Source organism: Aeromonas rivuli (genome assembly GCF_000820045.1).
In the GTDB taxonomy this organism is placed as follows: domain Bacteria; phylum Pseudomonadota; class Gammaproteobacteria; order Enterobacterales; family Aeromonadaceae; genus Aeromonas; species Aeromonas rivuli.
In genome coordinates this window covers 57,672-115,184 of sequence record NZ_CDBJ01000027.1, presented here as the reverse complement: position 1 = coordinate 115,184, position 57,513 = coordinate 57,672, and the positions used below count along the sequence as shown (strand labels likewise).

Annotated in this window: 52 protein-coding genes and 1 tRNA gene (1 of these 53 cut by a window edge); 29 read left to right on the top strand and 24 right to left on the bottom strand. The window is 56.4% G+C overall.

Annotated elements, in window-relative coordinates; genetic code table 11:
- Positions 1-101 precede the first annotated feature (101 nt).
- From BN1130_RS04760 to BN1130_RS04745, 4 genes are all read right to left on the bottom strand, one after another.
- Positions 102-1,448 carry an APC family permease gene (locus BN1130_RS04760; RefSeq protein ID WP_042040632.1) on the bottom strand — a complete coding sequence of 449 codons (1,347 nt, stop codon included), beginning with the start codon at positions 1,446-1,448 and terminating at the stop codon, positions 102-104.
- Positions 1,448-1,603 (bottom strand): hypothetical protein, encoded by a 156-nt coding sequence (locus BN1130_RS22125; RefSeq protein ID WP_157013903.1) that lies wholly within the window; start codon positions 1,601-1,603, stop codon positions 1,448-1,450. Before BN1130_RS22125 ends, BN1130_RS04760 begins: the two co-directional genes overlap by 1 nt.
- 299 nt (positions 1,604-1,902) lie before the next feature.
- On the bottom strand, positions 1,903-3,180 hold the full coding sequence (gene gabT, locus BN1130_RS04750; RefSeq protein WP_042040630.1) for a 4-aminobutyrate--2-oxoglutarate transaminase: 1,278 nt from the start codon (positions 3,178-3,180) through the stop codon (positions 1,903-1,905).
- Positions 3,181-3,331: 151 nt separating this feature from the next.
- Positions 3,332-4,795 (bottom strand): NAD-dependent succinate-semialdehyde dehydrogenase, encoded by a 1,464-nt coding sequence (locus tag BN1130_RS04745; RefSeq protein WP_042040992.1) that lies wholly within the window; start codon positions 4,793-4,795, stop codon positions 3,332-3,334.
- A 324-nt stretch (positions 4,796-5,119) separates the two neighbouring features.
- On the opposite strand from BN1130_RS04745, the gene BN1130_RS04740 reads away from it, so the two are divergent.
- Positions 5,120-6,397, top strand: a complete 1,278-nt coding sequence (locus BN1130_RS04740; protein WP_042040628.1) for an NAD(P)/FAD-dependent oxidoreductase — start codon at positions 5,120-5,122, stop codon at positions 6,395-6,397.
- A gap of 62 nt (positions 6,398-6,459) precedes the next feature.
- Here BN1130_RS04740 and BN1130_RS04735 read toward each other — a convergent pair whose 3' ends face one another.
- Complete coding sequence (locus BN1130_RS04735) at positions 6,460-6,960, bottom strand: SRPBCC family protein (RefSeq protein WP_042040626.1); 501 nt, start codon at positions 6,958-6,960, stop codon at positions 6,460-6,462.
- Between the two features lie 167 nt (positions 6,961-7,127).
- Here BN1130_RS04735 and BN1130_RS04730 point away from each other — a divergent pair, with 167 nt between their 5' ends.
- A complete protein-coding gene (locus BN1130_RS04730) occupies positions 7,128-7,550 on the top strand; it encodes a GNAT family N-acetyltransferase (protein ID WP_005906398.1) in 423 nt (140 codons plus the stop codon).
- 119 nt (positions 7,551-7,669) lie between these two features.
- Here the strand turns inward: BN1130_RS04730 and BN1130_RS04725 are convergent, their stop codons facing one another.
- Both BN1130_RS04725 and BN1130_RS04720 read right to left on the bottom strand, forming a co-directional pair.
- Positions 7,670-9,106 carry a 6-phospho-beta-glucosidase gene (locus BN1130_RS04725; RefSeq protein WP_042040625.1) on the bottom strand — a complete coding sequence of 479 codons (1,437 nt, stop codon included), beginning with the start codon at positions 9,104-9,106 and terminating at the stop codon, positions 7,670-7,672.
- Positions 9,107-9,300: 194 nt separating this feature from the next.
- Positions 9,301-10,077, bottom strand: a complete 777-nt coding sequence (locus tag BN1130_RS04720) for a MurR/RpiR family transcriptional regulator (RefSeq protein ID WP_232301929.1) — start codon at positions 10,075-10,077, stop codon at positions 9,301-9,303.
- A gap of 630 nt (positions 10,078-10,707) precedes the next feature.
- Here BN1130_RS04720 and BN1130_RS04715 point away from each other — a divergent pair.
- Positions 10,708-12,060: a tyrosine-type recombinase/integrase gene (locus BN1130_RS04715; protein ID WP_042040623.1), complete on the top strand. Its 1,353-nt coding sequence runs from the start codon at positions 10,708-10,710 to the stop codon at positions 12,058-12,060.
- A gap of 104 nt (positions 12,061-12,164) precedes the next feature.
- Here BN1130_RS04715 and BN1130_RS22590 read toward each other — a convergent pair whose 3' ends face one another.
- From BN1130_RS22590 to BN1130_RS04670, 9 genes are all read right to left on the bottom strand, one after another.
- The gene (locus BN1130_RS22590) at positions 12,165-12,341 is read right to left on the bottom strand and encodes a hypothetical protein (RefSeq protein ID WP_198135233.1); all 177 of its coding nucleotides are present in this window, start codon (positions 12,339-12,341) and stop codon (positions 12,165-12,167) included.
- Complete coding sequence (locus tag BN1130_RS04710) at positions 12,338-14,098, bottom strand: phospholipase effector Tle1 domain-containing protein (protein WP_232301928.1); 1,761 nt, start codon at positions 14,096-14,098, stop codon at positions 12,338-12,340. The genes BN1130_RS22590 and BN1130_RS04710 overlap by 4 nt, the downstream gene beginning before the upstream one ends.
- On the bottom strand, positions 14,095-14,595 hold the full coding sequence (locus BN1130_RS04705) for a membrane protein (RefSeq protein WP_042040622.1): 501 nt from the start codon (positions 14,593-14,595) through the stop codon (positions 14,095-14,097). Before BN1130_RS04705 ends, BN1130_RS04710 begins: the two co-directional genes overlap by 4 nt.
- The gene (locus BN1130_RS04700) at positions 14,596-15,345 is read right to left on the bottom strand and encodes a DUF4123 domain-containing protein (protein WP_052448196.1); all 750 of its coding nucleotides are present in this window, start codon (positions 15,343-15,345) and stop codon (positions 14,596-14,598) included.
- Positions 15,345-17,423, bottom strand: a complete 2,079-nt coding sequence (locus tag BN1130_RS04695) for a type VI secretion system Vgr family protein (protein ID WP_042040621.1) — start codon at positions 17,421-17,423, stop codon at positions 15,345-15,347. Before BN1130_RS04695 ends, BN1130_RS04700 begins: the two co-directional genes overlap by 1 nt.
- Positions 17,424-17,604: 181 nt before the next feature.
- Positions 17,605-18,123 carry a type VI secretion system effector Hcp1 gene (gene hcp1, locus BN1130_RS04690; RefSeq protein WP_042040620.1) on the bottom strand — a complete coding sequence of 173 codons (519 nt, stop codon included), beginning with the start codon at positions 18,121-18,123 and terminating at the stop codon, positions 17,605-17,607.
- A 750-nt stretch (positions 18,124-18,873) separates the two neighbouring features.
- On the bottom strand, positions 18,874-19,554 hold the full coding sequence (locus tag BN1130_RS04680; RefSeq protein WP_198135232.1) for an inovirus Gp2 family protein: 681 nt from the start codon (positions 19,552-19,554) through the stop codon (positions 18,874-18,876).
- A 297-nt stretch (positions 19,555-19,851) separates the two neighbouring features.
- Entirely contained in the window at positions 19,852-21,318 is a 1,467-nt protein-coding gene (locus tag BN1130_RS04675) for a YfjI family protein (protein WP_042040618.1), read from the bottom strand.
- A gap of 5 nt (positions 21,319-21,323) precedes the next feature.
- Complete coding sequence (locus tag BN1130_RS04670) at positions 21,324-21,584, bottom strand: helix-turn-helix transcriptional regulator (RefSeq protein ID WP_232301927.1); 261 nt, start codon at positions 21,582-21,584, stop codon at positions 21,324-21,326.
- 219 nt (positions 21,585-21,803) lie between these two features.
- Between BN1130_RS04670 and BN1130_RS04665 the strand changes: the two genes are divergently transcribed.
- The 21 genes from BN1130_RS04665 (at position 21,804) to BN1130_RS23165 (ending at position 38,999) form a co-directional block, all read left to right on the top strand.
- On the top strand, positions 21,804-22,907 hold the full coding sequence (locus BN1130_RS04665; RefSeq protein ID WP_042040616.1) for a hypothetical protein: 1,104 nt from the start codon (positions 21,804-21,806) through the stop codon (positions 22,905-22,907).
- Positions 22,908-23,430: 523 nt separating this feature from the next.
- A complete protein-coding gene (locus BN1130_RS04660; RefSeq protein WP_042040615.1) occupies positions 23,431-23,973 on the top strand; it encodes a recombinase family protein in 543 nt (180 codons plus the stop codon).
- A 43-nt stretch (positions 23,974-24,016) separates the two neighbouring features.
- Positions 24,017-24,454: a YfjT/YkfB family phage-associated protein gene (locus BN1130_RS04655; RefSeq protein ID WP_157013902.1), complete on the top strand. Its 438-nt coding sequence runs from the start codon at positions 24,017-24,019 to the stop codon at positions 24,452-24,454.
- Positions 24,455-24,559: 105 nt separating this feature from the next.
- Positions 24,560-24,880 carry a hypothetical protein gene (locus BN1130_RS04650; protein ID WP_042040613.1) on the top strand — a complete coding sequence of 107 codons (321 nt, stop codon included), beginning with the start codon at positions 24,560-24,562 and terminating at the stop codon, positions 24,878-24,880.
- Positions 24,881-24,894: 14 nt separating this feature from the next.
- Positions 24,895-25,722 carry a YfjT/YkfB family phage-associated protein gene (locus BN1130_RS22825; protein ID WP_232301926.1) on the top strand — a complete coding sequence of 276 codons (828 nt, stop codon included), beginning with the start codon at positions 24,895-24,897 and terminating at the stop codon, positions 25,720-25,722.
- 67 nt (positions 25,723-25,789) lie between these two features.
- Complete coding sequence (locus tag BN1130_RS04640) at positions 25,790-26,137, top strand: YkvA family protein (protein ID WP_042040612.1); 348 nt, start codon at positions 25,790-25,792, stop codon at positions 26,135-26,137.
- Between the two features lie 24 nt (positions 26,138-26,161).
- Complete coding sequence (locus BN1130_RS04635; protein WP_042040611.1) at positions 26,162-26,698, top strand: DUF2787 family protein; 537 nt, start codon at positions 26,162-26,164, stop codon at positions 26,696-26,698.
- Between the two features lie 36 nt (positions 26,699-26,734).
- Positions 26,735-27,019, top strand: a complete 285-nt coding sequence (locus tag BN1130_RS04630; protein WP_042040610.1) for a hypothetical protein — start codon at positions 26,735-26,737, stop codon at positions 27,017-27,019.
- A gap of 105 nt (positions 27,020-27,124) precedes the next feature.
- Positions 27,125-27,622 carry a RadC family protein gene (radC, locus tag BN1130_RS04625; protein ID WP_042040609.1) on the top strand — a complete coding sequence of 166 codons (498 nt, stop codon included), beginning with the start codon at positions 27,125-27,127 and terminating at the stop codon, positions 27,620-27,622.
- Positions 27,619-27,810, top strand: coding sequence for a hypothetical protein (locus BN1130_RS04620; RefSeq protein WP_042040608.1), 192 nt, complete (start codon positions 27,619-27,621; stop codon positions 27,808-27,810). The genes radC and BN1130_RS04620 overlap by 4 nt, the downstream gene beginning before the upstream one ends.
- 111 nt (positions 27,811-27,921) lie before the next feature.
- Positions 27,922-28,434 carry a hypothetical protein gene (locus BN1130_RS04615; RefSeq protein WP_042040607.1) on the top strand — a complete coding sequence of 171 codons (513 nt, stop codon included), beginning with the start codon at positions 27,922-27,924 and terminating at the stop codon, positions 28,432-28,434.
- 73 nt (positions 28,435-28,507) lie between these two features.
- The gene (locus BN1130_RS04610; protein WP_042040606.1) at positions 28,508-29,053 is read left to right on the top strand and encodes a hypothetical protein; all 546 of its coding nucleotides are present in this window, start codon (positions 28,508-28,510) and stop codon (positions 29,051-29,053) included.
- Position 29,054: 1 nt separating this feature from the next.
- A complete protein-coding gene (locus BN1130_RS04605; RefSeq protein WP_042040605.1) occupies positions 29,055-29,396 on the top strand; it encodes a hypothetical protein in 342 nt (113 codons plus the stop codon).
- Between the two features lie 30 nt (positions 29,397-29,426).
- Positions 29,427-29,723 (top strand): hypothetical protein, encoded by a 297-nt coding sequence (locus tag BN1130_RS04600; RefSeq protein ID WP_042040604.1) that lies wholly within the window; start codon positions 29,427-29,429, stop codon positions 29,721-29,723.
- A 115-nt stretch (positions 29,724-29,838) separates the two neighbouring features.
- Positions 29,839-29,997, top strand: a complete 159-nt coding sequence (locus tag BN1130_RS22120) for a hypothetical protein (RefSeq protein ID WP_157013901.1) — start codon at positions 29,839-29,841, stop codon at positions 29,995-29,997.
- 375 nt (positions 29,998-30,372) lie between these two features.
- Positions 30,373-32,472, top strand: coding sequence for a RecQ family ATP-dependent DNA helicase (locus tag BN1130_RS04595; protein WP_042040603.1), 2,100 nt, complete (start codon positions 30,373-30,375; stop codon positions 32,470-32,472).
- Positions 32,469-33,803 carry a DNA-processing protein DprA gene (locus tag BN1130_RS04590; protein ID WP_042040601.1) on the top strand — a complete coding sequence of 445 codons (1,335 nt, stop codon included), beginning with the start codon at positions 32,469-32,471 and terminating at the stop codon, positions 33,801-33,803. The genes BN1130_RS04595 and BN1130_RS04590 overlap by 4 nt, the downstream gene beginning before the upstream one ends.
- A gap of 653 nt (positions 33,804-34,456) precedes the next feature.
- Positions 34,457-35,680, top strand: a complete 1,224-nt coding sequence (locus BN1130_RS04585) for a hypothetical protein (RefSeq protein ID WP_042040600.1) — start codon at positions 34,457-34,459, stop codon at positions 35,678-35,680.
- Positions 35,680-36,141: a three component ABC system middle component gene (locus tag BN1130_RS04580; RefSeq protein ID WP_042040599.1), complete on the top strand. Its 462-nt coding sequence runs from the start codon at positions 35,680-35,682 to the stop codon at positions 36,139-36,141. Before BN1130_RS04585 ends, BN1130_RS04580 begins: the two co-directional genes overlap by 1 nt.
- Positions 36,138-38,141, top strand: a complete 2,004-nt coding sequence (locus BN1130_RS04575) for a DUF3732 domain-containing protein (RefSeq protein ID WP_042040598.1) — start codon at positions 36,138-36,140, stop codon at positions 38,139-38,141. Before BN1130_RS04580 ends, BN1130_RS04575 begins: the two co-directional genes overlap by 4 nt.
- A 732-nt stretch (positions 38,142-38,873) precedes the next feature.
- Positions 38,874-38,999 carry an SEC-C metal-binding domain-containing protein gene (locus tag BN1130_RS23165; RefSeq protein WP_269745766.1) on the top strand — a complete coding sequence of 42 codons (126 nt, stop codon included), beginning with the start codon at positions 38,874-38,876 and terminating at the stop codon, positions 38,997-38,999.
- 505 nt (positions 39,000-39,504) lie between these two features.
- Here BN1130_RS23165 and BN1130_RS04570 read toward each other — a convergent pair.
- Both BN1130_RS04570 and BN1130_RS04565 read right to left on the bottom strand, forming a co-directional pair.
- Positions 39,505-39,580, bottom strand: a tRNA-Thr gene (locus BN1130_RS04570).
- Between the two features lie 99 nt (positions 39,581-39,679).
- Positions 39,680-40,420, bottom strand: coding sequence for a phosphatase (locus BN1130_RS04565; protein ID WP_042040597.1), 741 nt, complete (start codon positions 40,418-40,420; stop codon positions 39,680-39,682).
- A gap of 490 nt (positions 40,421-40,910) precedes the next feature.
- Between BN1130_RS04565 and psrA the strand changes: the two genes are divergently transcribed.
- From psrA to BN1130_RS04545, 4 genes are all read left to right on the top strand, one after another.
- Entirely contained in the window at positions 40,911-41,564 is a 654-nt protein-coding gene (gene psrA / locus BN1130_RS04560; RefSeq protein ID WP_042040596.1) for a TetR family transcriptional repressor PsrA, read from the top strand.
- A gap of 46 nt (positions 41,565-41,610) precedes the next feature.
- Positions 41,611-43,935 (top strand): acyl-CoA dehydrogenase, encoded by a 2,325-nt coding sequence (locus BN1130_RS04555; RefSeq protein WP_042040595.1) that lies wholly within the window; start codon positions 41,611-41,613, stop codon positions 43,933-43,935.
- Between the two features lie 166 nt (positions 43,936-44,101).
- Positions 44,102-47,164, top strand: coding sequence for an efflux RND transporter permease subunit (locus tag BN1130_RS04550; protein WP_042040594.1), 3,063 nt, complete (start codon positions 44,102-44,104; stop codon positions 47,162-47,164).
- Between the two features lie 79 nt (positions 47,165-47,243).
- Positions 47,244-48,239, top strand: a complete 996-nt coding sequence (locus tag BN1130_RS04545) for an efflux RND transporter periplasmic adaptor subunit (protein WP_157013923.1) — start codon at positions 47,244-47,246, stop codon at positions 48,237-48,239.
- An 87-nt stretch (positions 48,240-48,326) separates the two neighbouring features.
- On the opposite strand, the gene pyk is transcribed toward BN1130_RS04545, so the two are convergent.
- Positions 48,327-49,766: a pyruvate kinase gene (gene pyk / locus BN1130_RS04540; protein WP_042040591.1), complete on the bottom strand. Its 1,440-nt coding sequence runs from the start codon at positions 49,764-49,766 to the stop codon at positions 48,327-48,329.
- Positions 49,767-49,915: 149 nt separating this feature from the next.
- Entirely contained in the window at positions 49,916-50,770 is an 855-nt protein-coding gene (locus BN1130_RS04535) for a MurR/RpiR family transcriptional regulator (protein ID WP_198135231.1), read from the bottom strand.
- Between the two features lie 350 nt (positions 50,771-51,120).
- Between BN1130_RS04535 and glk the strand changes: the two genes are divergently transcribed.
- Positions 51,121-52,089 carry a glucokinase gene (gene glk, locus BN1130_RS04530; protein WP_042040589.1) on the top strand — a complete coding sequence of 323 codons (969 nt, stop codon included), beginning with the start codon at positions 51,121-51,123 and terminating at the stop codon, positions 52,087-52,089.
- Positions 52,090-52,283: 194 nt separating this feature from the next.
- Here the strand turns inward: glk and BN1130_RS04525 are convergent, their stop codons facing one another.
- The 4 genes in view from BN1130_RS04525 to BN1130_RS04510 are tightly spaced (each overlapping or abutting the next) and all read right to left on the bottom strand, a layout consistent with a single transcriptional unit that may run on beyond the window.
- Entirely contained in the window at positions 52,284-54,383 is a 2,100-nt protein-coding gene (locus BN1130_RS04525) for a site-2 protease family protein (RefSeq protein WP_042040588.1), read from the bottom strand.
- Positions 54,383-55,723, bottom strand: a complete 1,341-nt coding sequence (locus BN1130_RS04520; RefSeq protein ID WP_042040587.1) for an efflux RND transporter periplasmic adaptor subunit — start codon at positions 55,721-55,723, stop codon at positions 54,383-54,385. The genes BN1130_RS04525 and BN1130_RS04520 overlap by 1 nt, the downstream gene beginning before the upstream one ends.
- Positions 55,720-56,514 carry an efflux RND transporter periplasmic adaptor subunit gene (locus BN1130_RS04515; protein WP_084218134.1) on the bottom strand — a complete coding sequence of 265 codons (795 nt, stop codon included), beginning with the start codon at positions 56,512-56,514 and terminating at the stop codon, positions 55,720-55,722. Before BN1130_RS04515 ends, BN1130_RS04520 begins: the two co-directional genes overlap by 4 nt.
- Positions 56,498-57,513: the 3' portion of a TolC family protein gene (locus BN1130_RS04510; RefSeq protein ID WP_042040585.1), read on the bottom strand. 511 nt of this gene lie beyond the right edge of the window; the window shows 1,016 of its 1,527 coding nt (coding positions 512-1,527); its start codon lies beyond the right edge, outside the window — the gene reads right to left on this strand; the stop codon is at positions 56,498-56,500. The genes BN1130_RS04515 and BN1130_RS04510 overlap by 17 nt, the downstream gene beginning before the upstream one ends.

The following is a 57,513-nucleotide window of genomic DNA, read 5'->3' as shown; positions in this document are numbered from 1 at the left end:
CTGGCACTTGGGGGGTGGCTGCGCAGCCGCTGATGGGTGGATTGTGAATGATAAAAGGGGAGCTAATGGCTCCCCTTTTTGCTTGCTGTGAACGGCGTGGCTTATTGCAGCTCGGCCTCTTCGTACTCCCGCAGGGGCGCCTGGGAGAGCTTGATGCGCAGCACCAGGTAGACCAGACCCAGGCCAGCCCATATGAGACCCAGATAGAGGGAGCTCAGCTCCAGGTTGAGCCAGAGCAGGCCTATGGTCGCGGCGCCACACAGGGGCAGCAGCAGGAAGCAGACCGTGTCCTTGAGGGTCTTGTTACGCTGCTCGCGCACATAGAACTGGGCGATCACCGACAGGTTGACGAAGGTGAAGGCGACCAGGGCGCCGAAGTTGACCAGCGCCAGGGCGATGTCCAGATCGAAGGAGACGGCGGAGAGTGCCAGGGCACCGACCAGCAGCACGTTGATGGCCGGGGTACGCCAGGTGGGGTGCACATAGCTGAACACCTTCTCGGGCAGGACGCCATCGCGGCCCATCACGTAGAGGATCCGTGACACGCCAGCGTGGGCCGCCATGCCCGAGGCCAGTACGGCGACCGTGGTGCTGACCAGCACTATGCTCTGGAACAGCTTGCCACCGACGTAGAGGGCGATCTCCGGCAGCACGGCATCGGGCTCCTTGAAGCGGCTGATGTCCGGGAAATAGAGCTGCAGGAAGTAGGAGACCAGCACGAAGATGATGCCGCCGATGAGGGCGGTCAGCAGGATGGCGCGGGGGATCACCTTGCCGGCGTTGGGGGTCTCTTCACTGAGCGAGCTCAGGCCATCGAAGCCCAGGAATGAGAAGCAGAGGATGGTGGCGCCGGTAAAGAGCGGCAGCAAGGCGGTGTGCTCCGAATAGAAGGGACGGCTGCTCAGCACACTCCCTTCTCCCTCGCCGAAGTAGACCGCATGGGCCATCAGGGCGAGGAATACCAGTATGATGGCGACCTGCACCAGCACGATCAGGCCATTGAAGTTGGCCACCAGATTGATGCCGCGCAGGTTGAGCAGGGTCATCACGCTCACCAGTCCGAAGATAAAGATCCAGGGTTCGACCCCGGGGAACATGGCGGTCAGGTAAATCTTGGCCAGCAGCATGTTGATCATCGGCATGAAGAGGTAGTCGAGCAGGGACGACCAGCCCACCATGAAGCCCACATAGGGATGGAAGGTCTTCTGGGTGTAGGTGTAGGCCGAGCCGGCGGAGGGATACTTGCGCACCAGATGACCGTAGCTGATGGCGGTGAACAGTATCCCGGCCAGGGCCAGCAGGTAGGAGGTGGCGACGTGGCCGCTGGTGATGTCGGAGACCATGGCGAAGGTGTCGAACACCGCCATGGGGGTCAGGTAGGCGAGGCCGATGACCACGACTTGCCATAATTTGAGGGTTTTTTTGAGGCGAACCGGTGCATCAGACATCAGCGAACCTCCTGCATTGCCGCCAGGGCATGGTCATGGCGAGACGCCAGGGGACTGAACAGACGCACACTCGACAGAGTGGTGCAGAGGTCGTTGGCAATCGCGTTGCCAAGGCTGACTCCGGCGAGCGGAGACGAAGTATAAGAGAGCCCCATCTTGTTCCTCATAGCGGCATAAATCATGGGTGGGTTCGCGCCATCTATGAGTGCGACCCCGGATATCATTTCCGGGAAAAGGCCCGGCCTCGGTTTGGTGGTAAACAACAAAATGAAAATAACCGACTTGGCAACCAAGTCGGTTATTTTAGCGGCGCGCATTTTGCCCCAGATGGACGGGGATGACAACCCATGGCAGCCCGGTGGAGTGCAAATATTTGGTGCAAGTTCAGGGGCTTGTTCTGGGGTAAAGACTCAGCCCGGGCACCGGGCCCGGGCTGAGGTTGCCGGTATCCGCCCTAGGCGAGGGCGGCGGTCAGGGCCCGCTCCAGTTTGTCCAGCCCCTCGTCTACCAGCGTCGGTGCGGCGGTGAGCGGCGCCAGGAAGCGGATGACGTTGGCCCGCACGCCGCAGGAGAGCAATACCAGCCCCTGTTTGCCCGCCTCGGCCACCAGACGCTTGGTGAGATCGGCGTCCGGTTGGCGGGCATCGCGGCCCTTGACCAGCTCCATGGCCACCATGGCGCCCGGGCCACGGATATCGCCGATGCAGTCGAAACGCTCGGCAAGCTGGTGCAAGCGGGCTTTGAGCTGCTCGCCCTGGGCCTGGGCGCGCCGATTGAGTTGCTCCTCCTCAATGACGTCGAGCACCGCCAGGGCGGCGGCGCAGGCGATGGGGGAGCCCGCATAGGTGCCCCCCAGGCCACCGGGTTTGGCGGCGTTCATGATAGCCGCCTTGCCGACCACGGCCGAGAGCGGGAAGCCACCGGCCAGGCTCTTGGCCAGGGTCATGATGTCCGGCTCTATGCCGCTGTATTCGGTGGCGAAGGTCTTGCCGGTGCGGCAGAAACCGCTCTGGATCTCGTCGCAGATGAGCACGATACCGTGCTGATCGCAGACGTTGCGCAAACTCTGCATGAAGCCGGGGGAGGCCGGGTAGAAGCCCCCTTCGCCCTGTACCGGCTCAATGATGATGGCCGCGACCCGGGTCGGCTCTATGTCGGCACTGAAGCAGAGATCCAGTGCGGCCAAGGCATCGGCCTCACTCACCCCCAGATAATCGGCGGGGAAGGGCAGGTGATAGACCTCTCCCGGCAGGGGGCCGAACCCTGTCTTGTAGGGCACCACTTTGCCGGTGAGCGCCATGCCCATCATGGTGCGGCCATGGAAGCCCCCCTTGAAGGCGATGGTGCCGCTGCGACCGGTATGGGCGCGGGCTATCTTGATGGCGTTCTCCACCGCCTCGGCACCGGTGGAGAGAAACAGGGTACGCTTGGGGGTCGATCCCGGTACCAGGGCATTGAGTTTCTCCGCAAGCTCGATGTAGCCGGGGTAGGGGGTAACCTGGAAGCAGGTGTGGCTGAATTTTTCCAGTTGCTCGCGCACGGCGGCCACCACCTTGGGGTGGTTGTGGCCGGTGTTGAGCACGGCGATGCCCGAGGCAAAGTCGATGTAGCGGTTGCCCTCCACATCCCACAGCTCGGCATTCTGGGCCCTGTCGATAAAGACCGGCATCAGGGTGCCCACGCCGTTGACCACGGCGGCTTCGCGGCGCGCTTGCCAGGATTGATTACTCATCTTGATTCTCCCATCAGGGGCAAGCCCCTCACTGTATGTTGATGAGTCGGCAGCCTGGCTGTCGCTCCCCATCCTTAGGTTGTCCATCACAGGGGGCCTGGTTGTCCTGCGCCCCACTACTGGTGAATAAAATATCCATTAATTTGTTTTATTATGCAATGGAGCCGAAGCAGAGATATTTGGTTTCCAGATACTCATCGAGTCCCTCGGCGGCCCCTTCCCGGCCCAGGCCAGACTCCTTGATGCCGCCAAAGGGCGCCAGCTCGGTAGAGATGATCCCTTCGTTGATGCCCACCATGCCGTACTCAAGACGTTCGGCGACCCGCCACACCCGGGCGATGTCACGGCCATAGAAGTAAGCGGCCAGGCCGTAAGGGGTGTCGTTGGCGATGGCGATGGCCTCGGCTTCGGTCTCAAAGCGCACCAAGGGCGCGACGGGGCCGAAGATCTCCTCCTGCAGAATGGGGTTATCGGCCTGGACGTGGGTCAATATGGTCGGGCTGTAGAAGAGGGGGCCAGCGCTGTGGATCTTGCCACCTACCAGTATCTGGGCACCGGCAGCCTGAGCCTGCTCCACCAGGGTGGCGACCTTGTCGGCGGCGGTCTGGTTGATGAGGGGGCCAATCTGGCTGCCTTCACCAAGGCCATCTCCCACCTTGAAGGCGCGCACCGCGGCGGCCAGCTTCTCGGCGAAGGCGTCATAGACGCTGGCCTGCACCAATATGCGGTTGGCGCAGACGCAGGTCTGGCCCGCATTGCGGTATTTGGAGGCGAGGGCCCCGGTCACGGCGGCGTCCAAGTCCGCATCGTCGAACACGATGAAGGGGGCGTTGCCGCCCAACTCCAGGGAGACGCGCTTCATGGTGTCGGCGCATTGGCGCATCAACAGCTTGCCGATGCGGGTCGAGCCGGTGAAAGAGAGCTTGCGCACCAGGGGGTTGGCACAGAGCTCATCCCCGACGATGGCGGCCTGATGGGAGGTGACTATGTTGATCACCCCGGCCGGAATAGCGGCCTGCTCGGCCAGTGCAGCCAGGGCCAGGGCGCACAGGGGAGTTTCGGCGGCGGGCTTGATGACGATGGTGCAACCGGCGGCCAGGGCCGGGCCTGCCTTGCGGGTGATCATGGCGATGGGGAAGTTCCAGGGGGTGATGGCGGCCACGACCCCGACCGGCTGCTTGATGGTGGCCAGGCGCCTGTCGCCACTGAATCCTGGTATGGTGCGGCCGTAGGCGCGCTTGCCCTCTTCCGCGAACCACTGGATAAAGCTGGCACCGTAGGCGACTTCCCCCTTGGCCTCGGCCAGGGGCTTGCCCTGCTCCCGGGTCATCAGCCGCGCCAGGGCATCCTGGTTCGCCATGATGAGCTCATACCAGCGCATCAGTCTGGCACTGCGCTCCTTGGCGGTGAGTGCCGCCCAGGCAGGCTGAGCAGCATGGGCGGCTTCGATGGCGGCCTGGGTATCGGCACCATCCATGTCCGGCACCCGGGTGATGAGTTCACCCGTGGCCGGGTTGGTCACCTCGAACTGGCGACCGCTGTGGGCCTGGCACCAGCGGCCATCTATATAGGCAAGGGAGTGAGTCAGGGGTTCGAGCTGCGCTGTCAGTGACATGGGGGCCTCGGCGGTAGATTCAGGGCGTTCTGGATGGGATGACATGGCATTATCCGGCACGCTTGCTGTATAGAATAATAAGCACTGGATGACCATAATGGCCGCCACTTTGTTTTTCAAGTGTTAAATGCGGTTGCCCAGGGCGGTGTTGGCGTGCTAGAAGTGGTGTCATTGACAGATTTGCGGTCATGGGTGTGCAAAATAATGAACGGAAGGCGCAATCCGTTCGATGCACAAGCCACCCAGCTCCGCCCCCCGAAAAGGGACCAGGCAAGGCCCCATTTCAGCCATTATTGAGCGCAATCTTGTGAGGAACGAGGGATCATGACCGAACATGTGAAGAGCTACTACGCCGCCAGTGCCAATACCCATGCGCCTTTCCCCAGTCTGGATGAACAGCTTGAGTGCGATGTCTGCATCATAGGGGCCGGCTATACCGGCCTGTCCAGTGCCCTGCATCTGGTGGAGAAGGGCTATTCGGTGGTGGTGCTGGAGGCGGCCAGGGTCGGTTTCGGCGCCAGCGGTCGCAACGGTGGCCAGATAGTCAACTCCTACAGCCGCGACATCGACAACATAGAGGCGAGCTGCCCGCCGGATCAGGCCAGGCTGCTCGGCAGCATGTTGTTTGAGGGGGGGGACATCATTCGCGAGCGCATCAAACGCTACGACATTCAATGTGACTTGCAGCAGGGTGGCGTCTTTGCCGCCGATACCGAGCGTCAGCTGCACGAGCTCAAGGCCCAGCAACTGCGCTGGCGCAAATGGGGCAACGATCAGCTGGAGCTGCTGGATAAAGAGGGGATACGCCAGGTGGTGGGTAGCGATCGCTACGTCGGCGGCCTGCTCGACAAGCGCGGTGGCCATATCCATCCCCTCAATCTGGCGCTGGGGGAGGCCGAGGCCATTCGCAGCCAGGGTGGGCGCATCTTCGAGCAGTCAGCGGTCACCAGCATAGAGCCGGGTCAACCGGCGCTGGTGCGCACCGCCAAGGGGGCGGTCAAGGCACGCTTCGTGGTGGTGGCGGGTAATGCCTATCTGGGGGATCTGGTGCCGGAATTGGCGGGCAAGAGCATGCCCTGTGGCACCCAGGTAGTGACCACCGAGGTGATAGGCGAGGAGCGTGCCCGGCAACTGCTGCCGCAGAACTACTGCATGGAGGATTGCAACTACCTGCTCGACTACTACCGCACCACAGGGGATCACCGCCTGATCTACGGCGGCGGTGTCGTCTATGGCGCCCGGGATCCCGCCGACATCGAACGGCTCATCATCCCCAAAATGCTCAAGACCTTCCCTCAGCTGGCCGACGTCAAAGTGGAATACACCTGGACCGGCAACTTTCTGCTGACCATGTCGCGCCTGCCGCAGTTTGGCCGCATCGGCCCCAACATCTATTACATGCAGGGCTACAGTGGCCACGGCGTTACTTGCACCCATCTGGCGGGCAAGTTGCTCTCCGAGGTGTTGAGCGGCCAGGCGGAGCGCTTCGACGCTTTCGCCAAGCTCCCCCACTACCCCTTCCCGGGCGGCCGTCTGTTCCGCATCCCTTTCACCGCCGCCGGCGCTGCCTGGTACAGCCTGCGGGATCGGTTGGGGGTGTGAGCGATGGCAGTCGTCCAATAACAAGAGACCGCCTGAGGGCGGTCTCTTTCATGCAGTCCTGGTCATTGCGCCAGACATTTGAGTTGCTGGCCACTGGGAGGGTTGTGCCAGTCGATGGGGCCGTGGGTGAAACGGTATTGCAGGCGGGGCAGCACGACGTCCAACCATTCATGGCGAAAGTAGTCGTAGCCCTCATCCCAGTCCGGATCATTGGCCCAACCGGTCTGCAGCAGATGGAGGCGGGTGCCCTGGTCTTCGGGCACGAAACGCAGGCTGACCTGGGTCTTCTGCTGGCGCACATGGGGCAAGTGGGGGGGGAAATTCCAGCTGAAACTGAGCAAGTCATGGGGCATGACGGCCATGACCCGGCACCCCTCGCTGCCCCGCTCGCCATGGGGAGCATCGGGGCGGAAGTAGATCTCGAACGGGCCATTGGGTTCGGCCACCATCAGGCACTCCGGGGCGAGAAAGCTGCGTAGCCCGCTCTCCGTGGTCCAGGCATGCCAGACATCATCTAGGTGGGCGGGAATAAAGATGTTACCTTCAAGTTGCTTGTTATCCATGGTCGGCAAACCTCACACATCCGTAGGCGGGACCCGGGCAGTATAGCCCCTCATCTGTTCAAATTAACAGCAGCTCGCCTGCTTGTGAACCGGTTCCTGTCACCCATCTGGGGTAAGCTGATAGCCAATAGCGCGCTCGAGCCGGGCCATGCAAGGGAGAGAGGTTGATGATCAGAGCCATGACTGAAGCGGATGTGGCACCATTATCCCGTCTGTTTCAAAAAGGACGTCGCCAGACGTTTCATTGGGTAGATCCTTCGCAATTTGCGCTGGAAGATTTTACCGAGCAGATCAGCGGCGAGCAGATCTGGGTCGCAGAGCAGGGAGGCACTCCCTGCGGTTTCATCGCCATCTGGGCGCCAGACAGTTTCGTTCATCATCTCTATGTTTCCGCCGATTGGCATGGTCAGGGGATGGGGCGTGCCCTGCTGGAGAAGGCACTGGCCGAGTTGCCCAGACCCGCTTCCCTCAAGGTGGCCATCAATAACACCGCCGCCATTGCCTTCTATCGGCGTCTCGGCTGGGAGCCGACCGAGGAGACGGGATTGTGCGAGGTCACCGGGCCCTGGCGCAGGCTCTGCCTCTATTGATCCATACGGGTCGGTGAGTTCATCGGCCATCCATGGTTTCAACAATGAAGAAGGGCTGCCCTGAGGCAGCCCTTCTTCATTTATCTTGATGGCGCCAATGAGCTGGCCCCTGGGGGAGCTCAGAGCGTTTCACCGTTGCTTTTTATCACCCCTTGGTACCAGTGGAAGCTCTGCTTCTTGCTGCGCGCCTGACTGCCGCTGCCATCGTCGTGTTTGTCCACATAGATGAAGCCGTAGCGTTTGCGATACTCCCCCGTGGTGAAGGAGACGCAATCGATGCAGCCCCAGGGGGTGTAGCCCATCAGTTCGACCCCGTCCTCAATCACCGCTTTTTTCATCTGTGCGATGTGGGCGCTGAGGTATTCGATGCGGTAGTCATCTTGTACCTCACCGTTCTCACCCGGCTTGTCCAGGGCGCCGAAGCCGTTCTCGACGATGAACAGCGGCTTGTTGTAGCGCTCGTAGAGAATATTGAGGCTGTAACGCAGGCCGACCGGGTCTATCTGCCAACCCCAGTCCGAAGCCTTGAGGTGCGGGTTGGGCACCCCGCCCTCGAAGCCTGACAGGGCGGTGCCGCTGCCCTGATGGTGGGCACGTACCACATTGCTCATGTAGTAGCTCAGGCCGATGTAGTCGACGCAACCCTCGCGCAGTATCTGTTCGTCACCGGGCTCCATGACTATCTGGTAGCCCTTGCGCTGCCACTCCTTGCGGATATAGCTCGGATAGGCGCCACGGACATGGACATCGCTGAACAAGAAACGCTCGCGCATCGCCTCCTGGGCATACATCACATCGTCCGGATGGCAGGAGTAGGGATAGAGGGGCACCATGGCTATCATGCAGCCGATCTGGAACTCAGGGTTGATCTCGTGGCCAAGTTTGACCACCTGGGCGCTGGCCACAAACTGGTGGTGCAGTACCTGATACATGCACTCTTCCGGGTTCGGTTCCTGGTTGTAGATAACGCCGGAGCAGCAGTAGCCAAACAGGGGAGAGCGCCAGTTACGCTGGTTGTTGATCTCGTTGAAGGTCATCCAGTATTTGACCTTGTGCTGATAGCGGCGCAGCACTGTCTCGCTAAAGCGCACGAAGAACTCGACCAGCTTGCGGTGCTTCCAGCCTCCGTACTCCTTGACCAGGTGCCAGGGCATTTCGAAATGGGAGAGGGTAATGACGGGCTCTATGCCATGTTTGAGCAGTTCATCGAACAGGTCGTCATAAAATTGCAGGCCCTGCTCGTTGGGAACCAGCTCGTCGCCCTTGGGGAAGATGCGCGACCAGGCGATGGAGGTGCGAAAGCATTTGAAGCCCATTTCGGCCAGCAGGGCTATGTCCTGCTGGTAGTGGTGATAAAAATCCACCGCCTCATGGTTGCCATAGTGATAACCGGGCAGTATGCCGTCGGTGATGACCCTATCGACCCCATGGGCGCCACTCGATAGCACGTCCACTATGCTGGGCCCTTTACCGCCCTGATCCCAGGCCCCTTCTACCTGATGGGCCGCGACTGCGCCGCCCCACAGAAAGTCTTTTGGTAATCCTTGCTGTTTCATTGGCTTCTCTCTCATCAAGGCCCGAATAAGGGCATGGAATGGGTGATCCTCGCCGAGCAATCGGTAAGAGCCCCATGATTGGGCGCGGTTCAGGGCGAGGTGTGATGGGCTGATGTTAGCAAAGCAAATAACAAAGTCACGATATAACGAAATAGGTTATTCGTGACTTGTCACAATCAAAAAACAAGTTGTTTTCAGGCCGGAGGATTGGCCGTCAGTCGGCGGCCTATGGTCTCGATGATATAAACAACGGGCACTTGGGTCGTGATATTATGGTTGTGGCCAACCATGAACTGCGGCATGTGGTAGGAGAGATTAAAGTCTGCCAGTTTAGCCAGCGAACAGGTCTCGCTATTAGTAATGCTGATTATTTTACATTTGTGGAAACTGAATTTTTGCGCCAACTTCAACATGTCCTGCGTTTCACCAGAGACCGAGAGAATAATGGCGACGGCATTATGAAAGGTGTCGGTGCTAATAGGGTAATAGGGGTCGTCGATATGGTTGCTGAACTTGCCGACGTTGGAGAAGAATCTGGCTCCATATTTGCCGAGGGAGCCCGAGGTGCCGACTCCGACGAACAGGACACGCTCGGCATCCGAGATCAGGGCGGCGGCTTGATCGATCAGGGTCTCGAACTCGGGGTTGTTGATGCTCTTGAAAAAACTCATCAGCTCATTGACCCCGAAGCGGGCAACCGATGCCGTGTCTTGCTCCAATGAGAGCTTGAAGCGGATCCGAAACTCGGAAAAACCCGTGCAGCCCAGCTTCTTGCAAAAACGCAGTACCGTGGTGGTCGACACCCCGGCCGCCTGTGCCAGCTCACGGATCCGCATGTAGGGGATCTGCTCCCTGTGCTTGATGACATAGTGATACACCATCAGCTCTAGTTCGTTGAAGGTGGAGAGGGAGAGGTGATCGAACATGATGGGAGCCGCCGGGTCGCTATCAGTAGTGCCAGAAAGAGCCATGATGGCAACGATACCACGGCTTGTAAATTGGAACCTGCCCGGATATGAGTACTTTTAGAATGCGGATTGACTTAATGACTATTAACGATGTCATCGACCTAGTATTAAAAAGCATGTTTCAACATATATGATTTTGGGATGAAATCAATCAACTATAGATGTATGGCTTGTTGAAAAGCTTTTAAATTAAAATAAATAACATCAACTTAATTTAAATATCATTTTGATTGAGATTATTTAAGAGGTTGAGGTAACCTTCAGTCGGTTATTTTCATGAAGGTGTTTTCCAGTGACTGGTAGTCTTATTTTTGGATTTAACAAACACGCCATCCATGATGGCAGAGAGTAAACAAGAGCAGACTTACCAAATAAAACAAAGGACTAACCTCTGATGAGGCTAGTCCTTTGACTTGGCTGGTGCCGGAAACAGGAGTCGAACCTGCGACCTTCGCATTACGAAGTCATGTGATTACTGTCTAACCCGGTATTGTACAATCCAATATAAATCCACTAAATAGATTAAATTCAGTTGGTTAGGTTTTTGTCTTGTTCATTGTTGTCCAACGCGGAACAACCCTATACGATGCCAAATGTGGTACCCCATGTGGTACCCCAATATGAGGTTTTAGGATGATATCTCAAGATCGACAGGTCGCGGCGGCAGAGCTTAAAGAAGATGCAACTGCAACCCGATTTGCTATCAGCTCTAAACACGGTAACGGGTTGTCACTCGAAGTCAGGGCCGGTAAGCAAAAGCGTTTCGTGTATCGATTTAGGCTGCTGGGTAAACAGCAGACCATGGTTCTGGGGCTGTACCCGGCAATGGGCCTTGCTCAAGCTCGCGAGCGGCATTGTATCGCTGTGGGGCAAGTCAAGCAGGGCATAGATCCCCGCCAGGCTATTGCCGAGACGAAGCAAAAGAACGAGCAGATGCTCGTGCTTGATGAGTTGTTTGAACAGTGGCTTGTCCACAAAGCCAGCGTCAAACGCCGTGATGGGGTTCGTTCTGAAATCAGCCCTCGAACCGTCTCTGATTACCGTCGTATCTATCAAACCCACTTACAAAAGGCGCTTGGCAACTATCGTATCTGCGATATCACCATGGCAGTGTTGCACCAGCACTATCAGAAGTTGCAGAAGGTCTCTCTGGAAGGGCTGCGCAAAGCGATGGGGATCATGCACCAGATGATGGAGGAGGCGATGCGGCGACAACTCATCGAGATGAGCCCCACATTGGCGCTTAAACCCAGGGTGTATAGTGCAACACCCAATCCACCTCGGGAGCGATGGTTGCCTGTCAGTGAACTACGAGCGCTATGGCAAGCGTTAGAGGAGGGGATCACAGGAGGTGGCGCTTTGGCTGCTGGTGGTCGTGGCATTGCAGCGACCTCAGTCCTGTCCGGCAGTGTCGCCAACGCAATCAAAATGATTATCCTGAGCGCTGTTCGTCGAGGGGAGGTGATCTCGATGCAGTGGGCACACCTGGATGGCGACCGCTGGACCATACCTGAGACCAAAAGTGGGCGACCACACGTGGTGACCTTGTCACCACTGGCTCAGGAGATCATTGCAGAGCAGCGAATGATAGCCTCGCCCACCAGCCCCTATGTGTTCGAATCGATGACAAGACGTGGGCATGCGATCACGGGTGATGCTCTTATGCGAGCCATTGAGCGGTTGCAGAAGCGTAAGCTAGCCGAACTTGACCCCTTCAGCGTGCACGATCTGCGGCGTAGCGTCGCAAACTGCTGCGGTATTGAACTTGGTGCCGGACCTCTGGAAATTGAGCATATGCTGAACCACCAGATCAGTGACAAGCTGCTGCGAACTTATCAGGCAGGCGCTCTGCGTAACCCAGAAAAACTTAGGAGCCTGTTTCTTCGATGGGGGGAGTTTGTGAAGCAACGGATAGTCCAACATGAAGTGGAAAAATCACCAGCTCTTGGCGGTAACGTCATCCAAGGCCGATTCGGTAAACGCTGAGCAGCGTGTTAAATCCATAGACAAATTGATATCGTCCAGGCACCACAAAAAGAAACGGCCCAATTGGGCCGTTTCCATGCTGTTTATTTTTAGCCTTTTCCAGATCAAACAGCTTGTTGGCAGTGTTCCTGATAGACCTTCTGCCACTTTGCATGCTCGGCTTTATCGCCTCTGGCCTGCCAAAACTCCCTGATGCTCTCGGCCAGGGCGGCAGACATGGCGTGGTCGCCATCGCGGCGACTCACCAAGTACTCAGCCAACCAGCTTTGATACTGCCTCATGCCGCTTGATCCTTTTCGCTCGCTTCAATCGCTTCGATCCCTCTGGGTAGAAAAAAATGATGGGAGCTAATCATGGTTTCAGACTGGTCTTTAATTTTTACCTGTTCGGTGGGGGAAGCGGTAAAAGCGGTCGAGCTGACAAAGTCATGCATAAAGTAGGCAAAAAAGATGCCCACCTCTTCAGGGAAGGTATGTTGAGACGGATAAAGAAACGTCTTCGCCATTTTGAGTGCATTGCTGCCTTGTGCGTAGGCGACATAACCATTGGGGTTGGTTACCGCTCGTTCGACATATTTCGCTTCATCACGCACGAATTCAAGCCATCCCCAGCGATCTTTAAGCCATGACCGGTCTTCCGAACTGGGGGTTTCCATCCTTTCCTTATAGTCAGCATATTGCCTGCCAAGCCACCAGGCGTAAATTTGCTGGTGACGTTCGAACGCTTGGCGTGATGGCTTGTTACTTCCCACCTTTTGCATATATTTTCGGCTATAAAAACGCACCGATTTCCCAGCAAGATTGTCATTCATTACAAAATATTCTGCGACTAATGGGTCTATTTCCTGAAGGGTATTGAAATTTGGAAAGGGTACTTCCCCACTACGAGCGGCGTTATACATCTGATGCAGGGCAACCCGGCACAACTCGGCACTGGGGCGCTGTTCATTGGGCAGCAAGCCGCCTGTAATATCTTCGCTTACCCCCGGCAGCAACTCCTCCCGCCAAGTGGATTTCAACGGCCCGAGCGGTACCAGAGGGCGGTAGACACGCCGCTCGTGGGCCGCCACCAAATGGAGCGCCTTTTTCACGGCAGGGTGCAGCGCCTTGTCAAAGTCGATCACCTTACCCCCACCTATCCACTCTAGGGGCCCCGCAATGGGGCGGGCCAACAGCCCGGCCAGGCTGAATGCATCGGCCATGGTATCGCCAGAGTCGAGTGAGCTGCGTCGGGTGCAGTCAAACAGGCCCACAAAGGTGATTTCCACCTTGGCCCCCTCATAGCGATACTCATCCCCCTCCTTGGTGCAGACCTCTTCCAGCAGCTCATCGATAAAGCGTCGGGCCAGAATGCCACCCAGATCGGCGCCAAATACCGAGACCTGGATCAGCTTGATAGGCAGTTGGCTTTCAGCCTTCAGAGAGGAGAATTGCTTTTTAAAGCTGCTTTTGGCGCCATCAACCCGAGCGTCAACCCCGGTCATAAACTGCTCCATCACCATGGGGTGGTCACGGAGCGCCGGTAGTGCTTCCAGGGTCACCTTCTTGGCAATACCCTGGGCGGTATCTGTGATAACGGCCTTGGCCGCCTTGATGCTGAAGAGGTCTTTCAGATTGTGTGACAGGGTATCAAACCAATCCTTTTTATTGGCGTCATATAGCGCATCGACTGCTGCCTCTTTGGCTTGACCGCTGGTGCTATCCAGGGTGTCATCGAGCAAGGCCTTTTGCTGGCTGTCCATCACACTATGCAGACGGTCGGCCGTTTGATCTTCATAGGGAGTGCCTAGCCCAGAGATATAAATAGCTGAATAAAGATAGGAGGAGTCCAAGTCCATCGACTCTTGTATCGGATGAGCCCGAAACAGGCGAGAGACATTGGTCAAACGGTGCGTATCGCTGTCCTGATTGATATTGCGGCGCATACCATCAAAGAAGAAACCGACTTGCCATGCCAGGGAACAGGTGCCAATACCGGCTTGGTGAAGACTTCTCTCCCGCGCCGCCCGGCATTTCATATCATGCAAATCGACCATCATTGCTTCCTCGTCTGGTAAGTAGCGATCACATCCTTAAACGCCCCAGGCTTAGGTGACCAACGCACCTTGACTTCATTATTGGGCATGATCAGGGTGTAAAAATATTCGTCACCCTGTTTGCGCTCTGGCATCGGCAGCGTTACTTTGTGTTTTTCAGGACGATAGCCCAGCTCGTCATACTGAGTTTTGGTCATACTCAACATCCATTCGATCGTGACTGTCTTGCCCGATATATCATAGGGCCCTGCTATTTTACCTCCTGCATTTAAACCATCGAAGGCAAAAGCATTTCCTCCCATATTGCCATTGACGTAGTGGTAGGTAATGGGGCGATCCATTAAATTATTGAGAACCAGAAAGGCCCCGCCAAAGTTTTCTTTAATGGCAAATGCCCATACCAGATAAGCAACAAACAACACACCAGCCAGCCAGCGCCCCCAGCGGGGCAACAAGTCCCAGGCAGCATTAAACATCCGGATAGAAAACGAATTACGCATTCAAACATCCTCTAAAACAGCGGTTCTTAATTCTTCCAATGCTGGACTACCTCCTTCCAGCCAGGTAAGTCCCCATATCAAGCGATCGGAGGAAGGGGCTCCAGCATCATCTGCTTTCTTTAAGGCTTTCACGGCCATATCGGTACGGATACAGGCAGGGAATTGTGGGAAGCGTACACTGCCTTGCCACATGGTGAGCAACCTTGGTACCTCGGGATCCCCCATCAAGGCTACCTGCAACTCATCAGTGAGGGTAATCACTCGTAACTCAGCTGGCTTGGCTTCAATAGAGTAATGCTCCCACTGACCATCACACTGGTAACACCACCAGTTACTCAGGCCGCCAAACAGAGACGCATGCCAAGGCGAGTCTCGCTGAGCCAGCATAACGGGTAAGGCTAATGAGGTATAAAAACGCAGTAGTTGACTATGACGCTCTTTGGGCTCTACAACCATGCACCCCATGGCAAGCTGCTGCTGGAGTTCTTCCAGTGAACGCTGACTATGGATCAATCCTTGTACCACTCCTTGCTCAATCATCTGCTCAAGCAAAGGGGTGGATGCTTGTTGGCAGTGCCAAAGCCAGGGGCCTAGATTAATCAGTTCAAATACATCCGGGTGGAGCAGCAACGGGCGTAAGAGACCGCTCTGGTTGGCTATCAATGTTTCTCGCAATTCACCTTTAAGCTCTGCGCCTTCAAACAGCACATAACAGGCATCTTCGGACCACAATTTCTCAGGTAGCATCATTATTCCCCCTGTACGACAGCATCACCCTGCCTCATTGCTCGCAGCATGCAAGGGATACAAACGGGTTTCTCCATTGGCGGCAACGTCTTTAGCAAGGCTTCTGCACTCGCCTGCGTTGGAGTCATAGGGACGATAGTGACGTGCTCAGGAGAAGGTTCAGTCGCGACAGCTTTCGGCAACGAGGGGGCCTGTCCGCCCCAGTCCGTGCCATTACCTGGACTGCCGCCCGAGTTCATCTTGATGGTGGGGCCAACCAAGGTGACGCCGCTGGGATCCACCTTGACGAAGCTGCCGCCTACTTTGAGCGTGATCTCTGCACCCGCTTCTAGTACCACCTTTTGGCCTGATTTGAAGTGAATTTCCTGGCCCGCTTCCACCAGTAGCGCCTGCGCAATTTTCTGATGCAGGGAGGCATCGACGGTCAGCGAGTAATCAGCTTTGATATGGTCGCGCTTCTCGCCATCAACGCTCAGGTGGTCATTGGCCTTAATTCGGGTGATACGATCAAAGTCGATGTCGTTATGTTCGTCATGTTTGATATGCCACGTCGTATCATTCTCGATGAGCAGGTTCAGGTCTTTCTGACCGTGGATATAGATCTCTTCCTGACCGGCCTGGTCTTCGAAGCGCAGCTCGTTGAAGCCCTCCCCCTGATGGGTTTCGGTGCGCAGCACGGTGCGGGTCTTGTTGGCGGGCAACTCGTAGGGTGGCTTGTTGGTGGCGTGAAAGGTGCGGCCGGTGATGATGGGCTGGTCAGGGTCACCTTCCAAAAAGCTCACGATGACTTCGTGGCCGATACGGGGGATAGCCATCATGCCGTATTGACCACCGGCCCAGCCTTGGGACACCCGTACCCAACATGAACTCTGGTCGTTGCTCGCGCCATACCTGTCCCACGGGAATTGCAGTTTCACCCGGCCATGCTCGTCGCAGTAAATCTCCTCCCCGTCTGGGCCCACCACGAAAGCGATTTGCGGGCCATCCACCATCGGCTTGTGCAGTATCGCCGGGCGCCAGGTCTGCTGGGCCTTCACGACCGAAAATGCATTGGTGATGGTGGTAGCGCCATCACCCCCTTCCTCTTCCAGGGCTTGCGGCTGTTTGCCTTCGTGGCTGACGCTGACCACTTGCCAGTCAATATTCAGCGCCACATTGGGATGCTCACTCAAGGAGAAACGCTGACCGGGCAAGAGGGCGGCGCAGTTGGACTGGCCCGTGCTGATGGCGGCGTCATTGCGCAACGCATCGAGCCGGTACCCAGTGAAGGCCTTGCCGCTGCCGTCCTGCTTGAAGCGACCCGGATAATCGAAATGTTGGTAAGTATCTCGTTGATGAGCGAGGGCGCTGCCTACTGCTTGGTGGGAGAGGCTGTAGGCCGGGGTCTGGAAGTGGTAATCCTTAAGCTCAACGGCGGCAGGGCGCACCGATTCGCGGTAGCTGAACTGGCGAATATAGGCGCCTTGTTCCAAGGAGCGATTGCCGAGATTGAAGAACAGCGCGGGGCCTTGCAGCAGCACGGCGGCATCGTCGGCAAAGACGATGCGATGCTTGCCCTGCTCGAACTCAAAGAAGTAGAAAATGCCCTCTTCGGCAGCGAGGCGGTTGACGAAATCGAGGTCGCTCTCCCGGTACTGCACGCAGTACTCGCGCTGGGCGTGTTCATTTTTCAGCGCAAAGGCGTAATCGGTGATGCCGTGCTCTTGCAGCAGAATGCTGAGGATTTCATCAGGCTTTTGAGCCTGGAAGATGCGGGCGTTGCGGCGAAGGCCAAGGCGCCACAAGGCAGGACGCACCACCAACTGGTAGCGGGTGCGGCGAAAACCGCTGTCCCCTTGCATGAATTCCCCCACCACGCCGCACACCCGGCGCTGCAACTCGCCGTGGTACCACACCAACAATTCGCAAGGCTGCTCCAGCACATCAGCGAAGGCGACATCAGATTGTGGGCTGGCAACCTCAATCAGCAACGCAAAGGGGGCACTTAGCGATTCATTGAGCTTGAAAGAGGCGACGACGAAGGTGGTCTCGGGCAGTGCCCCCACCTTGACGGTGAATTGTAATCCGGTGTGATGAGCCATTTAAATTATCCCTTTATGCTTTGTCATGGTGCCTAGCCACATGGCATCCGCGCCATCATAGCACCATGACAAAACACAAAAGCCCGACCCGAAGGTCGGGAAAACGCACAGATTTCAAGCAGAAATCCAGTTGTGCCCCAGGGTATGGAGCAAGGAAAACATACTCTAACCCAAGCGAGGTTTAGGCCTCGATGGGGGCACGCCAGTCGTCAGCACCAGAGGTACCGGCAACGGTGTGCTCCCAGTCGATTTTGCGGTAGGCCAGGGAGACCTGGATAAGCTGGGTGAAGTCGGATTTTGCCGGGTCTTGGCAGTGCGGCATCTGGCAGTCGATGTCGACGATGGTGGCGTCGGTCAGCACGGTAGAGAAGAAGTGCTCCTGCTTGCCTTCCACGGAAGTGCGATACCACTTCAGAGTCACGGTCGGCAGCATCTCGCCGGAGGCCAGGGAGTTGTACATCAGCGGTACGGCTTTGTTCAGGGCGACGGTGAACTTGAACGGCTTGTGGACACGCTGGCCAGCAGGCTGACCGGATTGCGGGTCGGTCGGCACGGTAACGACGTGCTGGAACTCTTGTACCAGCATCTCATCTTCGTGACCTTGTACGAAGATGTTGCCGACGGAATCGGAGGTGAAGGCACCGGCAGTGATGTTGCCCTGGGTTTTACCTTCAATGCTGATATAACACGGTGTTGGCATGGTAATGCTCCTGATTGGATTGGTTTAATGAGATAACTCTCCACCGACCACAGGCACAGTGCATGCCATAATTAAAATTGCTTTATTATCAGTTGATTATGGTCCAATTCAACCACAAGGGCACGCCGTCGCGCAAAATATTGCGCCAAACAGGTCATGCCATTGCAATTGGTTGCGTGGTTAGGGAATGACACTGTAAATGAAGCGATATATTGCACTGAGTAGCATAATTGACTGAGGAGATCTGCTGAAATATTGATTTTTTCTCCTTCTGATGGCCATCTGCGTGGCTTCCTCCCTGGGCGTCGGGGCCACCATATTCACTTCAGCCATAGCCCCTGTGCTTCCCTATAAACGATACGACCTCATCATCCTGTTTTTGGGGCGCCTGGGACTCTTGGTATCTTCGGTAGTCTCGGGTTCAGCTTGGAGTTTCATGAAACATTGCGAGATGAACAGGTAATCAAAGGCGTCAACGATGGGTCTGAGCTTCTCTTGCTCACGCTTCAATGCTTCGTCCGCATGGGGCGGTGCTGGCATGTTCGCACTGAAAAAATAGAGCCCGTGGTTCTGGCTGTTAATATCGGGTAAGAGGGGGCAGAGAAAGGCGGTGCTGGTGATAACTAGATCTGTACAGACGGGCTGTCTTGGGCGTCAGCAGCATAATCATTGGGATTGGTTACTGCTCGACCTCATCATCCTTCTTGTATCATTCAGCATTGTATCTTTCTTCACTCAATCCCCCCAACATCACTGGCTACAACCGAAGTGTCGATAGCCATCGGCAATGTCTTTCGTGCGTTTTTTTGCCAAGTAGGCAATCCTCATTAAAAAATTGAGGTAGCTCTCTGAATGCACAGTAGCTGAACGCCTATCCATTGCATACACCGCATTTTGGGGAAAGTGAACCAAGTTTGTATAGTCTGGGTAATGAAGGCCCAATGCGCTGCACCAGGCCTTCTGGATCCGTGTCGCCATGTTATTCGCATCTGGGTCGCGGTAATCACCCAAGAAGGCATATTCGTCTTTATTGAACAACAAGACGAGGTGGTAGTGCGGGTAATCGCCTCTGTCCTGCTCTCGTACCCACACATACTCAAACAGTGCTGGTTCACCACGTCGTCCCTTGCGCTGATGCTCTCCCCGTAACTGGCTCTTCAGTGATTCAATGAAACGAGTGATCGCCTGGGGATCGGTCCGTTGAAAGCAGGTAGGCAAGTCGGGATCACCTCCCCATCTTTCCTGTGCAAAGCGCAGATCAACGCGTATGGCGCAGACTCTGGAGAACTTCGCAAGGGAGGAGTAAACGACATCTAAACTTCGCATTAGATAGCGTGGTGATATGAGACCGTAGCGCTCCTCTGCATTTTTACGTAGGCAATAAGCCTCAACCGTATTAAGTTGATAGCCCTGTGGTTTCATTTCTTTCATCATATACCCTGTGGTAATGACATAGGCATTGCTATATCAGCTAAGTAGCATTAAATATCACCCAACATTTCATGTTAGTTATAAACAATGTTGTCTATTGCCATTTGATTAGTATTTATTAGCATTCATGGATATTTAAATGGATATTCATTTGGTAACGGGTTGATATGGTGATCGCTATAGTGGTATATAACATATACAGAGCAATTAATGCGCTGCAAACATAATAAAACCGATGGGGCAACCGCTTAAAAAGAAATAAATAAACATGCTGAAGGAATCGAGTTTACTCTGAAGTTAACGCCCGAATTGACTTGGGGTCGATAGCCGTATTATTATCAGTCTCACATATTTAGTGCGGCCAATCATGCTGAACACAATTCGCCCTCTGTTCGCCAACTCATCCAGTGCACCGTTCAGCTCACGTCTGCCCCTCAACTTATTAGGGCCATACTTCAAAATATAATTTTTTGGGATCCAGCCATTTTGCCAGAAAGTCTCTTTTTCATTAAGCCATTTTTCCAGCAGATCAGCATTGAGCTCTTCTTCAGTCACTGTGCTGGCCTTCATTAGCGCCATGAAGTGGTCTAAATACCAATTCGCTACACCAATTGCAGCATGCATTATGTTGTTAGGTATTTCTTTAGCCTCCGAGTCATAGAAACCCGCAAAAACCGCAGCTATCCGAGAGACCTGCTCCATGTGCTTCGAGGCATAGTCGCGAAACGCCTCAAGCGGTTGCCCTGACGCACTTAGGGACTCAATTAGGTTATATTCCTCATGCCAGCGGATACTCGCGTCATCTGATAATTGAAGACAAACCCTCTCCTGTTGATTTTCTCTGCACGCCATGGCGCGCTCTAACCGATCCCGAACGCGTTGATGAAACCAGTCTAATGCGTTTTGCATCGACAGAGCAGGTGCTTGTCTATCATGATGGCTATACCGATAACCGATGGTTGATGGCGGACTACAAAGCAAGTAACGGGCAAGGAAGCCTGACTGGCGAGCCTGTGCACCTCGAGCCTTCAAGTAGTCCTCAAACAAGCCTGGCTGAACCATCAGCATGCAGCCCAATCGGGCATCTTCAACTCGAAAACTGTCACTCGACGCGCGATCGACAACGATAGATTGGCCAGACCACAATGAGTTAAGCAATGATCCCTCACGCAGCAGTTCGCCCTGCAACACACCGCCCGCTTCATCTGAGAGCAGACACAAAGAGGGCCATCCCATACCGAGAGCCTTCTTCACCGCAGCTGTCGTCGCATCGTTGATAAACAGGCGTTTGCAAATGGGCGCGACCGGCTTAGTACGATGACACTCTTCTAAGGCGCTAATCTCATCAGCGCTATCACAGCCCCCAGAAATGGCTTTTTGCAGCGCCTTCTCCAAGGCTCGACACTCTACCTTCCACACTGACATTGCAAGGTTGTATTGCTGCCTATCACACTGAAATGTTGCTTCCAGAGACTTCTCAAGCTCACGAGCGGGTTTCATGAGCAGCTTGTCCACTGTCGATTTACGGTCCCCACTCTGGGCAAGCACCATCTGAAACAGCGATATTGGGTGACGCAGCCCAGCTTTGGGGGAAACATCAAACAGGTCTTGGCACGACAGCGCCATCACACCTATTACCGATGAGGCAATCAAGCCTATCGGCGCTTGTGTCTGATAGTGGATAGCCTCAATCACCTGTTGGAGATCCCAACCAAGCAGATGGACTGGGAATTCGGCAATCTGGGGGAGTTGTGTTGTGTTCATTTTGATTACTCCCCTGAGATAGGGCTTGGGCTCAGAGAGTAGATCCACTCAAGCACAGACGAGAGGAGCCAGCCGATGGCGGATGAAGAACCCAACTTCACGGGCCGAGGAAACTGCGGGTCATAGAACTTTGACTTCGGGTTCAAGCGGTTATAAATGCTTGACCGACTCATGCCGACGAGGTGAACAAGCTCCGGCATGCGGATGACGCGGGTCACCGCCTTGGTGATCACTGGGGTAGCCACTGGTTTATTGGAACTCATCATCTGTACATCTCCTTTCATTTTGGGTGTAAAGATGATGATGCGGGTCAGCCAAGATAGGAACATTGAACTAGGAAAAGTAGATTAATGTTGACTTTTCATAAAAAGTTAGAATTAAAAAATGAATGTACAACATAAAATGCATTATCCCAAAAATGTCTCATGGGATGCAGAAGGGCGCCGATAGAGGGCTAATATATTCGCCATCTCAAGGAGTCTATCATGGCAAAAAAGCAACGAGTTACATTAGAAAACTATCAAACCCTACTGACTCATGTAGCGGACCGATTTGTGGATTTCTATGTCATCTATAATGTGGCGCGAAAATATGTTCCACACAAAATAGCCCAATTAAAACAGCTGAATGACCGGTTCAAAAAAGCATGGGAACGATTAGAGTTAACCGAAGATGACGTAAACAGTTTGCATATTACCTCTGAAGTATGGGACCGTTTTCAGTCTAACTTCTCGTACGACAGAATATTAAACCCTTACTTATTGACGCCATATGAAAGCATAAAGCATACAAGGGCAGATGGTGTTATCGGAGATATGTATAAGGACTCAATCGTATCGATGGAGTTTGAGTTTATTAGGCGGGACTTTTATCATCTTTACTGGATACGTGCAGCCGATATAATACAGGCCCCCTCGCCAGCGCAGTTTCATAAAAAAATAGAAGAAGCGCTGCGCTATTTATCAAAAATAAAAGGGATGCACCCCAACAGTAAATGGGAGAATCTTCCCATTGATGTGTCAATTTCTCCATCGCCTAACAATGCGTCCAGTAAGACTGACCTGTGTCACTCTTTATTATTCTATCCAGAAAGGCTGAGGCCTGGTGTCTTCTATTGTTATACCGACATTAAAGAGCTACAACCCAATGGGACATTAGCTATAACTTGTCATTTTAATGCAAGCAAGGATGATATCCGGGATGCGTTTGACGAGTATCCATATCACTTTGAAAAATTCAGAAACTATTTTCACACTGATCACAGTGACTTCACTGAGATCCCTGAGATTGAAAAGTTAAGGCCACTGATAGAAAAATCAGTACGGAACAATAAACATATCACCCAGTTCAATAGCATTGAGAATACGATTATTGCATTAATTGTCTGGGAGATGGTTCACTTGGAAGATAAAGAACTGCTAACGGCGATAAATGACGCTGTGCCAGTGCATTTTGATAGTAACAAGAAATCCCAAATAAAGAAAAAGTTAGAAGAAATAACGGGCACCATTGAGAAGTGGAAAGCGTATTATGATGACATGAATGAACATGGTCTTGTTTTAGACATACCTAATAATCGTCACTTCTAAGAGGTTAGGGATCGCAGGGGGGAGGGCAGTCGGTAAAAATTCCCCCTGAAGCCCCTATACTTCTGCTACTTTCGCTACATGTAGCGAAAGTAGCAGAAGTAGCAACCAGAACAACCGCATAATTGACCATAAGGGGGGGAGAAAACGTACCTGTAGATATCCACAGTTGGATTCAGGATTATCCATATCAAATAAACTTCAAACCTACATCACCTCCATGAGTTAGCAGGTTATTGCTTGCTTTCATTTCACCTGGAGGATAGATGACACACCTGTACAGACTCGAGTATCACCCGCCACACCCCTTGTTAAGGTCTCGCCCATTTCCACATGGCAGGATGACTTCGTATTTTAAATGCACTATGCCCCCTCCCAGAATTCATATCGAGCACTGGTATTGAGTCAATAGCTCAGGCCCTTTTGACACGCATGCAATAAGCACCATTTTCAAGCCAATAGGGTTGGTTTGAGGCTTTTGGCTGGTGTCGTCATTGTACCCTGCCCTATTGACCAGGAGGAGACCATGGCACTGGTGGGTTATGCACGAGTGAGCACCGTAGGACAGAGCCTGGATACCCAACTTCACGCGCTGGCCGAGTGCAGCAAGATATATCAGGAGAAAATCAGTGGCGCCAAGGATGATCGGCCCCAACTTGCCTTGTTGCTGGATTTTGTGCGTGAAGGTGATGTGGTAATGGTCACCAAGTTAGATCGCCTGGCACGTAATACGCGCCACTTATTGGAAATCTCGGAGTATCTGCAACACAAGCAGGTCGCGCTGAAAATAGTCAATCTGGGTATCGATACGCAAACCCCAACCGGCAAGTTGATGCTGACCATGATAGGTGCCATTGCCACCTTTGAGCGGGAGTTAATGTTGGAGCGACAAGCGGAGGGGATTGAGTTAGCCAAGCAACGTGGGGTCTATAAGGGCCGCAAACCCACGGCGATGGCAAAGCGGGATGACGTATTTATCCTACTGGATAAAGGATTGGCCAAAGCCGAAATTGCCAGGCAGACAGGTATTAGCCTCTCCAGCGTGCAACGCATCATCAGAGCTACATAAAGACCAACGTGTTAATAAAAATCAATTTCTGAAGGGAGATACCATGAAAACATCAATCACACTGTTAGCTGCCACATTCTTGTGCAGTAGTTGTGCCGCCGTGCAACCGCACTGGCAACAGACTGATGGAAGTTTGGATCAAACGCGATATTACGTGGATGTCAACGAACGGGCCGATTTTCGCATTGTCTGCTCCAATCAGCGCATTAGCATGTCATTTTCTGATAAATATGGTGCCGTTCGCCTGACTGCCATCGTGATGGATGGCCAGCGTTTCGAGGACTATGACTTCTTCAGCATTCAGCTTAGAGATAAAGGAGACATCGACAAGTTTCAGCCGCTGTGGGAGACATTGCGCAGCGCCAAGCGCATTACGGTCATCGCAGACACAACCCCGCAAAAATCATTTGAACTGCCAACCTCAAATCTCGCCAAGATGTTACCCGCCGATGTCACCCAGTGTGATGGACAGCAGCGATAACCCTCATCTTGCCAGAATTCCCCTTTAATACCGATTCGCCAACTGAGCTGATAGTGCAAGCCAGTTGCGGAGCCGATTACTTTTTCAACCGACATGGAGCATCTAATGAAACGTTATCTTGTTATTGCCGCCGCGCTGTTCTTTCTCATCACCCTCAATCTCATCTGGACTGGCAAGGCCCCGCACCTGGGGTTTTGGGGCTATGTCTGCACCTTGGTGTTTGGCACCTTGTTCACCGCTGGCGGCATGATGTTGGGCGAGCTGTTTCGCCGCTTTGCCAAGCCCGACATCATCGTCGTTGACGGCTCACAGAGCCTGTTTGGTCAGAAGTTGTTCTGGCTGGCCGGACCGCAAGCCATTGGCGCGCTGGGTGGTTTCATTGCCTTCCAGGGTTTTATGAAGAATGTGCTGGGTTATCTGGTCTAAGCGAGGGAAGAGAGATGCAAAAGGGACGCGTTTATTGCCTGTTGGGTGCACTGATATTCGGAGCCATGATGCCAACAGCCCCTGCCATGGCTTATGGCGAAGCCGGGCGCTGGAGCTCAGGCTGGGGTCAGGGCACCACCGAGTATGTCGCCGTAGTGGATGAGCAGAATCAGCTCTATATCGCCTGCAATGACATCCGCAAAGTGAGCATGACCGCAATGGTCAGCGGCAAGGGATATGGCGATGCGGGTTCGCCCGGCTTTGCCATCATCGTTGATGGCCAGCGCTTTGATGAGCCTTATGAAACCGAGTCTCGGGTCGGGGAGAATAACTTCTTCTCTCTGTGGGACAAGATGCGCAGCGCCAAGACCATTGCGATAGCGACGGCAGATGGGCAGGAGCTCGCTCTGCCGACCCTGGAGGCGGCCACGGTCCTGCCTGCCACTCAGAGTACTGACTTCGGCTGTTTGGCCTGGGACAAGGACACCACTGAGTCACCGGTACCGGCGCCAGCATCGGTTCCTGCCCCAGAGCCTGCCCCCACACAGTTATCTGCTGCCATTTCTCCCGCCACGTTCAGCGTCCGCTGGTACTTCCAGGAATGGGCTCCCAGGCAATATTTTAAGAAATTGGAAATCGTCTCTCACAGCAACAATATCACTCTGCGCAATGCCATCCTTAATCGTGGTAATTGCCCCTTGCTACCTGCGCACGAGCTACCGATGCCCCTGGGCTTTGGTCAGGCACACACGCTCCCCTTCTCTAAGCGCTGCAACTTGTTAGAAGTGCAATTGTTCACTGACCAAGGAACCGTGACGTATCAGTTCGACCCGCAATCTTAATCTCAACCCAACCCCCAACCAGCCGGAGCCCAGTGCTCCGGCTTTTTTATACCAGATGGAGAACCCCATGCCACCTTGTATCCCGCCCGGCAGAGCCCCCTTCAACCACCCCGGTTTTTGGCGCACGCTCTGGGCCAGTGCCAAACGCGCCGGTCGGCCGCTCATCGAAGCCAGTCTGCTGCTCTACTACGTCAGCCAGAAAGAGCACTTACCGCTGTGGGTCAGGGTGCTGATAAGCAGCGCTTTGCTCTATCTCATCGCCCCCATCGATGCCATCCCTGACCTGCTGCCTATGGGGCTTGGCGATGATATTGCCGTGCTGAGTGCAGCCCTCGCCAGCGTCGCGGCTTATATCGATGACGGCATCCGCACCCAGGTTGCCAATACGCTACGCGACCTGTTCGGCCTGGATTAAGTCAATTTCTTGAAGGAGAACACTATGTCTATTCCCTTTTACCGGGGCGGGTTTGCCCTGCCTGTCGCTCAGGCTTTGCGGGTATTGCTGAGCGAGGAGGTGGCAAGGCGGGCCCTCGATCTGATGCGGTTAACCGAACTGACCTTCCACTTCACGCACAAAACCCGTGACTCGGGTCATAGTGCCGGAGGCGTGGGAGGCGGTGCCGGACAAGGCGAGAAGCCCTGCGAGCCCGTGCATCCCTCACTCCTCGCCCAGGCACGGAGCAAGCTCCGGGACCTGGGTCATAGTGACGGAGCAGACGAAATCTACCCCGTCGAGATACGGCTGATCCGGGGTCTCGATGGCTGGCTGTTCGATTACATCACCGACTTTAACCTGGGCCCGGATGCCGAGCGCTATACAGAGACGGATTTCAACTTCCTGGACGATGAGCACTATCGACAAGGGTGGGGCCCCATGCAACGTTCTGAAGCCCATATGCTGTTCGAGCAGTGGCAGAGCGACTTGATCGCCCACTGCCGGTTGGATTGCTTCACCGTCATCGTCAGTGGGAATTAAAAGGGGGAGGTCGCTTACCCTAAGAGGAGGTTCAAGATGTTTAAACAACCGATAGCCGTTGAGCTTGAAGCCATCAATCGGGATGGTGAAACGCAGGTGGTGCGGGGCAGTGGCCTGACCGTGCAGGGCTACAGCGTCTATCTGCGGGCGGTAGAGGCTAACGGGCTGGTCCTGGCTACCTGGATTGCGGACAGCGATACCATAGGGCCCGCCTACCAGCTGGCGGAACGGCTAAGTATTTCGCTGGCTATCCCACTCACTGTGCAGGTGCCCGAAAGGCTGATGCCGATGGATAATGGACCCATAGCGATTCAAGCATAGGTCGCCACCATGATCGCCTGAACTACCCTTGAGAGTGAACCAACAACTCTGCATTTAACCCCGACATACTTCGTGTATGCCGGGGTTTCTTTTTCAGGAGTACCCATGCGTTACCACAAACTCAAGGCCGGGGAGCACCCCGGCACCTATGTCGTCACCGAGCCGGTGACCGAGCAAGACCTGCTGCGCATCGCCAACCAGATTGCTCGTAAGCGCCTGGCCAAAGGCACCGCCATCACCAGCACCACTGATGCCGCTCTGCGGCTGCAAACCTTGCTGCAGGATAGAGAACACGAAGTGTTTGGAGCACTCTTTCTTGATAACCAGCATCGGCTGCTGGCCTTTGAGGAGCTGTTTCGTGGCACCCTCGACAGCGCCAGCATCTACCCACGGGAAGTGGTCAAACGGGCCTTACAGTTGAATTGCGGTGCTATTATCGCGGTCCATAACCACCCGAGCGGCAACCCCGAACCCAGTCAATCTGACCGGGTCTTTACCCTGGCCCTCAAAGAGGCATTAGCCCTGGTGGATGTCCGCCTGCTTGACCACATCATTGTCGGCACCGAGGGCGTGGTGTCACTGGTAGAGCGAGGTCTGCTATGAACCTTACCCCAGGTAAGGCACACCTCACTGCCCTCGATATCCTCATTGAGCTGCGTGGCTGGCTTGCAGACAATATCCAGGCGCAGGCTGAGCCCACCATCGTCGCCCACCTGGCAAACGGCTACCGCCTCACCCAAGCCGATTGCATTGAAGCCATTGATGCACTGCTACACCGGCTGCGCCATTAACCAACGAGGTCCCTCTCAACCCTGTTCACCTGCATCCATCCAGATGCCCCAATATCTCCCCCCATCAGGCTACCTCACTGGTGGCCTTTGTCATTTCGAGGAGTCAGAAACATGTCTGCCTTTATGATTGAGCGCGAAGAGTACCTCGCCTTTGCCGTGCTGCTGCACTGCTTCTGTCACGCCCCACAGCCACCCCATTACACCTGCGAATTGTTAAGGTCTCTTTGGTGGATCCCGCCAGCAGATGCGCCCGGCACTTGGGAGTGGCGGGTAAACCGGCTGGTGCGCCTGATGATGCTCGCCAACCAGCGCGCAGTCTGGCATCGCTATCAGCGAGGCCGCCGGGAATGGGCCTCCAACACAGGGAACCCGAATAGGTCGGTCAAACTGGCCCCACTCAACCCCGTCCACCGCTACCACCTACGGGTGCTCACCGATATCGAGCTGGTCACCCTGTTCAAGTTCATCAACTGCGCCCTCTACCAGTCGAGCGAGTGGAGCGGGGGCCCCGAGCAGGCCCCCAGGCTCGTCAGGCTGATGCAGCAACTGCAAGCCGCCCTGGCCCAGGACGTGCTCTGCAGCCTGTCCCTGTGGGACCCCATATCCTGGGGCAGCATGCAGTAAGTCAATCTATTCCCCAACCCATGCAAAACAGCCCCTCACTGCGAGGGGCTGTTGTTATTTGAGGTATTCCACTATGCATGACCTGCGTAACTACAAGACTCTTACGCCCAAGCAAATCACCACCGCCATCGGTCAGCTCAACCACAACAGTGCACCTAAGATAATGGCCCACCTGGCAGGCCGTGCGGCCCCACTGCCACCGCTCAGAAACAACAGGTCTCGAGCCAAGGCTCGTCAACTGCTGCACCGGGTCAAGACGGCTCACAAGGCAGGGCGTATTCCGTTCGAGCTCACGGTGACGGGGTGTCGTATTGACCGGGGCAGCCACAACACCAGTCGCTACCACTACGACGACCGGCTGACCGCAGACGAAGGTTGGCAGCAGTACGACACCGACCAGGATGCCTGGTACTTCGGCATCTGGATTAACACGGAGAAGCTGGAGACCTTTACCTACGCCGAAGGCGATACCCACCATGTGATGGCTCCGAACGTCGAAGCGTTTCGCGCCGAGCTGGTCAGGCTCTATCAGCACCATCCGCAAGCCCCAGCATTTATCAGCATCGACCCGGACGCGGGCGTTGTGACCCGCCACTTTGAAGCCAAGCCGGAGGTGTGAAATGGCGAAAAACATCACCATCAAGGTACCGGGCAAGCACCCGCAAACCGGCGAGCTCACCACCTTCGAGCTCAATGGGCAGCGCATCGATATCGACATCGGCGGGCAGGCCGTTCCCTTCCTCATTCACGGGAGGGGCGTAGGGACGTCGCTCACCCACATCCCGAGTGGCTACCGCATTGCGCTGCTCGGCGGCTGGCTCACTGCACGTTACGCAATACCTGAAAATAAGCCCAGCAGAGCGGTCTGCGCCCAGATGGCCCTCGACCGACTGGTGGCCCAGTACGGCTCATTGCATCTGCTGGAGCGGCTCAATTGCAAGCCAATGCTCAATCAGATGTAACGCACAACCCAGACAATAAGGATCGATGCAATGACCAACATCCTACCAGCAATACCGAACCCACTGGCTGGCCATCCGGTGATGCAGATGCTGGATGTCGCCATGAGCTCCGTCGTTGGCGATTACGATGACGCAGACCTGGTGCCTGAATGGCAATGGATCAAGCGCATGGCCTCCCATGAACATGTCGGCGTGAAGGATGACTCCGCCTATGAGTACACCCTGAACTTGGCTATGGAGCTCGATACCATCCCGTCAGCGTTACAACCCTTGCTCACTGCCGCCCAGCAGGCTGGTGTGAACTACATCCTGTTTTACAGCGGTTAGCTGCTGCGACCTGGTAGCGGTTAACAGACACAGCAACCTCGCCCCATTCATCCACACACAGCATAAAGGGCCAGCCTTCTCAGGCTGGCCCTTGGCATCATTGGAGCCACCGAATATGACCCGCTTTATCACCGGGCTTGAGGCGCATCGCTATGCCCCCGAGCTCAACAAACTGCACCTGCGCAACCGGCAGACGCTACCTGCACCCGGTATAACCACCATCAAAGAGGCCAAAGCCCGCCTGTTTGGCCGCTGGCAACCGTGGCGCGCCTGATCATGGCTCGTCATCTGCTTATCCAGTTGCTGAACCTTCCCATCAGCAACGCACCTCTCTGTTTAGATGAGCTCCCGCACACTTAAGGGCCAAACCAGTGGCCCCAAGCAGGTCACAATGGCAAGATAAGTCTCTGATTTTTTACCAAGCTGCGTAATAACTCAGCCTTTCCTACATAACCAAGCAATTTTGGCATAGGCCGGTGTTTTCATCTTTAGCGCTGGATATGAACGCTTCTGGTGGTAAAGCTGGTTCCAGTCACTGAGTACGCGATTGGCATGCTGACATGTCTTGCAACAAGCTCGCCCAAGCCTGCTGTCTGTTACTACCCACAGAAATGAGCGGTGGACTCACAGTGTAAATCGAGGAGTGATAATGAATCGAGACCAAGCCCAACAACTATTGCAAACCGCACTGGCTAACCCAACTGCTGAGTTTCGTGATGGCCAGTGGGAAGCTATTGATGCACTGGTGAATCATCGACGAAAGCTATTGGTTGTGCAGCGTACCGGTTGGGGCAAAAGCTCGGTTTATTTTATCAGCACCAAAATTTTCCGCGACAGAGGCATGGGGCCGAGCATTATCGTATCGCCCCTGTTGGCTCTGATGCGTAACCAGATTGCATCGGCCCAGCGATTGGGCATTGTGGCCGAAACCATGAATTCCACCAATACTGCGGATTGGCAGGCTGTTACCCAGCGGGTTATCGCCAATCAGATCGACTGTTTGTTAGTTTCTCCAGAACGGCTAGCCAACGACACCTTTATTGAAACCGTCTTACAACCGATTGCGGACCGCATCGCCTTAATGGTTATCGACGAGGCTCACTGTATTTCTGATTGGGGACACGACTTCCGGCCGGATTATCGCCGTATCGTAAACATTATGCGTCAGTTGCCCCCTAATACCCCTGTGTTGGGGACCACGGCCACGGCGAATAAGCGGGTGGAAACAGATATTCAAACCCAGCTTGGCGATATCCTGATCCATCGAGGCCCGCTGATCCGCGAAAGCCTAGCTCTGCAAACTATTGTACTGCCTGATCAAGCCTCGCGTTTAGCGTGGTTAGCCCAGGTGATACCTACTTTGCAGGGCACGGGTATTGTCTACACATTAACGGTGCGCGATGCCGAGCAAGTAGCCCAATGGTTGAGTGATAACGGTATTGATGCCAAGGCTTACCATGGTAGTGCTGAAGCAGATGGCTTTGAGAACAGCAATGCTTACCGCCAATATCTGGAGGATCTGTTACTCAGTAACCGGCTTAAGGTTCTGGTGGCCACTACCGCTTTAGGAATGGGTTACGACAAGCCGGATTTAAGCTTTGTTATTCACTATCAGGCCCCTGGCTCTATCGTTGCTTACTACCAGCAGGTGGGGCGTGCCGGGCGTGGTATTGATCATGCTGTAGGTGTCTTGATGTCGGGCGTGGAAGATCAGGATATCCACGAGTTTTTCAGGTCATCGGCGTTTCCATCAGAAGCCCATGTCAATGAGATTTTACAGGTGCTGGAAGACGGTGATGGCCTTTCACTTCGCGGTATCGAAGAGCAAACTAACCTGCGTCATGGCCAGATTGAGAAGGTTCTTAAGCTGATGAGTGTGGAAAACCCGGCGCCAGTTATCAAAGACGGAAGTCGTTGGGTCAGAACGCCAGTACACTACCAAATGGATCATGCTCGTATCGCGCATCTCACAGGACAACGGATTCAAGAGTGGGCCGAGGTTCAGGCATATCTGGCTGATATCGGCTGCAAGATGACCTTTTTGCGCCGAGCATTGGATGACCTTGACCCAACGCCTTGTGGTAAATGTGCATCCTGCGTGGGGAGTCCGGTTATTAATCAGGCAATTGAGCCTATATTGGTACATCGTGCAGGTACATTTCTCAAGCATGCTGAAATGACTATTGAACCCAAAGCGCAGGTCGCTGCCAATGCCTTTGTCCAATATGGTTTTAGAGGTAACCTACCGCAAAAACTTCGCGCACAAGAAGGACGTGTGTTGTCGCGTTGGGGGGATGCAGGTTGGGGACGTACGGTTGCTGACAACAAACATGCAGGACGCTTTAGTGATCAATTAGTGGAGGCTATGGCTGAAATGATTCGGGATCGTTGGTTGCCAAATCCAGCGCCGCAGTGGGTTTGCTGTGTGCCCTCACGTAATCACCCAGACTTGGTGCCCGATTTTGCCCGCCGCTTGGCCGCTCGATTGGGGCTGCCGTTTAGAGATACCATCAAAAAAGTTAAAGACAATCAACCGCAAAAAGGCCAACAGAATCGCTTTCATCAATGCCGAAACCTGGATGGGGCATTTGAGGTGAGCCAACTTTATAATGGTCATCCCGTTCTGCTTGTAGATGATATTGTGGATTCTGGCTGGACGCTGACGGTCATCGCAGCACTATTACAACAAGCTGGCAGCGGATTGGTATATCCCGTTGCACTTGCTTCTTCTTCGGTGAAAGACTCATGAATTTATCCGGCTCTTTGTCAAAAACAGCCCAAGCCACTTTGCTACTTACTAGTTATTTCTCGAAGGCAGGTAGCGAAGATGAAAAACCACTTACCAACGCCGAATGGGGGCGGTTTGCTCTGTGGTTGAAAGAGAAATCAATGACGCCTGCCGATTTATTGGTCACCGACCCGAAAGCCTTACTCAATGGTTGGTATGATGCTCGGATCAGTGCGGATCGAATTGTTCACTTGCTTAATCGTGGGCATAGTTTAGCGCTCGCCATGGAGAAATGGCAAAGAGCAGGTCTCTGGGTCGTGACGCGCTCTGATACTGAATATCCCTGGCGCTTAAAACAGCGACTGAAAACTGACTCCCCCCCAGTATTGTTTGGTTGTGGTAATAAAGCATTGTTGAATGCGGGCGGTTTGGCAGTGATTGGCTCTCGCAATGCCAGTGATGTGGACCTTGCTTTTACTAATGAGGTAGGTGCTAAAGCCGCGTTAGAAGGGATTGCCATCGTCTCAGGCGGTGCTCGCGGGGTGGATGAAACCGCGATGTTGAGTACCATGAGGCAAGGCGGTATTGTTATCGGAGTAATGACGGATAGTCTGTTAAAAGCAGCCACCAGTAGCAAGTGGCGTAGTGGCCTGATGGGGGGCTACGCAGTGTTGGTATCGCCTTTCTACCCTGAAGCTGGCTTTAGTGCTGGTAATGCCATGGGGCGTAATAAATACATTTATTGCCTAGCCGACAGTTCTCTCGTGGTTCATTCTGGTAAAAAAGGCGGCACACTCAATGGTGCACAAGAGAATCTGAAGAGAGCTTGGGTCCCCCTGTGGGTCAAGGCGACAACGGATAAAGATGCAGCGAACGCCGATTTGGTGGCCATGGGAGGCAGTTGGTGTGAGGCTAATGTACAAAGTCTGAAGATTTCTGACTTGCTGACAAATAATGGCAGCATAATGTCACAAGTAAAAGAGGAACAGGCAGATCTCTTTTCAATGTCAGCGCAGTCTGAGTTGTTCGCTGAACCCGAGTTTGATTTGGCGAAAAATGGTTCCAAAATAGAACAAGACAATTCGGCGCTTGAAAAGCTACCTGATAGTTCAACGTTGTCTGAACGGGTTGCAGATGCCAACAAGCCTTCTTCGAGCCCCATTGATTTTTATCAGCTGTTCACTATAGAACTTCAACGATGGACAAGATCACCAGCCACGGTTGAAGAACTAGTTGAGAACAGTGGACTGCATAAATCGCAGCTGAATGACTGGTTGATTCGCGCCGAGAAAGATGGTGTGGTCAAAAAACTCACTCGTCCTGCCCGTTATCAAGTTCAAGATAAAGAATAGAAAGCTACCGTACAGTCAGTGCTGTTTTACAACAGATAGGAAGAGAGGGCTAATTTGCCCTTTCTTGCATTAGGCAATGCGATGAGAATAAACCCTGCAACGTGCCAGAAGAAATGCGTATGACTACGAACACCAAAAGCTGGAGAGTGCCCCGGCACCTATGTCGTCACCGACCGGAAACCGAACAAGCCCCACTCCTGATGACCGACCAAATTGTCCGAAAACACTTGGGCAAAGGCGTAACCATCAACTTCCACTAGGTAGCTGCAAACGCTGTGCTGGGACGAGAGCAAGAGGTGTTCGCTGTCTTGTTTCTCGATAACAAGCATAGGGCGATTACTAACTGTACCAATAGCGAATCTGGGGTAGTACGGTCCCAGAAGTGAAACAAAAGGATGTATTTTGCTTATTATCCAACTGTACGATTGGCTGCTTTCGGCCAAAAATGAGCTGCATACTACTTCAATTTTTTTTGAAATTTAACGTGATATGTTAGGTTGGTTATTTATGGTTTTTATATCATCAGTTAATCTTCATGATATATGAAGTTGATTCAGTGGAAAATAAACTTATTAACTGGTTAAATGTGTACTTGGCCTGCTTGGCTGATTGTTAGTCAAAGAGGGAGGCAATAATAGGGATGTGTGAATACAATGCAGGTTTTGAATACGACACCCTCTGGCTACGTACCTTTGCCCTTCGACGCGACACTGTTGTTCAAGGCCCTCCAGTACCAACTGTTGGTTGCCGTCGAGTACTGCTATGACCTGAAGCCTGACGAGTGCTTATGGCTTGAGGTGTTCGGTGATGTCACTGTTCCTGGGAAGACACAGACCGAGGTCAAGCTTTACTCTGATAGCCTCACAGATAGTCACGCAAATTTCTGGAATACCATGAAAAACTGGCTCCATGAGACATTCGATCGCACAGCCTTTAAGAGCCTAGTGCTGCTGACATCGCAGGAGTTCGGGGCTCAAAGCCAGCTCAAGGGCTGGAACAAATGCACTGCCACCGAGCGGCTCAAGATCATGGAGAAAATATTCTCGACTTCTCAAGCCAGTACCTTGAAAAAAGCAGGTAAAAAGGCCTCAAAGGAATCCAGTTTTGCGGACAAAACCTCCAAGCCATCGAAATCCCAGTTACTCCAGCAGTACGTGATGGCGCCAGAGCGCCGTGACGCGCTGATGGAGGTGCTGGAGCGAATGCATATTACAACGGGAGCGGATTCTCTGGAGCAGCGCATCCAGAACTACCAGACCCGCCATCTCAAGCCGATTCGCCCCTCCAAATACCAGCAATTCATCGATGAATTGCTGGGCTTCATGTGCAGTACCCAGCTCGTGAGTGAAGGTTGGCAGATCACCCAGAAATCCTTTACCGACAAATTGTCCGAACTCACGCATCGGTACATGAAACACCCGAAAACCTTTCCTTCGGTGGATACGGAGGGACTCAAAAGAGCCATAGATATCGAGGGAATTCGGCCCATGCCGTTTGCCCAGAAAATCGTTGAGATCGGTGGGGAACGTCACCTGATGCGGGCAGCCCTCCAGCGCGTGGTCGCTCAGACTACAATTTCCGATCTCTACGCGGATGGAGTGATCTTCAAGCCAGTCGTGGATCTCTACCTCAGAAATCACCTATCCCAGCATCTGTATGGGCGAGAGAGCGCAATGCTCGATTGCTCGGGGGTTGTATGCCAAACGGAGCTTAATACTCGCTCCATGAAATTCTTCCTGGAGCGCAATGCCCTGCCAGTCGAGCCTTTTTGTGGCATGGAACATACGATGACCGAATTTCGTAATGGCATCTACCACATGCTCGCTGGAGAGAAGCCTGAGGATGAGGATGAAGAATTTCACTGGAGGCTATGGTAATGACCACTCAGGTCTCGAATCACCTTTATACCCTGCACAGAACACCCTTCGCGCTGGCCCCTGTCATCCAGAGCTTTTACCAACACTGGGAGCCTGTCGAGAAGGATATTCTGCTGAGCTACTTGATTCTTCCCCTCGTCACCTACAAGCCCATGCACGCCTTTCTGAAGGGGGCTCGGGGGGACAGCTCTGTCCGGACGATGGCCTCAGACGCGAGCAGGTTGATCGGGCTGGCCATGCGTGTCGAAGAATTTAAACCCATTACGAATGCAGCCTTCTTGATTTTGACCGCTGAGAAAAGCCTAGAAATCACGCCTGCGCTTTCAGTTCGATCAATCAAGAAACCACAGACGGTCAACTCGGACAAGACTCTGCTGAAGTACAGCCAGAAGCTAGCGATGGTGTTGTCTGGTGAAAATGTCGTTCAAATCTACAGGATGTTAGGGCTCAAATCGCTATGAAGTGTTACGTAAAATATATAGGCGTCGTTGATAAGGATGATGAAGTCCATGCCGTCCCCTTTGAGCCAGGTCTCAACATCGTGACTGGTAAGTCCTCCAAAGGAAAAAGCGCGATCCTCGATATTTTTGATTACTGCCTCGGAAGCTCCGAGGACACGATCCCGGAAGGCATTATCACCGAGCGCGCGAAGCTGTTTTTCACCGTACTGCGCTTCCCGACCATTTCGATCGTTATCGGTCGTGTTGCAGCTAGCAACCGTTGCTTCCTGCGTGAGCTCTCAGGGCTTGAGGTGGCCAACACGCTTCAACTCATTGAGAACGTTAACACTTTCTTTTCGCCGCATTTCTTCCAGCACAAGGCTGACTTCATCAAGAGCCTCGGGCGTTATTTCGCGGTCACACTTGAGAATATCGATGTTGATCCGCTGCACAAAGAGATCACCGGCAAGTGGAGCGCAACGCCCTCTGTACGTAGCTTCGCGTCTTTCATGTTGCAGCACCAGAATTTGGTGGCCAACCGGCATGCGATTTTCTACCGGTTTGAAGAAAAACGTAAACGTGACCAGGCCATTGAGCACTTCAAAATCTTCATGGATATTGTCAGAGAGGATTACTTCGACCTCGCCAAGCTTCGCACCGAAGCCATGTATGAACTCAAACGCGCTCAGGCGCAGATACCGAAGCAGGACAAGATCAAGGAAGATTACCTCACCGACTTTTCAACCTTCTTAAAGGAGTATGAGGCACTGGCCGGCCTCCCGTTGACCGAACTCACACCCGATGAGATCTGGATGAACCCCAAGCCAGCATTAAGCCGCCTAACCGGCAAATCGGTCAGGGTTGATGGGCTTTCCAGTGCTTTTGAAACCAGGAGAGCTGAATTGCGGGACAAAAAAGCAGCTCTGATGTCCAGTATCCAGAAGGCTATGAACACGCGCTACCTGCTGAAGGTATCAACAGAACAAGCGTCCGGATTTGCAGAGTCGTTGACATCACTGCCCATCCCCACGACCACAAATCTAGAACACGCGGCCTGTCCCGTTTGTGCGTCGCAATCGGACGTAGCTGAGGATGAAGCTAATAAGTTGTCGGCAGCAATCCACTGGCTGAACGATGAGCTCAAGGTGTCAACCTACGCACGAGAAGGTTTTGGTGAAGAACGCAGAGTGATCGACAAAGAGCTCAAAGAGCTGCGCAAAGAGCTTGCGCTTGTGGAGAAGGCGCTGAAGCCTCTAGATGATGAAGCTGACCGGTTGGCGAAATCGAAGTCTGTCGATGCAGCAGCTCAAAAGGCGAAGATCAAGCTGGAGCTCGCCATTGAGAAGCGCATCGAGAATCCTCCATCCGAGGCCAAAGGGATGGTGGACTATTGGGAGAAGAAAGTGGTAGAGCTCGACGGACAGATGGCCCAATATGACGTTGCGTCAAAGTTGTGGGCACTGCAAAACGATATCAATAAAAAAATGAAGGACATTGGGATAAGCTTCGACTTCGAAGACACTTACAAAAATGGCTCGTTGAAATTTGATGTCGAAACGTTTGACCTCTGGCACGAAAAACAACTAGCTGGTGGTCATGCTAAAAAAGTGTTCCTGCGCTCGATGGGCAGTGGCGCCAATTGGTTGTACTCGCATTTGACCTTATTCATGGCACTGCACTACCAGTTTGCGGCGCACGAAAAGTGTAAGGTGCCCCCCATCCTGTTCCTTGATCAGCCGACACAGGTGTACTTCCCCTCGACAGATGATGCTGAGGCGTTCAAGGCAAATGAACTGCGTGGGGACAGAAAGACCAATAAGACGGTCGACGAGGATGTCGACGCCGTTTCGAAGATGTTTACCACCTTGGCAAAATTTTGCGATGACACTTTCAAAGATACCGGTGTCATGCCGCAGATCATCGTGTGCGATCACGCCGATAAATTGCCGCTCCAGAAAGGCTACACCTTTGAGAGTTTTGTCCGCGCCCGTTGGAGAGTGCATGGACTAATCTCTGACTGATGTGACTGAATCTCTTCAGTTTACCGCACATCAGCGAAAGTAAGAAAGAGGGGGGGGGCCTACGTTCGACAAATGACACCGTGCTCACCCCCGCTACAATGATGTGATTCCAGAGTGCGTCCTCCCACCAGCGCCAGCACTTATGCCGAAATATTGGCACAACCCCTTAATACTGGGCACCTAGGATAAACTGACAGCGAAAGGTTACACCGTTAAGCCAACATCACCCATTTTGTTCCATCCCCTCTAAGAGCTTAACCTCTACCAAAGTTCCCTTTGATGACATTACTGGCCAAAGCCGTGGGCTGTTCAATATCAGGCTTAGCAATGTGCGGTTGAACTAATTAACCCCAGCGCAGAAATAGCATCCGAAGTTTATCTGGATTGCGTAGCGATCCGGCCTGATAGGTTCGCCGCAGCTTGTCGCTGATCTGGTGATTTAGCATATGTTCGATTTCCAACGGCCCTGCGCCAAGCTCAATACCACAACAGTCTGCAACACTGCGCCTAAGGTCGTGAATGCTGAAAGGCTCCAACTCAGCTAGCTTGCGCTTTTGCAACCGGTCAAGGGTGCGCGTCACTGCATCACCCGTGATGGCATGGCCAGTTTTGTGGTCGACTCATTAATACATAGGGACGGCTGGGCGATGAGAGCATCCTCTGCTCTCTGATTATGTCCTGAGCAGCGGTGACAAGGCCACTAGGTGTGGCCGCCCGCTTTTGGTCTCGCGGATGGTCCAGCGATCCCCATCCAAGTGGGTACGCCCGCAGCCCGTAGTAGCCTCGATCAAGGTGGGCCGTAATGAACCTTGCCCCTGTGGCAGCGGGAAGAAGTACAAACAGTGCTGTTTGTATTAATTAATAAGCAGATAGCAAGAGAGGGCCAGCGGCCCTCTCTTGCATTAGACGACATGAGGAGGATAGGTACAGTTATGGGGCCAAGGCTGTTTATCAGGCTAGCACGAGTTGAGTCATCAACAATGATGCCTAGTCTGGTAGGTGTGGGTTCAAAACGAAAAAGGCACTTTCATAAAAATTAAAATGCCTTTATTTTCAAATATTTAGTTGTTGTGGCTTAGTTCGTGCCGTAGAGAACAACATGTTTTATCACCCTTGATGTCTTAGCCGCCAAAAGTGACTTGGTGTCATATGGGTCGTTTTGGTGCTGTAACACTTTCCTTCATGAACACAGCTTTACCCGACTAAGAGAATACATTGAGATAGTGTTGCACTCGCCGTTAGGAAGTACCTTCGGAAGTAAGGTTGGTGCCTACCTCGTGCCAAATGTGGTACCCCATGTGGTACCCAGGACGAAGATCTATAATTTGTCTGGCATGATGAAATCATAAGTTACTGTTTTTATTGGTGCCGGTAATAGGAGTCGAACCTACGACCTTCGCATTACGAATGCGCTGCTCTACCAGCTGAGCTATACCGGCTTGACCCTAGATTCCGAAAAACGGATTGGCAAGTCAATCGAGGAATGTCCGTTTTTCAAGCCTGCTCATGGTGTTAGCCGATGGTGACTGACTGCTTGTTCAGAGATCGGCAAATTCCGGTATGTGGGCCCGGCCACGGCTCTCGAGGAAACTGAGCAGGGCACGAGGGGAGCGCGCCAGGATCCGCTCCTCGGGGAAGCCCGTTTCGGTCACCAGGCGCTGGCAATGCTCAAAGTCGCCGACGCTGAAGGCGACATGGGAGTCGGAGCCGAAGGTGAGATAGGCTCCCAGATCCCGCGCGGCTTCTACGATGGCGCGACAGTTATCTTCACTGCCAGCCCGGGAGTGGCTAAAGGAGGAGTTGTTGACCTCCAGCGCGACCCTGTATTCGGCGGCGGCCTTTACCACGGCCTGGATGTCGATGGGGAAAGCGGGGTTGCCCGGGTGACTTATCATGTCGACCCGACCGCTCTTGATGGCATTGATCATCGCCTGGGTATGGGTCGCCCGATCGCACGGGGGAAACACGGGCTCATGGAAGCCGGCCATGATCATGTCGAGTCGGGATTCGTAGCGCTCGGGGAAATCTATCTCTCCGTCCAGATTCTTGATGTTGGCCTCTATGCCTCTCAGTATGCCGACTCCGTCTACGACCCGTGGTAATACATGCAGGTTCACGAAGTGCCAGAAGTGAGGGGCATCGGCCATATCCGGGCCATGATCCGTGGTGGCGAACAGCTTGATCCCCTTGGCCTTGGCAATGGGCAGGTAATCGTGAATGGTGCTGTAGGCGTGGGTGCTGGCGACCGTGTGGGTATGGGTGTCGACTGTGTACTTCATGGCGTTCCCCTCGATGTTCAGAGCCGGGTGGTGGAGCGCCAGCATAGCAAAAAGAGCGGTATGGGGCCACGATGAGGGCCTGTCATACTTTGTCACAAATGCTCGTCACTCTGACAAAGTTTGCCCAAGACTATTGGGTAGCATGTGACCATCGATGTGCAGCCTGAACTTCCATCGATGGGTTGGGTCAGGACGACGCAACCTCCCTTTCCCCACCGTCGCTCTGCGGCGGTTTTTTTATCTTTCTTTTCCCTTTCAAGCCAGTCGTTGCCACTGACCCATGGGCTGCACCATAAAAAAATGCCCAATCAGCACGGGGCTGGTTGGGCGAGACTTAATGTTTAATTGCAGTGGCATAGATATAGAGTGCGTTCTTTGGTCAAAGTTCAAAGTTTTTTAATAAAACATTTCCCTAACCTCCATTCACATTCTCTTGACACCTCAGGCCGTGAAACGTACTTTTTAAACATTCGTTTAAGTGAGGTGTGCTGTGAGCAAGATTGATACCAAGAACCGTATTCTCGATGCTGCCGAGGTGTTGTTTGCCGAGCGGGGATTCGCTGATACCTCTTTGCGTCTGATCACCAGTGAGGCCGACGTCAATCTGGCCTCGGTGAACTATCACTTCGGCTCCAAGAAGGAACTGATCCAGGCGGTGCTGGACCGCTATCTCTCCCTGTTTATGCCAGAGCTGGATGCCAGGCTGAGAGCCTTGATGGAGCAGGATGAGCTCACCCTGCTGCCGGTGTTTGAGAGCTTCGTCAGTCCCTTGATGAAGCTGGTTGCGATACGTCCTCAGGGGCCGGCGATTTTCATGCAGTTGCTGGGCCGTGGCTATATCGATAGCCAGGGTCACCTTCGCCGCTTCATTACCACTCACTATGGCGACGTGCTGCAAAGGATCACCCTGGCGATTTCAAAGGCCAATCCCGAGCTGACCCCGGCAGACTTGTTCTGGCGACTGCACTTCACCCTGGGCACCGTGGTCTTCACCATGGCCTCTGCCGATGCCCTGCGCGACATAGCTCAGGCCGATTTTGGTCAGCGCCTCGATGTGGAAGCGCTGGTGCGCAACGTTATTCCTTACCTGGCTGCCGGTGTCGGTGCGCCCGTGGAGTCGACCAGGTTATCCCTGGCTGTCTAATCAAAACAATAAGTTAACGGAACTGTGAAAGAGAGGGAACTGAACCATGATCACATTGCTTGTCCTGCTGCTGGTGGCCGTTGCGGTAGTGCTCGGCGTCCCGGCTATCCGTAAGAAGCTGGTGACCCGTCCGGTCTTTGGCATCTTCAAGAAGATATTACCGCCGCTGTCGGCCACCGAACGCGAGGCCATGGAAGCGGGCTCCGTCTGGTGGGATGGCGAGTTGTTTCGTGGCAACCCGGACTGGAAGAAACTGCATGGCTACGGCAAGCCGACCCTGAATGCCGATGAGCAGAGCTTCATCGACAATCAGGTCGAGACCCTGCTCGCCATGATTGACGACTTCAAGATAGTCAACGAAACCAAGGATCTGCCCGAGGCGGTCTGGGATTATCTGAAGAAGGAGGGGTTCTTCGCGCTCATCATCCCAAGATCCTACGGCGGTCGCGAGTTTTCGGCCATTGCCAACTCCACCATAGTCACCCGTATCGCCACCAAGAGCTTGAGCGTGGCGGTCACCGTCATGGTGCCCAACTCCCTGGGGCCGGGCGAGCTGTTGATGCACTACGGCACCCAGGCCCAGAAGGACTTCTGGCTGCCGAGTCTGGCCAATGGCAAAGACGTGCCCTGCTTCGCCCTGACCGGACCGGAAGCCGGCTCCGATGCCGGTGCCATCCCGGACAAGGGGATCATCTGCAAGGGGCTCTACAAGGGTGAGGAAGTGCTCGGTATTCGCCTCAACTGGAACAAGCGTTACATCACACTGGCACCGCGCGCCACCGTGCTGGGGCTGGCGTTCAAGCTCTACGATCCGGAAAAACTGCTGGGTGACAAAGAAGAGCTGGGCATCACCTGCGCCCTGATCCCGACCAGTCATCCCGGGGTGCGAGTCGGCGATCGCCACTACCCCATGGGGCTGGCGTTCCTCAATGGCCCCACCTTCGGCAAAGATGTGTTCATCCCCATTGACTGGATCATCGGCGGGCAGGATTACGCGGGCCGCGGCTGGCGCATGCTGGTCGAGTGTCTCTCCGCCGGGCGTGGCATCTCCTTGCCAGCCCTGGGCACCGCCTGCGGTCACATGGCGAGCCGCACCGTCAGTGCCTACGCCTATGTGCGCAAGCAGTTCGGCATGTCCATCGGCAAGTTCGAAGGGGTACAAGAGGCCATGGCGCGCATCGGCGGCCTGACCTATCAACTGGAAGGGGCCCGTCGCATGACCGCCGGTTCACTGGATCTGGGGCAGGCTCCGGCCATCGTCACCGCCATTTCCAAGTACCACATGACGGAGATGGCGCGCCAGATCATGGATGACTCCATGGACATCCATGCCGGCCGTGCCATCCAGCTCGGTCCGAAGAACTACACGGGTTACGCCTACATGGGCATACCGGTCGCCATCACGGTGGAGGGGGCCAACATACTGACCCGCAACCTGATGATCTTCGGTCAGGGCGCCACGCGCTGCCACCCCTATGTCTTCGGCGAGATGGAAGCGGCGGCGGATCCAGATAGCGAACGTGGTCTCGAGAAATTCGATGGCCTGCTGATGAAGCATCTGGCCTTCGGGGCGGGCAACTTCTTCGGTGCCCTCGGTCAGGGGTTGACCCTAGGTCGCTTCAACAGTGCTCCCGTGGGTGGCGAGACGGCGCGCTATTATCAGCAGCTGTCGCGCATGAGCAAGGGGCTGGCCCTCTGTGCCGACATCTCCATGTTGATGCTGGGTGGCGATCTCAAGCGCAAGGAGATGATCTCGGCCCGCCTGGGGGATGTGTTGAGCCACCTCTACCTGGCCTCCTCGACCCTCAAGCATTATGAGGATCAGGGGCGCATGGTATCGGATCTGCCCTTCGTCCAGTATGCCCTGGAGCGTAACTTGCACCTTATCGGCAAGGCATTTGATGGCTTCTTCCAGAACTTCCCGAACAAGGTCGTCGGCGCCCTGCTCAAGCGGGTGGTCTTCCCGTTCGGCATTCATTATCAGATGCCCGCCGATGACCGTTGCCACTCAATCTGCCAGGCCATGATGAAGCCGGGCGAGTTCCGGGATCGCCTCACCGCCTTGTGCTACGTAGGCAAGGATGAGCAGGATGCCGTCGGTCAGATGGAGCGTGCCTTCCTGGCCATGGTAGCGGTACAACCCCTGGAGAAGAAGATCGCCCAGGCTCAGAAAGAGAAGCGTCTGCCTCGCAAGCTGGCGATCGCCGATCTGGTGAGTTCGGCCCTGGCCCAGTCCATTCTGACCCAGGCTGAGGCCGACCAGTTGCTGGCCGCCGATGCCCTGCGTTACGAGGCCATCCAGGTTGACAACTTTGCCCCCGGTGAACTCGAGTCCATGGGGCAGGCAGCCCGGGTCGACGACGCGGCATAAGATCTTTTCCTACTGTTTCAACCGGCCTTGATGGCCGGTTTTTTTGTTGGTATTTCGAGCATTTACAATTAATTGGATTTCCAGTTTAATGATTTGCCCCCTAACCCTTGGGGCAGGAAGCAGGCCCGCGGAGCGGGTCGATAACAACAAAATCAGGGAAGATGAAATGAATCTCGCCAAGACGGCGATCGAACGCCCCATTTGGGTGGCGGTCTCGGTCGTGCTCATCTTTTTGGCAGGACTGCTCAGTATTCGCAGCCTGCCGGTACAGCTATTTCCCGACATAGACAGGCCCCATCTCAACATCTCTGTCTCCTGGCGCTCGGCCTCGCCCCAGGAGATGGAGTCCGAGATAACCGATCCCATCGAGCAGGAGCTGCAAGGGGTGCAGGGCCTCAAGAGCCTGACCAGCAACAGTTACCCCGGTTTCGTCGAGATGGATCTGGAGTTTGCCATCGGCACCGACATGCAGCGGGTTCAGCTGGAGATCATCTCCCGCCTGAACCGGGTCTCCGGTCTGCCGGACAACATAGATGGCCCCTATCTCAACAACTACAGCAGCAACGACACCCTCACCTTCTTCTTCATTCAGCAACTGCCGGGGGCCAAGGGAACCATCGATGATCAGCAGCCGCTGATCGAATCCAGGGTCAAGCCCGAGCTGGAGCGTATCCCCGGGGTCTCTACCGTGGAGATAGACGGCATCAATGCCCGCCAGCTCCAGATCCGCTTCGACCCCTATCGCGCCGCCGAGCTGGGGGTGGAGATCCCCGTGCTGGCGAGCCGGGCAGCGACCGGCTGGGACGTCTCCGCCGGTACCCTGGACATAGGACGCTGGGAATACAAGCTGCGCTTCGCGGGTCGCTACGATGTCGAGACCCTGGGGGACAAGGTGGTGGACTGGCGCGATGGCCTGCCCATTTACCTGCGTGATGTGGCCGAGGTGCGGCTGACCCGGGAGGCGTCCCCCGTGCTGCGGATCCAGAACGGCAACCAGGCTATTTCAGCCCAGATCTTCAAGGAGAATGGTGCCAATGCCCTGGCGGCCCTTGAGGCGATCAAGGCCAGGGTGGCGGATCTCAACCGCGAGGTGCTCGAACCCGCCGGGCTGCACATGGAGCAATCATTCGATGCCTCCCTCTATATCAATCGCGCCATCCACATGGTCACCGCCAACCTGGGGCTGGGGGTACTGCTCTCCTGCGCCATCCTCTGGGTCTTTCTGCGCCAGCTCAAGGCGACCCTGATGATAGCCCTCGCCATTCCCATCAGCATCATGTTGACCCTCTGCCTGCTCAAGCTGATGGACAGGACCCTCAACGTCATCTCTCTGGCCGGGATAGCCTTCGCGGTGGGCATGGTGCTCGATGCCGCCATTGTGGTGCTGGAGAGTATCTACCGGCGCCATGAGCGGGGGGACATCGACAAGGCGGGAGCAGCGCTGGCGGGCACCCGCCAGGTGTGGGCGGCGCTGGTGGCCTCGACCCTGACCACAGTCGCCATCTTCCTGCCGGTCTTGCTGCTCAATGATGTCGAAGGCCAGCTGTTTGCGGATCTGGCGCTGACCATTGCCTGCGCCGTGACCGTCTCCATGCTGGTGGCGGTCTCCGTGCTGCCGGCCGTGGCCTCGCGTTGGATGGGGCAAGACCGATTGACAGATCCCTATGCAGGCCATTGGCACAGGGCCACGATGCGCATCATCCACTGGACGCGCACCCCGACGCGGCGCTGGGTCATCATCCTTACCATGATGAGCCTGCCTGTGCTGGCGACCTGGGCCCTGCTGCCCAAGATGAACTACCTGCCGGATGTGAAGCGTGACGCCATCGATGTCTGGATGAGTTTTACCCCCGGCGTCAATCTCAAGGCCCAGCGCGAGGAGGTGATCGATACCCTGATCGCCCGTCTCGACCCTTACATGAGAGGAGTCAAGGAACCGGCGCTCAAGAACTACTACATCATGCGCTACCCGGGTGGGGCCCAGATTGGGGTGCGGGCCAGGGACGATGATCGCATCAAGGAGCTGGAAACCCTGCTGATGAAGGATCTGCTGCAGGGCATTCCCGATACCCGGGCCTTCGGTGGCCAGGGCTCGCTGTTTGGCGGCTTCGACAGCGAGAACGGGGTCGAGCTGTTGCTCCAGGGCGGATCCCTGCCTGCACTCTATCGGGCGGCGCGCACGGCCATGGAGATAGTCAAACAAGACTTGCCGGGCGCCCAGGTGCGACCCGAGCCCTCCCTGGATTTCACGGCCCCCGAGCTGCGGCTGGTGCCGCAAGACCGGCGCCTCGCCGAGGTGGGTTGGGATCGCGGCCCCATGCCGACCATCATCCAGACCTTCGGAGATGGCCTGCGGGTCGGCGAGTATTTTGATGGGGATGAGCGTTTCGACATCCTGCTGATGGGGCAGACCTCGGGCAATCCGGACGATCTGAAAGCGGTGCCCCTGGCCACCCCCAGGGGGGGCATAGTCCCCCTGGGGGAGCTGCTGAAGGTTGACCATGACATGGGTCCCTCCGGCATCTTTCGTGCCGACGGTCGTCGTAGCCTGAGCCTGCATATCACCCCACCGGAGGGGATGAGCATGGAGCAGGTGCTCGATACCCTCAAGGGCAAGAGCTTCGCCCGTATCCGGCCCGAGCTGCCGGCCGGGGGCGAGTTGCGGATAGTGGGCAATGCCGACAGCCTGCAACAGGCCCTCGGCAACCTGGGCAGCATCTTTCTGTTTGCGCTGGTGATACTGCTGGTGCTGCTCTGGGGGCTGTTTGCCTCGGTCAGGGATGCTTTGCTGGTGCTGCTGACCCTGCCGCTCGCCACCGTTGGTGGCGTGGTGGCCCTCAAGCTGAGCGGGCTGGTGGTACCGTTGCCGATGGATCTGCTCACCCTCATCGGCTTCGTCATCCTGCTGGGGCTGGTGGTCAACAATGCCATCTTGCTGGTGCACCAGACCCGCACGGCCGAGCGTGAGGGATTGGATCGCGGTGCGGCGGTGGCGGATGCGCTGCAGAGCCGGATGCGCCCTATCGCCATGACCAGCCTGACCAGCATCTTCGGCATGTTGCCCCTGATGCTGAGCCCGAGTGCGGGCAGTGAAATTTATCGGGGGCTGGCCACCGTCATCGTCGGCGGCATGAGTTGCAGTACCTTGTTTACGTTGATATTGCTGCCTGCCTTCCTGCGACTGGGAGAGCAGACGCCGGTCAGGGTTGCGCTGCGTCAGCGGGCCTGATGCGAGGTTGGACATGATGAGACTCGGATCCATGGATAAGGAGAGGAATGTGAACAAGATCATTGCCGGGCTGGTCCTGATGGCCAGCCTGCCACTCTGGGCAAAGTCGGTCACCCTGGCCGAGGTGACACAAGGGGAGGCCGGAGCCAGTCTTTGGGTCAGCGGCACTGTCGCGAGCCGTCAGCAGGCGGAACTCAGCGCCGAGTTCAGTGGTCGGGTCGAGTGGATAGCCGACTTTGGCAGCCGGGTTGAGGCGGGGCAGGAGTTGCTGCGCCTCGACGCCGCGGCGCTGCGTCTCTCCCTCGAGCAGGCCCGCGCCGAGCAGGCCAAGTGGGCCAGCAGCCTGCGTTTTGCCAAGGCGGAGTTCGAGCGCCAAGACAAGCTGCGCAAGCAGAACAATGCCTCCCTCAGCCAGTTCGACAAGGCGCGACTCGAGGTGGAACAGGCCAATTTGGCGTTGCAGCTGGCGAGCATAGCGGCGCGCCAGATAGAGGAGCAGATCCGCCGCAGCCATATTTATGCCCCCTTTGCCGGGGTGGTCAACAGTCACTTCATTCAGCCAGGTGAGCACGTGGATGCGGGGGAGAGGGCGCTGGAGCTGGTCAACCCGGATGCCCCGGATATCCGGTTGCAGGCCCCCATCGACTGGGCCCTGCGTCTGGCCCCCCAGACGACGCTCAAGGTCGAGGGAGGGGCGCTGCGGGGCGAGGCGACCTATTACCAGCGGGCGGCGAGCGCCGATCCCAGCTCCCGGCTCATCGAGCTGCGGCTCAAGCCGAGTCAGGGCCACTACATCATAGGGGCGCCGGTACGGGTCGCGCTGCCCATGGGGGAGCAGCAGACCATGTTGCTGCCCCGGGATGCCCTGGTGCTCAATACCCAGGGCAGCGTGGTCTATCGGGTCTTGGGGGAGGGGGGTGCCCTGACGGTGAGTCGGGTGCCGGTCACCATCTTGTTTGGCGACGAGCACCAGGTCGCCATCAGTGGCGATCTTAAACAGGGGGACAGGGTCGTGGTGCGCGGTGCCGGGACCCTGAGCGATGGCGACAAGGTCGAACTCTATCGCGGCAGTTGAGGTGCTCTCTTTTGAGGTCTCGGTTTGCTGGCTGGCAGCCACAAAAACGGCTCCCGCGGGAGCCGTTTTTCATCATGATGGCGGCAATTATTCGACCATCATCACCTTGCAGGTGTTGGTACTGCCCACGGTTTCCATCTTGTCGCCATGGGTCAGCAACACCATGTCGCCGCTCTTGAGCAGTCCCTTGGCCTTGAGCACTTCCAGGGCCTCGCGGCACACCTCGTAGACGGGGCGGCTCTCATCGGCATCGAACAGTACCGGGGTGACGCCGCGGTAGAGATTGGTCCAGGAGAGGGTCTTGGCGTGGGGAGACATGGCGAAGATTGGCAGGCCGGAGCTGATGCGCGACATCAACAGCGGTGTGGTGCCCGACTCGGTCAGCGCGACGATGGCCTGCACCCCTTCCAGGTGGTTGGCGGCATACATGGTCGACATGGCCACCGCCTCTTCCACCGAGGTGAAGGTGTAGTTCATGCGATGGTTGGAGACATTGATGCTGGGATGCTTCTCGGCGCCCACGCAGACGCTGGCCATGGAGGTGACCGTCTCGATGGGGAACTGGCCGGCGGCGGTCTCGGCGGAGAGCATGACGGCATCTGTGCCATCGAGCACGGCGTTGGCCACGTCCATCACCTCGGCGCGGGTCGGCAGCGGGGCGTTGATCATGGATTCCATCATCTGGGTGGCGGTGATGACGATGCGATTGAGGCGACGGGAGTGACGGATCAGCTTCTTCTGTACTCCGACCAGCTCGGGATCGCCAATCTCGACCCCGAGATCGCCCCGCGCCACCATGACGGCGTCGGAGCCGAGGATGATGTCTTCCATCGCCTCATCGGTGGCGACGGTTTCGGCGCGCTCGACCTTGGCGACTATCTTGGCGTTGGAGCCGGCCTCACGGGCCAGTTCGCGGGCATAGCGCAGGTCATCGCCGCAGCGGGGGAAGGAGACGGCCAGGTAGTCCACGTTCATGCGGGCGGCGGTCTTGATGTCTTCCTTGTCTTTGTCGGTCAGGGCCGGGGCAGAGAGGCCACCCCCCTGTTTGTTGATGCCCTTGTTGTTGGAGAGCGGGCCGGCCACGGTGACCGTGGTGTGGATGCGGCTGCCTGCCACGCGCTCAACCTTGAGCTGTACCCGACCATCGTCGAGCAGCAATACATCGCCTGCCACCACGTCATCGGGCAGGCTCTTGTAGTCGATACCAACCTGCTCCTGGCAACCATCACCCTTGCCGAGGGCGGCATCCAGGATGAAGCTGTCGCCGATGGCCAGGTAGATCTTGCCATCTTTAAAGGTGGAGACACGGATCTTGGGCCCCTGCAGATCCCCCATGATGGCGACATGGCGGCCCAGCTTGGCGGCGATGGCGCGTACCTGTTCGGCCCGCTGGATATGGTCTTCTGCACTGCCGTGAGAGAAATTCATTCGCACCATGTCGGCACCGGCGCGGATGATCCCCTCGAGGATGCCTTCGCGGTCGGTAGCAGGACCGAGTGTGGTCACAATCTTTGTACGTCTTGGCATGAAAGACTCCAGTTTGAAGTTGATATGACTTGAAATACTGTCCCGGCGGGCAGAGGCCCAAACGCCATCTGAGGGGATATTGTTGCTAAATGACAATACTACAGAATGGCGGCGGGTACACCTAGTGGGGGCGCAGGGCCCCCATCGACTCAGGCAGAGTGCGGTGTATCAAAGCGGGATTCGCGAAGACCTTCTTTGACCTTCTTCAGGTTTTCGCGAAATTTCATGCCACGGCGCAGGGTAAAACCGGTGGCCAGCACGTCCACCAGGGCGAGCTGGGCAATGCGCGATGCCATGGGCATGTAGACGTCGGTGTCTTCCGGCACATCCATGGAGAGCACCAGGTTGCACTCCCGGGCCAGGGGAGAGTCCTTGGCGGTCATGCCGATGACGGTGGCGTCATTCTCGCGGGCCAGGGCGGCGATCTCGACCAGGGCCTTGGTGCGACCGGTGTGGGAGATGAGCACCACCACATCCCCTTCGCTGCTGTTGATGCAGCTCATGCGCATCATGACGATGTCATCGAAGCTCACCACCGGGATATTGAAGCGGAAAAACTTGTTCTGGGCATCCCGGGCCACGGCGGAGGAGGCCCCCAGGCCGAAGAAACTGATCTTCTTGGATTGGGTCAGGATATCGACGCAGCGATTGATGGCGGAGATATCCAGGCTGTTCTTGGCCGCATCCAGACAGGCCATGGTGGACTCGAAGATCTTGGCGGTGTAAATCTCGGGGCCATCTTCGGCCTCCACGTGGCGATTCACATAGGGGGTGCCATTGGCCAGGCTCTGGGCCAGGTGCAGCTTGAAGTCCGGGAAACCCTTGGTATCGAGACGACGACAGAAGCGGTTGACCGTGGGCTCGCTGACATCGGCCAGCTTGGCGAGGGCGGCGATGCTGGAGTGAATGGCCGTCTGGGGAGAGGCGAGGATCACCTCGGCGACTTTGCGCTCCGACTTACTGAAACTTTCCAGATTGTTCGTAATCTTATCGAGGGTATTCATCATTACCACCAGGCTTTCTTGTAATTTAGCTTCAGTGTCTTTGCACTAAATAGAGGGCTAAAAAGGTTTCCAATTACACCAAGGACTATACAAGACAAGCGCTTATCGGCACTAATCTCGGCCCTGTAAAGTATGACTCATGTCTAATTATTTCGTTATTTTGGTTACAAATTTCCAGAACCCCTTTGAAACCGCTTACAAATGTTGCAAAGCAACAACACTGTGAGCCCGCGCACGTTTGTGGTGTCCAACTCCCCTCGCAAAGGAGCGCCTCGGGTAGAATCCCAGCCAAATAATAAGCTCGGGTGTCAGCACTGCCGGGCCCTTAACGAAGGAACGAAGGAGTGATTATGCAGCATACCCATGCCCTGGTTGGCGATGTGGGCGGCACCAACGCCAGGCTTGCCTTGTGTGAATTGAGCTCGGGCACCATCACCTTGCCCAAGACCTATTCCGGATTGGAGCACCCCTCCCTCGAGGCGGTGATCCGCCTCTATCTCGCCGAACATCAGGTGCCGGTGAGCGAGGCGTGCATCGCCATCGCCTGCCCGGTCAATGGCGACTGGGTGGCGATGACCAACCACAGTTGGGAGTTCTCCATCGCCCAGATGCAGGCCGACCTGGGACTGGCTCGTCTGCTGGTGATCAATGACTTCACCGCCGTCTCCATGGCCGTGCCTGTGCTTGGCGAAGATGACAGGATCCAGCTCGGTGGCGGCCAGGCTCAGGCTGGCAAGCCGGTGGCCATCTATGGTGCGGGCACCGGCCTTGGGGTCGCGCATCTTGTGCAGGCGGCGGGACAGTGGTTGAGCCTGCCGGGAGAGGGGGGGCACACGGACTTTGCCGCCAACACGGAAGAAGAGGATGCGGTGTTGCAGGTGATGCGCGCCGAGCTGGGTCATGTCTCGGCCGAGCGCTTCCTCTCAGGTCCCGGGCTGGTGAATCTCTACCGCGGCCTGGTCAAGTCCGATGGTCGCGAGCCTGCCGAGTTGGCGCCAAAAGACATCACAGAGCGGGCGCTGGCGGGTGACTGCCTCGATTGCCGCCGCACCCTTAGCCTGTTCTGCGTCTTGATGGGGCGTTTCGCGGGCAATCTGGCGCTCAACATGGGCACATTCGGCGGCGTCTATATTGCTGGCGGCATAGTGCCGCGCTTCCAGGCGTTCTTCCTCGCCTCGGGTTTTCGGGTGGCCTTCGAAGACAAGGGGCGGTTCAAGCCCTATCTCAAGGAGATCCCGGTCTTCCTCATCACCCATCAGGGACCGGGTCTGCTCGGGGCGGGGGCCTATCTGCGTCAGGCCATGGGGATAGCGCTCTGATTCAGCCCCAATTAAGCCACGGCGGCTTATAGTGAACCCACGCATTCAAGACCCGTGAGGTCCGCAGGACGCGGAGTAGCGAGTCACCCGCTGAGTGTGTTTGTCACCTGACAAAGCCTGAACTGTATTTACCGGCCTTATGGCCGGTTTTTTTTATGTCTGCGATTTATGTCGGCAGATGGAAGGGATGAGGCTTAGAAGCCGCTCTCCCGTAGCAACACCGAGGCGAGCTGGGTCGCCGCCTCGCCGAGCAGGCTGCGCTCGCTGCCGCTCAGCACCACCTTGCCCCGGGTTTCGCGCAAGCTGGCGGGGGCCTGATTGAGCTGGACGCGCACCAGGAACAGGGTCTGAGTGGGCACCAGATCCTGCCCCTGATTGCTGGTGGCGATGGGGCCGCCGAAGTGGGAGCTGAGCATGGGATACTTGATCTTGCCAGCCCGGGTGGGGGCTATGTCGACCAGGGTGCCCAAGAGGGGAGTGGGGACACCGTCCGGGTAGAAGCGCACCGGGCTGCCCAGTTGCAGGCGGGCCACATCGTCGGCGGCCACATACGCATCGAGCTGCCAGTGGTCGGGATCGATCAGTATGCCGACCGCCTGCTCGCTGTTGAGCCACTGGCCCGGCTGCCATTGGGGATCCACATCCAGCCAGAGGCCATCGAAGGGCGCCTGCAACTTGAGCCGGGCAATTTCGGCGCGGGTGGCACTCGCCTCCCGGTATTGCACCCGCAGCCGCTCTTTCGTCGCCGTCTGCTCATTGAGCCCCAGGGGATCATCCACCATGCCGCCCAGGCGAGCGCCGTAGCTCTGTATGCTCTGCTCATTGCTTTGCACCTTCCAGGCCAGATCAGGATCCACCAGTTGCAGCAGCGGCTCCCCCGCCTTGACCGGGCCTGTGGGTCGCAGGGCGTCCAGCTGGGCGGGGAAAGGGGTAAATACCGGCAGCTGCCGCTCGGCACGGGCCACGCCGCTGCCCTTGATCTCGCTGTGCCAGGGCAGGGCCAGCAGGGTGAACAGGGTGATCAGGATAAGGCCGAGCCAGAGCCGACGAGGCCGGGCGACCTTGGCCCGCTCCTGCCACCAATGTTTGAGCTCCCGCCAGACGGGCAGGAGGATGAACCAGCTGATTTCGACGCAGAACAAGAGGATCCCGAGCAGCTTGAAGAAGAGTAAATAGACGGCGACGGCGATACCGAGGAAGAGCACCAGTCGATAGAGCCAGGTCACCATGGCGAACATGATCAGCAGGCGGCGTTTGGATGCGGGGAAGGGCTCGGGCCAGGGTTCCATCAGGCCGAGCAGACGGCGGCGCATGGCGACCCGGGCCAGGGCCGAGGCCCGTTCATGCAGGTTCGGGAAGTTGAGCAGATCCGAGAGGATGAAATAACCATCGAAGCGCATGAAGGGGCTGGCGTTGAGGGCGAGGGACAGTATCCAGCTGGTGGTGGCGAGATAGAGCAGGCCGTTGCGCAGCGCCCCGTCTGCGCACAGGGCCCAGCCCAGGGTGGCGAGCCCGGCAAGGGCCAGCTCGGTCAGTATGCCGGCACTGGCGATGGCGAGTCGCTGACGGGAGTGCGCCAGCTTCCAGCTCTCGCTGGTGTCGGTATAGAGCATGGGCCAGAGCACCACGAAGGCTATTCCCATGTGGGCAACCCTGACCCCCTGGCGCGTCGCCACCAGGGCGTGGCCCATCTCATGGAGCGTCTTGGCCAGGGCCAGCGCCAGGGCGAAGCTCAGCAGTCCATCGAGGGAGAACGACTCCACCACCGCATGGCTGAACTGATCCCACTGCTGCAATACCAGCAGTATGCCAAGCAGACTGGCGCCCACTACCAGCCAGCCGGTGAGGGGGTGGAACAGCCAGCTGAGCCGGCTAGCCAGCGCTTGCAGCCGGGCCTGGGGGCGCAGCAGCGGCACCCGGAAGAAGAGGTAGTGGTGCAGCCACCAGCGGCCGGTGAGCCAGGCTTTGCCCTCGCTCGCCAGGCGCAGTCGCTCCACGGCTTGGGGACTGGGGCGCAGCAGCTGGTGGCGCTCTAGGAACTGGCAAAAACCCAATATCTGTTCCACCTCGGGGTGCAGGGCCGTCTCGGCGGCGATGGCCTGCTGCAAGCGGCGGGGGGTCTGTCCGGCCCAGCGAACCAGGCATTCGAACTCAAACCAGCCGATACGGTAGAAGCGATTGACGACCTTGTCCTGGATCAGCCAGGCCGGTTCCCCATCCGGGTTGCGGCCGGTTGGACAGAGCTGCAGATCGTCACGCAGGGCTGGCAGGGGGAAGTCGGCGGGATCCAGCATCAGAGCCCGCTCCAGGCCCGCAGGGCGGCCAGGGGGCGGCGCAGCAGATAGTAGCCGAGCAGCACGCGCTCGCCATAGAGCTTGGCGGTGCCGTGCAGACCAAGCCGGGCGTGGGCGGGGGCTTCCTCTATGCTGGCCAGCAGGCGATAGGCAACCACCCCTTCGGCGTTGGTCTGCGCCTGATAGCTGGTCTCCAGTATCTTGCCGCGCAGGGGCTGCAAGGGGTAAGCCGTGAGGAAGAGCGCCACCTCGGCGCCGGGCTCAAGGGCGATGGCATCGGCCACCGGCAGATGGATGCGCATGGCGGGGCGGGTGGGATCTGCCAGCTGCATGATGCGCTCCCCGGTCACCACCGGCTTGCCGAGCCAGTCATTGGCATCGCTGAACACGGCGACCCCGGCGGCGGGGGCCACAACCTGGCTGCGACCGAGCTGCAACTGGACGCCGTTGAGCTCGGCCCGTTTCTGCTGGGCGCGGCCGCTGAGCAGGGTCAGCTCGCGCCGACTCTGGGGATTGTCGAAGGCGCGCTGGCTGGCGGCAAGCAGCTCGGCGTCGGCGACGGCGACCTCCTGGGTCAGCACCTCGGCGCGGTTGCGAAGGGTGGTCTCATCGAGTCGAAACAGCGGCGTACCGGCACTGACTGCCTGGTTGGGACGCACCGCCACCTCGGCAATGACCCCCGCCAGCGGACTGCTGATCACCTGACTCTGGCGCGACACTATCTCGGCCGGTGCCAGGGCGCTCTGTCTCACAGGGATGAGCAGCATGAGCCCGGCCACCAGGGCCAGCAGCAGCAGTTGGCGTCGACTCGGGCGCCAACCCAGCAGGCGTGGCTTGTGAGTCAGGCTATGCCAGCAGTAGGCCCAGGTCTGCCAGACCCCCTGCATCAGGGTCAGCAGGGCTTCGGGCGGCTCAGCCTCGAGCAGCAGACAGACCAGGCCGAGCCTGGTCCCCTCTGCCTGCTGGATGGGGATGCACAAGACGCCGTCCGGCCACCATTCACTCCAGCCATCGGCCAGCGATTCGGGCAGGTCGAGCGCCTCCCTTGCCAGCCAGCGCGGTGCGCTGTCGACCAGCTGCTCATTGATCCAGCGGCTCGCCTGCTCCAGCCAGATAAGGTAGGGCGAGTCCTCGCTCGGGCGGGCCAAACCCGAGACGCAGAGCAGCTCCTGGGCCTGACCGTGGTGGGCGAAGACCAGGGCCTGATGGAAGGGCAACAACTGATAGAGGTCATTGGCCATGGAGAAGGCGAGGGCGTTGAGACTGGTCGCCGCCATGGCCCTGTCCCGCAGCGCGGTCAGGGCCAGCAGCAGCTGGGGAGAGGGGAGGCGTTCCGTCATTGGGTCAGGCGGGCGACGCCACTCATGCCGGCGACCAGCTCGGGATAGGATGCCTCCAATTTGGCCTCCAGCTCGACGGTCTGGGCCACGGCATCGACCCTGGCATTGATCCGGCTCACCTTGGCCGGGTAGGCTTTGCCCGTCTCGAGCACGCTGACCTCGAGGGATTGGCCCTCCTTGAGGGTGGGTAGCAAGCGGGAGGGCACGTTGAGCCTTACCTTGAGCGGGCCATCACTGACCAGGTCGAACAGCGGGGTGCCGGCGCTCATGGTCTGATAGGGCTTGGCCTGTACCTGGGCAATGCGGCCAGCAAAGGGTGCCTTGACGTCGCAATAGCTGCTGCGGGTACGGGCCAGGGCATCGGCCCCCTCGGCCCGCTGTACCCCGGTGGCGGCGATGGCGACTTCGAGATCGCCGACCGCATCAAGCTTGCGCAGGCTCTTTTTTGCACTGAGATCCTGGCGAGCCATCTGCAATTCGGCGCGGGCGACCCTGGCCTGCGCCTCTCCCTCCCGGCAGTCGAAACGGGCCAGGGTGGCCCCCTTCTTCACCGTTTGGCCGAGCCGTCCCTGGAGTTCGCCCAGGGTGCCGCTCATCTGGCTGGAGAGGGTGGCCTCCAGCTCGGCGGCGAGCAGGATGCGGATCGCATTGGGATCATCCTGGGCCGCGCCCAGGTTGAGGGGCGGTGGTGTGGCCGGGGTGGGACTCTCGGCCTGGGCCGTCAGGGGCAGCATGAGCGCCAACCACAGCCAGGGCCCGAATGGGCGCCCGGGCTTAGCGTGCAAGGGCATAGGGAACTCCTCTATTGGTACCAATCAGTTCCTGGCTTGCCTGGCGCTTCATGGTCACTTCGATGGCATGAGACAGGGTCTTGATGTCGTTCTGGGCGATCTCATCCGGTTGCACATCCAGGCCGACCGAGTTGTAGAGACGGCCCCAGGCCGCCTGGGCTTGGGAGTAGGCGGCCTCGCGCTGATAGCGCGACAGCAGGTAACGCCCCTCGGCCCGGATCACCTCGAGTTCGGAACCCTGACGGCTGGTACTGGCGGCCTGGGCATAGCTGAGCAGGCTCTCATCGACCCGCAGGCTCTCGTCGGCGAAGGCGACCTCCTGGGAGGCCAGGTTATAGCGCAGCACCCCGACCCTGACCTGGGTCAGCACCGCCATGGAGAGGGCGACCCGGCGTGCATCATCGGTGGCTTCCTGCGACTCTTCCATGCCCCAGATGGCGGGCAGTTGCAGGAACTTGAGCAGGTTGAGGGAGACCTGCAACCCCGCCTCGGACCAGTGGTTGTTGTAGAGATATTTGTTTGAGTCGTAGTTGTAACCCCAGTTCAGCCCCACGTTGGGCCACAGCTCCGCCTTGGCGATCTTGATGTCTTGCTGGTTGGCGCGCTTGCGATACCACTCTTCCATGATTTCGGGGCGGTTCTCCAGGGCCATCTGCTCCAGATTATCAACCCGTTGGGTCAGGATCGGCAGACTGGGCTCGGGGTCGTCGGCCAGCACCATCTCGCTGCCGGGGGGCAGGGACATGAGGGCGGAGAGCTCGGCGCGGGCGAACTCCAGATCCTGACGACGCTGGTTGAGCAGGGAGACGGAGTCGATCAGTGCTCGTTGGTAAGCCAATGCCTCTTGCCGTGGCATCAACCCCTGAGTTTCGGCCTGACGGGCCGAGTCGAGGGCCATCTGGGTGCGGGTCATCAGCTTGTCGACCTGAGGCAGCAACCGCTGGGCGCCGAGGGCGCGCCAGTAGGCACTGCGCACATCCTGCAGCACGTTCTGGGAGA

Coding starts and splice junctions, on each gene's coding strand:
- BN1130_RS04555 (WP_042040595.1), top strand. CDS start 41,611: ATGATCACATTGCTTGTCCTGCTGCTGGTGGCCGTTGCGGTAGTGCTC.
- BN1130_RS04610 (WP_042040606.1), top strand. CDS start 28,508: ATGCATGACCTGCGTAACTACAAGACTCTTACGCCCAAGCAAATCACC.
- BN1130_RS04705 (WP_042040622.1), bottom strand. CDS start 14,595: ATGCGTAATTCGTTTTCTATCCGGATGTTTAATGCTGCCTGGGACTTG.
- BN1130_RS04715 (WP_042040623.1), top strand. CDS start 10,708: ATGATATCTCAAGATCGACAGGTCGCGGCGGCAGAGCTTAAAGAAGAT.
- BN1130_RS22120 (WP_157013901.1), top strand. CDS start 29,839: ATGACCCGCTTTATCACCGGGCTTGAGGCGCATCGCTATGCCCCCGAG.
- BN1130_RS04585 (WP_042040600.1), top strand. CDS start 34,457: ATGCAGGTTTTGAATACGACACCCTCTGGCTACGTACCTTTGCCCTTC.
- BN1130_RS04575 (WP_042040598.1), top strand. CDS start 36,138: ATGAAGTGTTACGTAAAATATATAGGCGTCGTTGATAAGGATGATGAA.
- BN1130_RS04660 (WP_042040615.1), top strand. CDS start 23,431: ATGGCACTGGTGGGTTATGCACGAGTGAGCACCGTAGGACAGAGCCTG.
- pyk (WP_042040591.1), bottom strand. CDS start 49,766: ATGCCAAGACGTACAAAGATTGTGACCACACTCGGTCCTGCTACCGAC.
- BN1130_RS04735 (WP_042040626.1), bottom strand. CDS start 6,960: ATGGATAACAAGCAACTTGAAGGTAACATCTTTATTCCCGCCCACCTA.
- BN1130_RS04590 (WP_042040601.1), top strand. CDS start 32,469: ATGAATTTATCCGGCTCTTTGTCAAAAACAGCCCAAGCCACTTTGCTA.
- hcp1 (WP_042040620.1), bottom strand. CDS start 18,123: ATGCCAACACCGTGTTATATCAGCATTGAAGGTAAAACCCAGGGCAAC.
- glk (WP_042040589.1), top strand. CDS start 51,121: ATGCAGCATACCCATGCCCTGGTTGGCGATGTGGGCGGCACCAACGCC.
- BN1130_RS04655 (WP_157013902.1), top strand. CDS start 24,017: ATGAAAACATCAATCACACTGTTAGCTGCCACATTCTTGTGCAGTAGT.
- BN1130_RS04515 (WP_084218134.1), bottom strand. CDS start 56,514: ATGCCCTTGCACGCTAAGCCCGGGCGCCCATTCGGGCCCTGGCTGTGG.
- BN1130_RS04620 (WP_042040608.1), top strand. CDS start 27,619: ATGAACCTTACCCCAGGTAAGGCACACCTCACTGCCCTCGATATCCTC.
- BN1130_RS04525 (WP_042040588.1), bottom strand. CDS start 54,383: ATGCTGGATCCCGCCGACTTCCCCCTGCCAGCCCTGCGTGACGATCTG.
- BN1130_RS04550 (WP_042040594.1), top strand. CDS start 44,102: ATGAATCTCGCCAAGACGGCGATCGAACGCCCCATTTGGGTGGCGGTC.
- BN1130_RS04720 (WP_232301929.1), bottom strand. CDS start 10,077: ATGGCTCTTTCTGGCACTACTGATAGCGACCCGGCGGCTCCCATCATG.
- BN1130_RS04615 (WP_042040607.1), top strand. CDS start 27,922: ATGTCTGCCTTTATGATTGAGCGCGAAGAGTACCTCGCCTTTGCCGTG.
- BN1130_RS04545 (WP_157013923.1), top strand. CDS start 47,244: ATGGCCAGCCTGCCACTCTGGGCAAAGTCGGTCACCCTGGCCGAGGTG.
- BN1130_RS04630 (WP_042040610.1), top strand. CDS start 26,735: ATGTTTAAACAACCGATAGCCGTTGAGCTTGAAGCCATCAATCGGGAT.
- gabT (WP_042040630.1), bottom strand. CDS start 3,180: ATGAGTAATCAATCCTGGCAAGCGCGCCGCGAAGCCGCCGTGGTCAAC.
- BN1130_RS04595 (WP_042040603.1), top strand. CDS start 30,373: ATGAATCGAGACCAAGCCCAACAACTATTGCAAACCGCACTGGCTAAC.
- BN1130_RS04725 (WP_042040625.1), bottom strand. CDS start 9,106: ATGAAACAGCAAGGATTACCAAAAGACTTTCTGTGGGGCGGCGCAGTC.
- BN1130_RS04640 (WP_042040612.1), top strand. CDS start 25,790: ATGCCACCTTGTATCCCGCCCGGCAGAGCCCCCTTCAACCACCCCGGT.
- BN1130_RS04740 (WP_042040628.1), top strand. CDS start 5,120: ATGACCGAACATGTGAAGAGCTACTACGCCGCCAGTGCCAATACCCAT.
- BN1130_RS04760 (WP_042040632.1), bottom strand. CDS start 1,448: ATGTCTGATGCACCGGTTCGCCTCAAAAAAACCCTCAAATTATGGCAA.
- BN1130_RS04635 (WP_042040611.1), top strand. CDS start 26,162: ATGTCTATTCCCTTTTACCGGGGCGGGTTTGCCCTGCCTGTCGCTCAG.
- BN1130_RS22125 (WP_157013903.1), bottom strand. CDS start 1,603: ATGGGGCTCTCTTATACTTCGTCTCCGCTCGCCGGAGTCAGCCTTGGC.
- BN1130_RS04680 (WP_198135232.1), bottom strand. CDS start 19,554: ATGAAAGAAATGAAACCACAGGGCTATCAACTTAATACGGTTGAGGCT.
- BN1130_RS04675 (WP_042040618.1), bottom strand. CDS start 21,318: ATGAACACAACACAACTCCCCCAGATTGCCGAATTCCCAGTCCATCTG.
- BN1130_RS04695 (WP_042040621.1), bottom strand. CDS start 17,423: ATGGCTCATCACACCGGATTACAATTCACCGTCAAGGTGGGGGCACTG.
- BN1130_RS04650 (WP_042040613.1), top strand. CDS start 24,560: ATGAAACGTTATCTTGTTATTGCCGCCGCGCTGTTCTTTCTCATCACC.
- BN1130_RS23165 (WP_269745766.1), top strand. CDS start 38,874: ATGGTCCAGCGATCCCCATCCAAGTGGGTACGCCCGCAGCCCGTAGTA.
- BN1130_RS04520 (WP_042040587.1), bottom strand. CDS start 55,723: ATGACGGAACGCCTCCCCTCTCCCCAGCTGCTGCTGGCCCTGACCGCG.
- BN1130_RS04535 (WP_198135231.1), bottom strand. CDS start 50,770: ATGAATACCCTCGATAAGATTACGAACAATCTGGAAAGTTTCAGTAAG.
- BN1130_RS04665 (WP_042040616.1), top strand. CDS start 21,804: ATGGCAAAAAAGCAACGAGTTACATTAGAAAACTATCAAACCCTACTG.
- BN1130_RS04710 (WP_232301928.1), bottom strand. CDS start 14,098: ATGATGGTCGATTTGCATGATATGAAATGCCGGGCGGCGCGGGAGAGA.
- BN1130_RS04670 (WP_232301927.1), bottom strand. CDS start 21,584: ATGATGAGTTCCAATAAACCAGTGGCTACCCCAGTGATCACCAAGGCG.
- BN1130_RS04700 (WP_052448196.1), bottom strand. CDS start 15,345: ATGATGCTACCTGAGAAATTGTGGTCCGAAGATGCCTGTTATGTGCTG.
- BN1130_RS22825 (WP_232301926.1), top strand. CDS start 24,895: ATGCAAAAGGGACGCGTTTATTGCCTGTTGGGTGCACTGATATTCGGA.
- radC (WP_042040609.1), top strand. CDS start 27,125: ATGCGTTACCACAAACTCAAGGCCGGGGAGCACCCCGGCACCTATGTC.
- BN1130_RS22590 (WP_198135233.1), bottom strand. CDS start 12,341: ATGAGGCAGTATCAAAGCTGGTTGGCTGAGTACTTGGTGAGTCGCCGC.
- BN1130_RS04565 (WP_042040597.1), bottom strand. CDS start 40,420: ATGAAGTACACAGTCGACACCCATACCCACACGGTCGCCAGCACCCAC.
- BN1130_RS04730 (WP_005906398.1), top strand. CDS start 7,128: ATGATCAGAGCCATGACTGAAGCGGATGTGGCACCATTATCCCGTCTG.
- BN1130_RS04580 (WP_042040599.1), top strand. CDS start 35,680: ATGACCACTCAGGTCTCGAATCACCTTTATACCCTGCACAGAACACCC.
- BN1130_RS04745 (WP_042040992.1), bottom strand. CDS start 4,795: ATGTCACTGACAGCGCAGCTCGAACCCCTGACTCACTCCCTTGCCTAT.
- BN1130_RS04600 (WP_042040604.1), top strand. CDS start 29,427: ATGACCAACATCCTACCAGCAATACCGAACCCACTGGCTGGCCATCCG.
- BN1130_RS04605 (WP_042040605.1), top strand. CDS start 29,055: ATGGCGAAAAACATCACCATCAAGGTACCGGGCAAGCACCCGCAAACC.